This window comes from Salinicola acroporae (assembly GCF_003206615.1).
Classification (GTDB): Bacteria; Pseudomonadota; Gammaproteobacteria; order Pseudomonadales; family Halomonadaceae; genus Salinicola; species Salinicola acroporae.
In genome coordinates this window covers 457,553-514,049 of sequence record NZ_PZJW01000002.1, presented here as the reverse complement: position 1 = coordinate 514,049, position 56,497 = coordinate 457,553, and the positions used below count along the sequence as shown (strand labels likewise).

The following is a 56,497-nucleotide window of genomic DNA, read 5'->3' as shown; positions in this document are numbered from 1 at the left end:
TCACCCGTTCGCGCGCGATCAGGAAGGATCGGGTGCGCAGCGACTCGCCGAGCTGTCGGCGGACGCCGCCGCCGCCGGCCGGCCCGTTGAGGTAGAGCGTCTCGAGCTCCTGCAGCGCCAGCTCGACGGCCTCGCGATCGCGATCGACGAGGCCCAGGCGCAGGCGGACGTCCTCGACGGCGGGAGCATCCTGCAGACGATCCGCCAACCATTCCCCGCTGCCATCGTTGAACAGGCTGGCGACGCCGATCAGATCGAAATGGGGCCGCAGCGCTGGCAACCGGTCATCCAGCCGCTGGCGCAGAATGTCCATGGCCAGCCGGGCCCGCTCCACCGCGCCGGGGCCGGCGTAGGAGATTCCCGCCTCGCCGAACCACAGCCCGCGCAGCCCCAGGTTGCCCTTCAGCGTCGCCGGGGCCGGGTGGCCCTGGATGCCGTGTATGGCGACACGATCCGGGCCCACCGTTTCCAGGCTCGCCCGGGAGACATCGAGGGTGACGTCCGGGGTCAGGTAGGCCGCAGGGTCGTGGACCTCGTAGAGCAGTTGCTCCTTGACCGTCTGCTCGGTGACGCAGCCGCCGCTGCCCGGGGTCTTGGTGAGGACCAGGCTGGCGTCGCTGCCGACTTCGGCGATCGGGCAGCCGAGGTGGGCAGGGTCGGGAATCGCCTTGCGTCCCGCATCCGCGAAATAGCCACCGGTGACCTGGGTGCCGCACTCCAGCAGATGACCGGCGGCCGTGGCCACCGCCAGGTGCTGCCAGTCGTCGGCCTCCCAGCCGTGGGCGTGGCGCAAGGCACCGACCACCATCGAAGGGTCCGCCAGCCGCCCGCCGATGACGATGTCCGCCCCTCCGAGAAGCGCCTCCGTGACCGCCTCCGCACCGATGTACACGTTGCAGGAGACGATCTCCTCGCGTGGACAGTCGGCGGGAAGCCAATCGGCCGTGTCGTCGAGCGCATCGCCCAGGTCATCGCCCAGCACGCAGGCGATGCGGGCCTCGAGCCCCTGTGATTCGAGTTCTCGTCGCAGCCGACGCGCCGCCGCCACCGGGTTGGCGGCGCCGCCGTTGGTAATGATCGGGATGCCGTGAGTCAGACAGGGCCGGAGGATCGGCGCGAGAAACGCGAACAGGTGCGTGGCGTAGCCAAGATCGGGGTCTTCCAGCCGCCGCAACTGGGCTTCGGCCAGGGTACGTTCGGCCAGCAGTTCGAAGAACAGATAGCGCGGGCCGTCGCGCTCGGCGAGTGCCGCCACCAGCGCGATCGCCGCGTCGGGTCGATCACCGGCAAAGCCGGCACCGCAGCCGATATGCGCTATGCGTCGAGAGGAAGGGTGCATGAGGGGTCCGTGGCATCGAATATCGAAAAACAATGGCGTAGCGCGACAGGATCAGGCAAAGCCATATATCTTATGAATTGATAGAAAATTTCGATCCGGGGGCGAAATGTTTCATCAGCGGCAACTGCAGGCATTCGTGCGAACCGCCGAGTTGGCCAGCTTCACGCGGGCCGCGAAGGACATTCACCTGTCGCAGCCTGCGTTGAGCTATCTGATACGAAAGTTGGAAGGAGAACTGGGCATCGCGCTGTTCGCGCGCAATACCCGTACCGTGGTCCTGACGGAGGGTGGGGCGCTGTTTCTGGGCCACGCCCGGCGTATCCTCGCCGACATGTCGCTGGCGCTGGACGATACCCGCAACGTGCGCGAACTCGAGCGGGGGAAGGTCACGGTGGCCGGGCTGCCTTCGGTGGCCTCATCGTTGCTGCCACGGGCCATCGCCGCCTTTCGCAAGCGTCATCCCAAGGTGACCGTGGTCCTGCGCGACGGCCTGGCCGACCAGGTCCACCATTGGGTGCGCAGGGGCGAGGTCGACATGGGGCTGGGGTCGCCTCTGCAGCGGGACCGGGAACTCGATTTCCAGCCGCTGTTCCACGACGATCTGCTGCTGATCACGCCACCACGGGTGGTGAGGCGCAGTGAATCGCCCTGGTACGGGCTCGACCAGGTGCCGTACATCGCCATGACCCCGGGCTCGAGTGCCAGGCACTACGCGGATCTGGCGATGGAACACGCCGGCAGGCAGGTCGCGCCCAGCTGGGAGGTGAGCTTCATGAGCTCGGCGATCGCCATGGTGAGAGCGAAGCTCGGCTACGCGCTGCTACCGGCCTCCAGCGTCGACGTCTTCAATCTCGACGCTATCACCCGGTTGCCCGTCAACATGCAGGAGCCACGGGAAATCGGCATTCTCCGGCGCAAGCCGCTGCACGCCTCGCCGGCGCTGGACGCCTTCCTTCGGCAGTTGCGCAAGCAGATCCCGCCCACCGATAACTTCCCCTTCGATGAGGAGGGGAGTACCGCCGGTCAGGGAAACATGGCGTAAAGGGCTGCACGGGCAAATCACGTCGGTGTGCGATGCCGGAGCGCCGGTCTGATCAAGATGCTCATTTACACCCCGTGAACTGGCGCGCCAGCCCGGTCCGTTTTCGCCGATTTTTGCCTTGTCTTGCCTTCGCTCGTCAACTTTTCAGACAGCACCTAGGCTTGGCCCCCGAACGAGTAGCGTCGCTCCAGCCGCTCGAACAGCAGGTCGGTGACGATCGCCAGCAGCCCGACCAGCAGCGCGCCCTGGATCACGTAGGCGAGGTTGTTGCCGACCAGGCCGGCGATCAGCGGCGTGCCCAGGCTCTTGGCGCCGACGGTGGAGCCGATGGTGGCGGTGCCGATGTTGATGATCACCGAGACGCGAATGCCGGCGATGATCACCCGCATCGCCAGCGGCAGTTCGACGCGGCGCAGAATCTGCCAACGGCTCATGCCGTTGCCGCGGGCGGCCTCCAGCGTGGTCTGCGGTACCGTGCCAAGACCGGCGATGGTGTTCTGGATCACCGGCAGCAGGCCGTAGAGGGAGAGGGCGATGATGGTCGGGGCGAAGCCGAAACCGGCCAGCGGGACGGCGATGGCGAGCACCGCGGCAGGCGGGAAGGTCTGGCCGATGGCGGCCAATGACGACACCATCGGTTCGAACTCGCGTCCGACCGGGCGAGTGACGAACAGGCCGGCCGCGATGCCGATCGTCACCGAGATCAGCGACGACACCAGCACCAACCCGATATGCGCCAGCATCAGGTTGAGGAAGCTGTCGCGGGCATAGAGCGGGTTGCCGAGATCGGGAAACAGCGCCCGAAACAGCGGCTCGAGCTGGGCCATTCCCAGCGTCAGTGCGATCAACAGCGCGATCAGCAAAAACAGTACGCCGTTGCCGGCGGAAGCCGCCCGCCACTGTCGCGCGCTTCGAGCGACGCCGCTCATGAGGCCGGCCCACCGGCGTGCAGCCCGCCGTCTGACTCGATTCCCATGATGCCCTGCATGCCCACCTCGCCGATCAGCTTGCCGGTTTCATCGACGACCGGCAGCACCATCACGCGATACCAGACCATTCGCGAGAGCGCTTCCTTCATGCTCATCTCCGGCGTGGCGATCCATTCCGACCTGACGTCGGTGTGCTGATGCTGGTCGTCCAGCCGGGCGCCCTCGAGGACGATCGGCCGGCCGGCTTCGTCGAGTCGCCAGCAGTGATCGAGGCCGGGGAGCGTGGCGTGATGGGTCAGGCTCGGAGGCCGCTGGTACTGATGGACCCAGCGTCGCGAGAGCAGCTTGAGCCCCAGGTCGGCCTGGCCGAAGAACTCGCGAACGAAGTCGTCCGCGGGTTTCACCATCATCTCGATGGGGCGGTCGTACTGGACCAGCCTGCCGTTGTTGAGCAGCGCGATCCGGGTCGCCAGCTGCAGCGCCTCGTCCATGTCATGGGTGACGAAGACGATGGTCTTGCCGGTCTGGCCATGAACCCGACGCATCTCCGCCTGGAGCGCCTCGCGGGTGATCGGGTCGACCGCACCGAACGGCTCGTCCATCAGCAGCACTTCCGGATCGGCGGCGAGCGCGCGAGCCACGCCGACGCGCTGCGCCTGGCCGCCGGAGAGCTGGTGCGGGTACTTGTCGCGAAACTCGGCAGGGTCGAGGTGGAACATCGCCATCAGTTCGTCGACCCGGTCGTCGATACGGGACTTCGACCATTTCAACAGCTGCGGCACGGTGGCGATATTCCGGGCCACGCTCCAGTGCGGGAACAGCCCGGTCGACTGGATGGCGTAGCCGATCCGTCGCCTGAGCTGCTCGGCCGGTAGCTCGGTTACGTCGTCGCCGTTGAGAATGATCCGGCCACTGCTCAGCGGCACCAGCCGGTTGATCATCTTCAGGGTGGTCGACTTGCCACAGCCGGAAGGGCCGATCAGCACGCCGAACTCACCGGTCTCCAGCGTCATCGAGACGTCCTCGACGACGTTCTTGCCCGCGTAGGTCTTGGTCAGCCCTTGCAATTCAATCATGGGTCTTTCCTGATCGGTGCCTGAAACGGCGTCAGCGAGTACCGGAAGGGCGGCTCAGGCTGACCAGAATCTGCAGCGCAAAGTCGGCGATGACCGCCAGCACGATGGTCGGGATGGCGCCCAGCAGCACCAGGTCGATGGCGTACTGGCCCAGCCCCTGGAAGATGAAGGCGCCGAAGCCGCCGGCGCCGATCAGGGCGGCGACCACCACCAGCCCGATCGCCTGGACGGTGACGATGCGCAGCCCCGACAGGATCACCGGTAGCGCCAGCGGGATCTCCACCCGCCACAAAATCTGGCGCGTCGTCATGCCCATACCGCGGGCCGCCTCCAGGGCGCCGGTCGAGACACCGGCGAGGCCGGCGTAGGTGTTGCGCACGATCGGCAGCAGCGAATAGAGCACCAGGGCGATGATCGCCGGCGCCACGCCGATACCGCTGACCCCTAGCTCGCCCAGCCACGGCACCGCCCGGCCGAGCGCCGAGAGCGGCGCGATCAGCAGTCCGAACACCGCGATCGACGGCAGCGTCTGGAATACGTTGAGCACACTGAACAGGCCGTTGCGCAGGCGGGCCCGACGATTGGCCAGCAGGCCCAGCGGCAGACCGACCAGCAGGGCGGGCAGCAGCGCACCGCCGACCAGCAGCAAGTGTCGCACCAACTGGTCGATGAAGTTGTCCCGCTGGTTGGCGAATTCGCGCATGATCGACACCGGCGAGAGCAGCTCGCCGGAGAAGCAGACGCCGATCACCGCCAGCGCCGCGACGCCGTAGAGGGCGCGTCCCGCCGGGCCGAGACGCAGCCGTTGCAGGGCATCGATGGCGATCAGCGCGCTGACGAACAGCAGAATCCAGAAGGTTGCGCCCTGCGATACGCGAGCGGCTGGCGAGGCGTTGGCCAGGGCGCCATGGGCGTAGGCCCCGAGTGCCTGAAAATCGAGCGCCAGCAGCGGTAGCGTGGCGCCCAGCGACAGCCACAGTGCGAGGCGTCGGGGCAGCGGCCCGGCCAGCGCCGCGATCAGCAGCAGGAGTCCGATCAGTGCGAAGGTCGCGAGTTGCCAGCCGGCCAGCGCCTGCCACAGCATGACCGGTTGCCCCGACACCAGCCGATTGGGCGACAGGCTGGCAAACGGCAGCAGCACGGCGCTGGCGACGGCCGCGATCAGCAGCGTCGCCAACACCCGGTTGCCGAACCATCGGCGTCGTTCGGGAAGCGCCACGATCGAACTCAGTCCAGCAGGCCTTGCTCGGTCAGGTAGTCATGGGCGACCTGATCGGCCGGCAGTCCGTCGACCTGGATCTTGCCGTTCAGTGTCTGCAGCGTCTCACGGTCGAGGGATTCGAATACCGGCTTCAGCAGTTCCGCGATCTGGGGATAGGTGTCGAGCACCGACTGACGCACCACCGGGGCCGGCTCGTAGACCATCTGCACGCCCTTGGGATCGTCCATCACCTTGAGCCCGGCGGCGGCGATGGCGCCGTCGGTGCCGTAGACCATGGCCGCGTTGGTGCCGCTGGTGCCTTCGGCAGCGGCACGGATGGTGGCGGCGGTGTTGCCGCCCGAGAGCACCAGCAGCTGGTCTTCGTCGAGCGTGAAGTCATAGGCCCGCTGGAAGCTGGGCAGCGCCGCATCGCTCTCGACGAATTCGGCCGAGGCGGCCAGCTTGATCTCGCCACCGTCACTGACCCACTGACCGAAATCGGCCATGGTGGAGAGGTCTTTGTCATTGGCCACGTCCTGGCGTACGGCGATGGCCCAGGTGTTGTTGGCCGGCGCCGGCGTCAGCCATGCCAGTTGATGCGCTTCGCTGTCGGCAGCCTTGATCTTGTCGTAGCCCGCCTGTTCGTCCTTCCAGGCCGGATCGTCGGTCGTGTCGGTGAAGAACGCGCCGTTGCCGGTATATTCGGGGTAGAGATCGATATCGCCCGCCACCAGTGCCTGGCGCACGATGTTGGTGGGGCCGAGCTGCAGCCGGCTATCGACCGGCAGATCGGCGTTTTCCAGTACGTCGACGATCATGTTGCCGAGCAGGGAGCCCTCGGTGTCGATCTTGGAGGCGACGCGAATCGGTTGCTGGTCGTCCTGCGCCAAGGCTTGACCCACGCCGAAGCTGGCGGTGATCGCCACGGCGGCGACGGAGGTGAGGAGGCGAACGGAGAGCGACGGGCGCATGGCGGCGTTCCTTTGCGATCGATGAGCTTGAAGACTCGGTTGTTTTGGGGCGTCCGTCCGGGACGGCTCTGCGTGGCTGACCGCAACAAGGGTCGGCCAATGAGAGTTTGAGTCTAGCGGCACTGCGCCGGGTCGACCAGCCGATGCCGAGCTCGACGCGACCTGCTAGGCTTGGCGAATCCGACATGGCGCCCGGTTCGGTGCGCCTCAATCAACGAGAGCGGTTTCTCCAGCAAGGAGCAAGGCATGAAAATTTCCGGTGCGGCGCTGATCGTGAGTGGCTTTCTATTGGCGGGCTGCAGCACGGCACCCAAGCCCGACGATGCGCCTCGACCCCCCGACGTGAAGCCGGTCCCCGAGGATGCCTGCGGTGCTCAGACGGTGGGTAGCCTGGTCGGGGAAACCCTCACCGATGCGCTGCAGGCAGAGATCGCGGATCGGTCACGGGCCGCCGAGATTCGGGTCATCGAGCCCGGCAAGAGCTACACCATGGACTATCGTGCGGAGCGGCTCGATATCAAGGTCGACGATCAGCGCATGATCACGGATATCTCCTGCGGTTGATCGCGGGAACAGCGAACTTCGAGGGCCGAACCATTCGGCCCTTTTCTTTCACGCAGCGGGCCCGACCGAGGAGGTTGCCATGCTACGTACCGAGATCATCACCGAGGGGACGCTGACCTGTTTTTCTCCCGGCCTGCAATACGAGGACGGCTCTCCGGTCAACGTCGAGGTGTCGGCGGTGGTCTTCGACGGCCGTCGTCTGCTGCTGGCCAGCGACAAGCCGATTCCCGGAGAGGGACGCTCGGCCGTCTTCGCCTTCGATCTGGTGGAGGGATTGCCGGATCCCGAGAGTCATCGATTCCTGACCGCCGATGCCATCCGGCGCGCGGTCAAGTACGAGGACTTCGCCTTGACCGTCGATGGGCGCTACATTCTGGCGACCACCGGGTTCGACCGCATCGACGACGAGAGTCACGATCTCAACGTCTACAATCACCTGCTGATCTGGCCGGTGGGCGAGCCGGAGCGGGTGCAGGTCGTGGATCCCGATCCCCGCGACGGTGTCGAGGGTTCGCTGGAGCTGCGTCGCAAGCTCGACGATGCCATCGGCCTGCCTTACTACAAGATCGAGGGCCTGGCGGCAGTTCCGGCATCGCCTGATCTGGGCGAACCCTGCGATGGATTGTTGCTGTTCGGCGTCCGAGAGCAGGGGCGCGCCCACGACGACTTCGATTACGTGGCTCGCGTGGTGGGCGTTCACTATCGGATGACGGCCGCTGGCAATCTGGAGTTCGTCGACGAGCTCCGCGAGCGCTATCGCTTCGACCCCTCGGAGTACGCGGGCGTCCGGCACATCTGCGGTCTATCGAGCCTCGAATACGATCCCTTCAACGATCGCCTCTATCTGATGGCCAGTTTCGAGGTGGAGGACGAGCATGGCGAGCAGATCGGCGGCTACCTGTGGTCGATGGCACTGGCCGATCTGAGTCGCGGGACCCCACCCGCGATCGTGGAGAACCTCCACGGGGAGGTGCTGGAGTTCGAGCACAAGGCGGAGGGGTTGGCGGTGCTCGACGCCGAGCGGCTGTTCGTGGCCTACGACAATGATCGTGACATGTCACTGGGCCGAATCGACCCGCGGGATGAACGGGAGGCGTGCGAGGCACCCTACACGCTGTTGCGAATCCTGGCATGATCGCGGCAGCGCTGGCGATCCCGTGCGCGCCGTGGCGCGTCGCCGGAAGCCGAGACAGGAAAACGAGACCATGTTGAAGGACTCCCCGCGCGCCTACGGCCGAGTGACGCGAATCCTGCACTGGCTGGTCGCGGTGCTGATCGTCACGCAATTGAGCAGCGTGTTCGTCAACGCCGTCTGGAAGGATAACGCCTTCAGCCAGGCGATCTTCCCGTGGCACACCACCATCGGGGTGAGCGTGCTGATCCTGATGGCGGTTCGTACCTCGTGGGCCTTTTCCCAGCACCGGCATCGCCCGCGCCACGAAGGCCGGTTGCAGCGCCTGGCCATCGTCGGCCACATGACGATGTATGCGTTGCTGATACTGATGCCGCTGTCGGGGGCCTTGATGACCTGGGGCATGGGCTACGGCGTCCATGTATTCGGCAAGGCCTGGTTCGCCGGCGCCGACGTTCCCTGGGCCGCCAGCTTCGGTGGCCTGCACGGCACCTTCGCTTGGCTGCTGACGCTCATGATCGTCGGTCACGTCTGCATGGCGATGTACCACCACTTCCGGCTTCGGGATGGCACGTTGCGCCGAATGCTGGGACCGGCGCCCGACTGACTCGCCGGTTCAGACCCCGCTGGTCGGTCCGGCAGTGTCGTCGCGCCGGGTTTGCGGCTCGCTGAGCTCACTTTTCCAACGCTTGATGGCGACCTGCTCCTTGAGCAGCTCCAGCATGTCGATCAGCACCTGCTGGGTCACCCGGTCGGTCTTGTCGTCGACCTGCAGCCAGGCATCGATACCGCTGCCGACCAGGTCGGTCATCAACGAGTGGAAATGCGGCGAACGCAGGCCATCGATGGCTTCGTGGACGACGCGACTGGCAATGTCGCTGAGGCTGCGTTCGATGCTCTCCGCCACGGCGTCGCCCATGGGCAGTCGCCGCAGCCGCCGCAGCTCCTCGTTCTCCTCCATCGTCCTGGCCACCAGCGCCGCGACGTAGCGGTGCACCTGCTGGTGATTCTCGGCGTAGCCCTTGCTGACGGTACGCTCCAGCCGGCTGGCGATCTCGTCGACGAGCGCCGCCTTGCGCGGCTGAATCACCTCGCTCGAGATGCGCTGGGTCAGGTGTTCGCTGTTGCGTATCTCCTTCTGCAGGTCGCCGAGCAGGTTGATGGCGACGCGATCGGAGATCTCTTCCATCAGCACACCGTAATAGGTGCGATAGAAGCGGTAGAGGCGCCAGCGCGTCACGTCGACAAGGCCCAGGCGCTGCAGCCGGATCAGCAGCGAGACGACTCGTAGCACGCGCAGCAGGCGGAATCCGGCCAGGGGGATGCAGCCGAGCACGTCGTACCAGTGCACGAACGGATAGAAGAACCAGCGGGCATAGCGGCGCTGGGCGATGGCGATGGCCCAGCCCAGCAGCACGTCGAGCAGGAAGATGGCGACGAAACAGAGGTCGATCTCGACGAAATTGGCTCTGATGTAGGTGTCGTAGGCGGTATGAAGGCCCGGCGCCACGGCGCCGAAAGCGCTGTTGAGCGGCGGGATCAGGAACAGGCTGTCGAACAGCAGCAGTGCCAGGTTGATCGCCACCAGCACGACGACGGCAAGATCCCAGATCATCAGCAGCCGCTCGCCGAGGGGACTGGACCGCCTGGCGGTGCGGGCTTGACGGAATTCGGTTTCAGGCATCGAACATCCTTGTTCGTCGGGCGTTCAGGCCGGCGACGATGTCGCGAGAGGGTGAAATGTCACTGTCCGGCCGGATAGGCCTTGAGATGTTCGGCCATGGCGTTGCGCTCTTCCTCGGCTTCCTGCTTGCGCAGCTTCTTGCGCAGCGCCGCCTTCTCGAAGCGTAGCTTCTGCAGTGGGGTCTTCAATTCCAGCGACGGTACCGGGACGGGATTGCCTTCATGGTCGACGGCGACCATGGTCAGGTAGCAGCTGTTGGTGTGGCGTATCACCCGTTCCTGGATCGATTCGGCCAGCACCTTGATGCCGACCTCCATCGACGAACGGCCGACGTGATTGATCATCGCCAGGAAGGTGACCAGTTCGCCGACGTGGATCGGCTGCTTGAACAGGACCTGATCGACGGAAAGGGTCACCACGTAGCTACCGGCATAGCGGCTGGCGCAGGCGTAGGCGACTTCGTCGAGCTTCTTGAGAATCGCCCCGCCATGCACCTTGCCACTGAAGTTGGCCATGTCGGGGGTCATGAGTACGGTCATCGACAGCTCATGCTGTCGGGGTAGATCATCGGGCGTCACGGTATCCTCGGGGTCGTCTGGTGCGTGTTTTTATGCGCCAGATGTACCACGTTTGGCCTGGACTGCCCATTGGTCGTCCTGCAGGTTCCCTCGCGCCGGCTCTCGGGCGCGAGGGCGGTTGGCTAGATCAGGGTCAGTCCCAGCCCGATCACCACCCCCGTGACCGCCAGCTGGATCAGGCAGAATCCCATGATGTCCTTGGCCTTGAGACCGGCGATGGCGAGCACCGGCAAGGCCCAGAACGGCTGCAGCAGATTGGTCCAGGCATCGCCCCAGGCCACGCCCATGGCGACGCGCGAGACATCGGCTCCCAGTGCTTCGGCCGCCGGCAGCATGACCGGAGCCTGAACTGCCCATTGGCCGCCGCCGGAGGGCACGAACAGATTGACGATGCCGGCGCTGACGAACGACCAGAACGGCAGCGTATCGGCGGTGGCGATGGCGACGAACATCTCCGAGAGCGATTGCGCCAGGCCGGACTGCATCATGATGCCCATGATGCCGGCATAGAACGGAAACTGGATCACGATCCCGGCGCCGCCCCTGATGGCCTCGTTGAGGCTGGCAAGCAGGCTGCGCGGCGTGCGATGGAACACGATGGCGAGCGACAGGAACAGGAAGTTGACGCTGTTGAGGTTGAGTCCGCCGCCGGCAAAGACGAAGTAGTGGACTAGGTAGAGCAGTCCGGGTACACCCACCAGCAGTGACAGCAGGGTACTGTTCTCCAGTCGTTCGGCGGGTCGCAGGGCCTGGCTGGCGTCCGGGGCTTCCGGTTCCGAGAGCTGGTCGCGGCTGACAAAGACACTCTCGTTCTCCGGTGGCAGCATCCAGCGATTGATCAACGGCATGATGACGAACAGCGCCACGACGATGGCCAGGTTGTAGCCGGCGAAGATTGTTTGCGACGTGGGAATGATGCCGATCTGGGCCTCGCTGAAGTGCCCCGGCGTGGCGATGGTCAGCGGAATCGAGCCGGCCAGGCCGCCGTGCCACACCACGAAACCGGAGTAGGCGCTGGCGATCAGCAGGCGGTAATCGACCCGTATCTGTCGCGCCAGCGCCTTGGCGAACAGCGCGCCGATGACCAGCCCGAAGCCCCAGTTGATCCAGCTCGCGGCGAGCGATACCAAGGTCACCAGAATGATCGCGCCGGCGGGCGTCCGGGCGGTGGCGGCGAGTCTGTCCAGCAGGCGCTTGATCGGCGGCGAGTTGGCCAGCATGAACCCGGTCACCAGCACCATCAGCATCTGCATCGAGAACGATAGCAGGCCCCAGAACCCGTCGCCCCAGTACTGCATGACCGCCAGTGGCGATTGTCGTTCGAGCAGCATCGCGGCCAGTGCGGCGACGATCGTCAGCAGCAGTACGAAGATGTAGGGGTCGGGCAGGTAGCGCTCGACCAGCTTGACCGCCGGGCGGGAGAGGCGCTGCAGCATGGGGGAGATCTCGTCGGTGAACGTTAGGGAGACACTGCATCACTGTTCGAGCAGGCGAAGCGGCTTCGTTGCGCGGTGCCGGTCCGAGCGGAATCGTCGCATATCAACCGTATGCCCCGGCTGACTCGAGACCTGCGGATTCTCGCCCCTTCGGTGCCGTCTTGAGGACGTTCTCTCCGCTTCGCTTCGAGTCTGCGCTCCGTGCGCCTTGCGACGACGTGTCGCCGACTTCATCCTGCTCGTCAATTCATGCAGCGTTGGCTTGGCGCGAGCCTAACGCATCCCCGCACTCTCCATTAGTCAACCTTGGTCTAGCGACTTGTTTCCGGGGAAGTTTCGCTGCCGGCGGTCGGCGACTAGCGCGTCCTTCGGTAGTACAGGTAGCAGAAGGCGAGAGAGGTCGAACGCACCAGGGTGAAAAACAAAAACGCGAACCACAGGCCGTGATTGCCGTAGTCCTGGGTCAGCCACCACACCGGCAGGTAGCAGGCGAGGGCCAGCCAGACGGTGTCGCGCATCGCACGGCTTTCAGTAGCGCCGATGAAGACGCCATCGAGCAGGTAGCTCCATACCGCCAGCGCCGGCATGGCGATCATCCAGGGCAGGTAGTCGGCAGCGGTGGTGCGGACTTCCGGCAGGTCGGTCAGCAGCGATATCAGCCCATTTCCTGCCACTGCAAACAGTAGCATCGAGCCGCCCGCCACCAGCAGCGACAGTTTGCCGGCGGCACCGACGGCGGCGCCGAAGTCGCTCCAGTCGCGCCGTCCCACCGAGCGCCCGGTCAGCGCTTCGGCGGCGTTGGCGAAGCCGTCCAGGGCGAACGAGACAAGCATGATGAACTGCAGCAGCACGGCATTGGCAGCGAGGACGGTGTCGCCGAAATTGGCCCCCTGGGCAGTGAAGAACGCCTGGGCGAACAGCAGCCCCAGCGTCCGCACGAACAGGTGCTGGTTGACGCGAATCAGCGCCGAGTAGTGGCCCCATACCCACAGCGCCTGGCGCGACAGCGACCCGCCCAGCTGCCGACAGTGGACGGCGACTCGCCACAGGCCGAAGGCCAGCGCGCTGTAGTCGGCGATCAGCGAGGCCCAGGCCACGCCGTCGCTGGCCAGGCCGAAGCCGACCACGAACAGCAGGTCGAGCACGATGTTGACGCCATTGGTGAGCAGCAGGATCGCCAGCGTGATACGCGTCTTCTGCTGGCCGATGAACCAGCCCAGGATGGCGTAATTGGCCAGCACCACCGGGGCCGAGAAGATCCGGATATGCGCGTAGTCGGCGGCGAGCCGCATCGCCGCCTCGCTGCCGTCGAGCAGCCACAGGCCGAAATCGATCAACGGGTGCGACAGCAGGATCAGCGCCAACCCGATCGTGGCGGCCATGACCAGCGACTGCGCCAGCAGCAGGCGCACGTCGCTGTCGTTCTCGCGACCCACCGCCTGGGAGGTCAGGCCGGTGGTGCCCATTCGCAGAAAACCGAATCCCCAGTAGAGGAAGCTGAACAGCGTGGCGCCGAGCGTTACCGCCGCCAGATAGCGCGAGTCGGGGAGATGGCCGACGACGGCCGTGTCCACCAGACCCAGCAGCGGGACGGTGATGTTGGAGAGGATGATCGGCCACGCCAGCTTCCAGATATGGCGGGTCGTATATTGAGAGGCCAAGTCGTGCTTCCTGCGGTTCGTCGAAATCCAGCCAGCGGCGTCCGCCAGCATACTCGCAACTCGGTCCCGTGCGGGTCGCGAGTTGCGCTGTCGGCGAAATTTTCTAGGCTTAGCTCGATGTCACGCGAATGCCATCGTCGTCTGACCGGCCGATCCCGGAGACCGCATTCGCTATCGCCAACGGCTGAACAAAAGCCGAGAGCCAAGGGAACCTGACCATGTCGCCAAGCCGCGAGCAGCCGGCCTTGCCCGGTCGTCGTGCACTCACGTGCGCCTTTCTGATGGGGGGAATGTTCTCCTCCCAGGCCCACGCCATCACTGCTGTCACCGATATCGATTATCTCGGTGCCGGCATCGCCACACCGAGCGCCCCGCATTCGCTCTACGAGAGTGACGATGGACGTCTTCGCCTCAACGGTGGGCTGACCCTCTACGGTTTCGGCGCCGTGACCGATAACGTCAATTTCGGATCGGGGTCCAGTATCGATGGCGGCGCGCCCACCGGGACCAGCCCTGACTGGATGGAAGCCGCAGGCCAGCCGGCGCTGACGGCGGAGTGGGACATCCTCGGCGGCGGCACCTGGTTCACCGGTGTTCAGGGCAGCTACGCGCTGACTCGCGGCAGCGCCTACGGCGACGCGGCCGGCGCGACACCCGGACATCCCGAGCATGCGCGCCTTGATCGTGCCTATCTCGGATGGCGCAGCGGCGATCTGTGGGCCGATACGCTTGGCGAGGACGCGATCACGCTCTCGGCCGGACGCCAGAAATTCGAATTCGGCGACGGCTTTCTGGTCGGTGACGGCTTTACCGATACCGGCAAGTACGCGGGCTACTACATCGGCCCCAGCGAAGGCTTCAAGAACAGTGCCGTCGCCTCGATCGAGAGTCACGGCTGGCACGGCGACCTGTTCCACCTCGAGGCCGATCAGTACGTCAGCGGCGGCCCGGATAACGAAACCAGCACCAATGGCGCCAACGTCGACTACACCTGGGGTGATCGGGCCAAGGTGGGCGCGGCCTACCTGCGAGTCTACGACAGCGACATCGCCGGCCGCGACGGCATGGACGTCTACAACCTGCGAGCCAAGGGCAAGCCGTTCGCCGCCGTCCCCGATTTCTCGCTGGGGGGACAGATCGTCCGCGAGAAGAACAGCGATGAAGGCATCGACGACAACGGCTGGTACCTCCAGGCGACCTACGACTTCTCCGATGTGCCCTGGACGCCGCAGATCGCCTATCGTCACGCCGAATTCGGCGAGGACTACGACACGCTGTTCTACGACTTCGCCGGCGGCTGGGGCAACTGGTTCATGGGCGAGATCGTCGGCGAGTACATGCTGTTCAACGCCAATCTGGATGTCGACATGCTGCGCTTTTCGGTGGCGCCGCGGGGCGATCTGGAGATCGGGGCGATCGGCTACCGGTTCCGCTATCACGACACCGAAGCGGCGGGTGCGAGCCATAGCGACTTCGCCAGCGAATTCAATCTCTATGCCGACTGGTCGATCACCGAGCGTCTCTCGTTATCGGGTATCTACGCCATTGCTGACCCGCAGCAGGGGGCCGAGGAGCGCTTCGGTGGCAACGACGACACCGCTCAGCTGTTCGAGCTCTACGCGACCTACACGTTCTAGCCGTGCCATGAACGATAATGCGCCGGCGCCGCTTCGACCCGGAAATCGGAGCGGCACCGGCGTTTTCAGGGATTGCGCTGGTCCAGCGCGGCGACCAAGGTGGCCAGCTCGTGGCGATGGGTCAGGCGAACGAAGCGGATGTGCCGGTAGGCCGGGTCGATCATGGCGTCCAGGTAGCGTCTGCGGTTCTGGCGCCAGGTTCCCAGCGACCAGAGCAGGATCGAACGGCGGCTGAGGAACGTCTGGCGAAAGCTTTCCCGGTTACCGGTACCGGGCCAGAGTTCCTCGCGGGTGACGATGCGTTCGATGGCGCGGCGCACGGATTGGCCCAGCACTCGCCAGAAGCCCAGGTCGAGCCAGATGACGATATCCGCTTCGGGCCACTTGATATGACGCGTGCGATCGAAGTTGCCGTCGATGACCCAGCCGTCCGGTGATGCTGCCATGGCCCGGCGGAGACGCGCGAAGAACTCGTCGTCGGGCGTGCCTTGCCAGTCGGCTTGCCAGTAAAGCTGGTCGAGCTGGATATGCGGAACGTCCAGCACGCTGGCGAGTTTTCTCGCCAGCGTGCTCTTGCCGCTTCCACTGGTACCGACGACATTGATCTTCATGGTGGGCGTTTCGCGGGTAACGAGCGCGACCCGGATGTGCGGTGGGCTCATACACAGGTCACGGGAGTGGGGCGAGCGGGCTCAGGCTGCGGTGATGATCCGGTACTTTTCCATCAGTTGTTCCTTGCTCTCCTCGCGCTCGGGGTCGAGCGGAATACAGTCCACCGGACACACCTGCTGGCACTGGGGCTCGTCGAAGTGGCCGACGCACTCGGTGCAGCGGGCCGGGTCGATCACGTAGATCTCCTCCCCAGGCGAGATCGCGTCGTTGGGGCATTCCGGCTCGCAGACATCGCAGTTGATGCATTCATCGGTGATCATCAGTGCCATGTAACCGTCCTCGCGGCGCTCACGCGCCGTCTGCCGCGAACCGCCGGCGGAGTGCATCGACAACGCACGGCGATACGTGTTGGGAAACGTCCCCGCCGAGGCGCGCGATCTCGCGCACGAGGGTCGAGGAGATATACGAATTTTCGATCTCGGGGGTCAGAAACAGCGTCTCGACATCCGGTGCCTGGGCGCGGTTCATGTTGGCCAGCTGCATTTCGTACTCGAAGTCCGACACCGCCCTGAGCCCGCGCAGGATGATTCTTGCACGCTGCTGCACCAGCAGTTCGGTGAGCAGGCCGTCGAAGCCGACCACCTCGACATTGGGCCAGTCGGCGACCACCTCGCGAGCCAGTGCCTCGCGCACCTCGAGCGACAGCATCGGCTGTTTGCGCGGGCTCTCGGCGACGGCGATCACGACCTTGTCGAAGATCCTCGCGGCGCGATGGATCAGATCCCGATGACCGTTGGTGATCGGGTCGAAGGTGCCGGGATAGACGACGATATTCTGCATTCGCGAGACTCCGCGCTGACCGAGAGCATGGCGGACGGCCGACTCCGCGGCCGAAGTCGGTTTCCTGTCCGGATGTCGTTGACGGTCCGAACTCAATCCAGTGTACCGAAAGGATTGTCGACCTTCAGCGATACGGGGTTGGCATAGCCGGGTATCCGGATCGCATCGCGACCGACCTCCAGTTCCGGCCCCTCCAGCACGCCCTCGCCGAAGCGGTAGATGACCTCGAACCGTCCCGCGTCGGCGTCGGCTTCGTACTGCGCGGTGGCGGCGAGGGTGCGCTCGCGTCGATGCCGCCAGTCGTCGAGTGCGCGCTGGCCGTGACGCTGGGCCAGCAGGCGTTCGGTCACCTGTGGCGACAGCAGCAGACCGGTGGCGTTGTTGCCGCCGAACCCCTTGGCGTTGATGAAGCTGCAGTCGGGCTCGAGACCGAGCGGTTGCTGGAAAAATCGCAGCCGCTCGGCATGGACATCGTCGGCGACGGCATCGAGGGTCGGAATGCCCGGCACCCAGCCGTGGGTGAACGTGCCCAGGGCGCTGGCGATCTGGTCGCCGGCGGCGCTGCCCTGGGAGTGGCCGATGAACGCCTTGATTGCGGCGACCGGCCAGTTCTCGATGTCGTTGGCCCGGGCCACCTGGTCGAAGATATGCGACTCGGTGGTGCGGTTCTTCGGCGTGCTGGTGCCATGGGCGTGAAGATAGCTTCGGTGTCGCACGCTCTGTTCACCCAGGATCGAGGTGGCCAGGGCCACCGACTTGCCCAGCGTGAGATAGTTGCCGATACCGGGGGCGGAGATCGAACGCTTCCAGCCGTCGGCGTTGACGTTCACTTCGGGCACGGCGGCCAGAATCTGGGCGCCGGTCTCCAGCACCAGCGAGTCGTCCATCAGCAGCACGAACTGTGCAGCCTCGGCGATGGTGAAGCCGCAGTTGCGGGCGAACGGACGGCAGGCGCGCTGGTAATCCTCGTCAGTCAGCAGCTCCAGTGCGTCCAGCGCCATCAGGCTCTGGTCGTCGGCGAGCGCGCTCATGGCGCGAAAGCCTTCGATGATCTCCGGCGTTACCGGCGCATCGCTGGTGCCGACCATGACGATGCGGCGACGGCCCTGGCGGATATCGTCGATGCCGAGTCGCAGGTTGTAGAGGAAGGTGGCGCAGGCGCCCTGGATCGCGCCGGTGGCACCCACGCTGCCAAGCACGTAGGCATTGAGGAAGTCCGCCGGCATTTGGCCATAGCCCAGCGGCATCTGCTTGGAGGTGGTTCGCTGGCCGGTAACGAAGCTCTTCAGCATGCCGCCCCAGCCGGCGTCGTCGAGCTGGCCGATGGAGTTGCCGGCGTAGACGGCAATGGCATCCGGATCCACCCGGTCGCGTAGCGATTCCCAGTCGAGCCCGCTCTGGCCGAGACAGTCGCTGACGCCGAAGATCGCCATCGACAGGCCACGCGGGTGGTGAACGCTGCGGTAGAAGGTCTCCGGCGAGAAACCCGTCGGCAGGCAGCCGGCAGCTCGCACCAGCGCCTGCCGCCTTTCGGGCAGCAGGGCGTTCAGCGTACCGGCGGGCACGCTGACCTCGACGGTCTGCCTGTCGAGCTCTCGGATCTCCCAGCCGTCGGGCAGTGGGTGCGGCAACTGGCGCCGCGACGTAGTGAAGCTCACGGGCTGCGAGAACGTCAGCCGCATCTCGCGGTTGCCGGGGATACCGGCCTCCCGGAAGGCGTCGTCCTCGATGCGCCGGATCAGCGTCTGCTTGAGAATCTGCTCGCGGTAGCGGTCGACGACCGCTGCTTCGCCGAGCGTCTCGCCGTTGGTACTCTGCCATTGGCCCTCGCCGCAAGGGGTGACCAATTGCATCAGGGTCGCCAGGGCAACGAGCGTACGGGTCTGCTCGGCGGCTGGCAGAACGTCGAGAATCGTGCGGCGGTAGGCTTGGTGCCCGGAGGTTCTACCCGCGGCGTTGATGCCGCCCATACCGACGATTACCGGTAAATGTGACAAGCCACGTCCCTCGTGAACATTGGGGCAATCGGTAACCATGACATGGGGATGGATCGACTGCGATGAAAGGATATTCCCGCCGGGACTCAGCTTTCGGCCCGAACCGGTGGAGAAAAGCCCCCGAGCGAACAGGGAAAACAGTGATCGCACATGCCATCGAAGGCCGTATTGCCAGGATTGGCTGAATGTGGGCAGGGATGATACACCTGCGCGCGCGCGCCGTCATGCCACGCCAGGTAAGCTATCGTGCGTTCCGGATGCCAAGGTCGGGCGGCCGGCTGCTAGAATACCCGGCCTGTCGCAGCTTTATCATCGGTGTTCTCATGCAAGCCTCATCGCGCGCCATCGTCTCAAGTCAGCAGGGGCCGCACCAGGATTTGATGCGCCGCGTCCAGCGCGCGCGCGATAGCGAGTGGCAACGCCCACCCGCCGAGCATACGCGACTGGCCTTCGCGGAAGCGGCTCGGTGGCTGGAGGCCCAGTGCCGGCCACTGATCCTCGATGCCGGCTGTGGCGTGGGGCTCTCCACGCGCCGGCTCGCCGAACGTCACCCCGATCACGCCGTGATCGGGGTGGATCGCAGCGAGCTGCGGCTGTCACGAGATCACGGTCCCTTGCCGGACAACGCGCGACTGGTGCGTGCCGATCTGGTCGATTTCTGGCGCCTGGCGCGCGCCGCCGGGTGGCGGCCGGCGCGACACTACCTGCTGTATCCGAATCCCTATCCCAAGAGCACGCAACTCAAGAAGCGCTGGCACGGCCATCCGGTCTTTCCCTCGTTGCTCGCGCTCGGCGGAGTGCTGGAACTGCGCTCCAACTGGGCCATCTATGTCGAGGAGTTCGCCTTCGGCGTCGAGGTGCTGCTCGGGATCGAGGGCGAGATCGCGTCCTTCACTCCCGGCGTCACCTTCATGACGCCATTCGAGCGAAAATATGGCGAGAGCGGCCAGACGCTATGGCGTTATCGCGTCGATCTCGCTCCCTCGCTACCGAACGGGGAGCCCGCCCGATGAGCTATCTGCTCCTCGCCCTGGCGATCGTCGCCGAAGTCGTGGCGACCAGTTCGCTGAAAGCCTCGGCCGGTTTCACACGCTGGCTGCCCAGTCTCGTGGTGGTCGTGGGCTACGGCTTCTCGTTCTATGCGCTGTCGCTGGTGCTGAAGTCGCTGCCCGTGGGCATCACCTACGCGATCTGGGCCGGCCTCGGTATCGTGCTGGTGACGCTGATCGGTATCGTGTTCTACGGCGAGAAACCGGATCTGCCCGCCTACCTGGGCATGGGGCTGATCATTGCCGGCGTCGCCGTCATCCAGGTTTTTTCGAGGCTGTCGTCGCATTGACGTGCGATAGCGCCGCCTCTCTTTCAGCACTTTCGTCTTTTGGTACTTTGACATGACGCCAGGCATCGCCTCCGGGGGGCGTTAATTGGTACGCTCTGGACCAGATTGGCCCTCATTTTTCTTTGAAGCGAGCATCCATTATGCGGCGGTGGCTAGGTCGGAGTTCTCTGTTTCTCGGTGCGTTGTCACTATCGGTGGTCTCTGTCGTCGTCCAGGCGGCCGGGTTCGATCATGTTGCCCGGCTCGCCGACAAAGGGTTCGTGATCAGCGCCCAGGCGCGGCTATTGGATAGCGGGGAGGTGCTGGGCGCCCTCAATCCCTCGCAACCGCTGTCGCCGGCATCCGTCACCAAGCTCTACACCGCCGCCGCCACCCTGGATCGCTGGGGGCCGCAGCACCGGTTCACCACGCGCTTCGTCTCCACCGGCACGCTCGATGGCAACGGCGTGCTGCACGGCGACCTGGTACTCGAGGGTGGCGGTGACCCGGCGCTGACATCGGAAGAGCTGTGGCGGCTGATCCAGAAGCTGCGAGAGCTCGGGGTTTCCAGCGTCGACGGGCAACTGGTGATCAGCCAGTGGCGATTTGGCCCGGTGACCTGCGAGACCAGCGATCGCTGCAAGACACAGACGGAGGGCACCAACGCCTACGCGTCGCTGCTCTCTTCCGCGGCGGTCAACTACGGCAGCTGGTGCGCCACGGTGATGCCGGGGGTGGTCGGCCAGCCGGCACGGATCACCAGTTGCGATACGGTAGCGCCGACCCTGCGAATCGAGAACGACGTGACCACGGTCGCCGCGAGCGGCTCCGCCGACCTCTACGCCAAGCGGGTGACCGACAGCCAGGGGGACACGCTCAAGATCAGCGGCCGGATTCCTGCCGGGACCTATCCCCGTCCCATCTACAAGGCGAGCTCGGATCCGGCGGACCAGACCGGGCAGACGCTGCTGTCGCTGCTGCGCCAGGCGGGCGTGCCTGTCAGCGGCGGCTACGCCGTCAGTCGGCAGGCTCCGCCGTCGGTCGCCAAGGACTTGGCCGCCGTCGAAGGCAAGCCGTTGCAGGAACTGCTGCTGCGCACGCTCAACTACTCGAACAATTTCATGGCCGACACCCTGGCGCTGGATCTGACCTCCGGCACCCAGCAGAATCTGCCGGACGCCGGGCGGGAGCTCGAGCGTTTCGCCACCAGCCTGCCGGGACACGGTGCGGCGATACTGCGCAGCGGTAGCGGGCTGACGCCGGAAAACCGGGTGTCGGCGCAGAGCGTCAACGCACTGCTGAACGCGATGTACGGCAATGCCTCGCTGTTTCCCACGTTCGTGGCCGGCATGCAGGTACCCGCCAACGGGCCGATGCATTTCATCCGTCGTGGCAGCCAGACCTTCCAGGACCACGTGATGCTCAAGACGGGCACGCTCAACGAGCCGGTGACGGTACGCGCGGTGGCGGGCTATTTCCGCACCGACAGCGGCCGTTGGGGCAGCTTCGCCGTGCTGGTCAACGGTACCGCGTCGACGCCGTATCTCTCCTGGCGCGAGACGCTGCCGATGGTTGCCGACGACCTGACCGCGATGATCGAGCGCCACTAGGACGTGTTCACACGCGACGTCGTGAGCCGGGTGAATCGTTTGGACAGGCCCTGGCGTTTTCGCCGAGGGGGCGGTCCGGATTGCCTCCGGGGTCGCCCGCGCGCAAAATCGCCCCGTTTGCTTCACGCTTCCCACATGAGGACGTTCACGTGCTGTCACGCCTTTCCCTATTCGTCGCCGCCATCGTCGTGAGCGTTGCCGGTTGTGCTTCGAACCCAGGTGACGAGGGTGCCGCAACCGGCACCAACACCCCGGCGGCCAGCGAAGCCCTGGTCGGTACCTACTGGAAACTGATGACACTCGACGGTGAACCGGTACCCGTGGCGGACAACCAGCGCGAAGCGCACCTGGTGCTCGATGCGCAGGGACGCGTTGCCGGCTCGACGGGGTGCAACCGGCTGATGGGGGGGTACCGGATGGAAGGGGATACGCTGACCTTCTCGCAGTTGGCCTCGACCCGAATGGCGTGCCCCGGTGAGATGGCGACCCTCGAGCAGGGGTGGCTGGCGACGCTTTCCGAGACGGCGCACTACTCGATTTCCGGGCAGTCGCTCGTGCTGAAGGACGCGGCTGACAGAACGCTGGCCAGGCTCAAGGCCAATGCGCTGTATTGAGCGATACGCAAGCTCCCCGATTCGACCGTGAGAACCGTACCTTGACCCTGATCGACTGCGAGTTCGACCTGCACGGCGATGCCGTGCTGACGATCTTCAATGACGCCATCCTCAATACCACTGCGCTCTACGAGTATCGGCCACGGACGAGGGCTGTCGTCGAGCAATGGTTCCAGACCAAGCGCGAAGGCGACTTCCCGATCCTCGGCATGCTCGACGGCGATAGCGGTCGGCTGATGGGTTTCGCCAGCTATGGCCCGTTTCGGCCCCATGCCGCGTATCGCTACAGCGTCGAGCACTCGGTCTACGTGGATGGCGACTTCCGCCAGCGGGGCGTCGCCAGGCACCTGATGACGGCGCTGATCGCGCGCGCCGAGGCTCAGCAGTACCACACCCTGATCGGCGGCATCGATGCCGCTAACGCTCCCAGCATCGTGCTGCACGAACGGCTGGGCTTCGAACACGCCGGCACTGTCCGCCAGGCCGCCTTCAAGTTCGGGCGCTGGCTCGATCTGGCCTTCTACCAGCGGATCCTGGCGACGCCGGAGCGCCCTCGCGCGGAGTGATCAGGGGGCATCGTCGGGCTTGTCCGACTGGCCGGTGCTGCCGCTGTCGGCATTGCCGTTGATGGCCTCCGTCGGGGTGCTCGGCAGCGCATCGGAACCCATCGCCAGCTTGTCGGCGTCGGCGATGTAGACCTCCTGGCTGCTGCGCAGGAACAGGCAGAGTTCCTGGCCGGCCTGACCGTTCATGTGGTCCTGCGGGTAGTGGCCCTGGATCAACAGGGCCGTCATGCCGGCCTCGTCGTCGAACAATACCGGCTCTCCAGCCGGCGCGGCATCAGGAAACTGGCTGGCTTGCTGGCACTGTTCGATGACCGCCCGGTCGTGCTCCTCCCAGGCGGCATCGCTGGAGGCGCGGGCGGGGCCGGCCATGGCGAGCAGCGCCGTGGCGAGGCAGGTTGGGGCGATGTAGGGCGTGAAACGGCGCATGAGCGAACGGTCCTTGTTGCCGAGGAAAGGGGCGGTGCCGGTGGCGTGTCGTCGGCTACCAGTTGGATGAGCGCGTCGCGCCCGTCGAACTGGCTCATTCTCCACGGCGTCAGCGGCCGTGGATCTTTCACGGGCACTGTTGGCCCGCCACTGGAGTATAGACCTCGTATGGCACTATCCGTTGGATTGCTGTTTCTGGCCGTGGTGTTCTCGACCTCGGTGTTGTCCGGCGTCTTCGGCATGGCTGGCGGGTTGATTCTGCTTGGCTTCCTGCTCGCCTGGTTGCCGGCGGCGACGGCGATCGCCGTTCACGGCGTGATCCAGCTCACCGCCAACGCGTCGCGCGCCTGGCTGTCGCGTCGCTTCATCGACTGGCGCATTGTCGCCATGATCGCCTGCGGCGTATTGATCGCGGCCGCGTTACTGGCCCTGGTGCGCTACTCCCCCAGCGAGACGGTGGTGCTGATCGTGCTCGGGCTGATGCCGGTGATGGTATGGATACCCAAGCGTTGGTTCCATTTCGATGTCTCGCGGCCGGGGCATGCCGTCCTGTGCGGACTCGTCTCCGGGGGATTGACCATTGCCGTTGGCGTATCCGGCCCGACCATCGACCTCGGCTTCATCCGTACCCATCTCGATCGGCGCACCGTGGTGGCGACCAAGGCCACCATCCAGGTCATCGCGCACAGCCTCAAGATCCTCTTCTACTGGCAGGCGGCCCTGGCGATGGATAGCGGCGAGTGGGGCTGGGTGGCGTTGGCGATTCCTTTCGCTTTCGCGGGCACGCGCACCGGCAATCTGGTGCTCTCCCGGCTGACGGATGCCGGCTTTCGCTACTGGACGCGCTGGATTGTCACCGTGGTGGGGGCCTATTACCTGATCCGGGGACTGATGGGGTTGTGGGCGTGATCGCGCCCATCGGCGGGGCTGCCGGCAAGACGTCTACTCCTGGGACGGGCTGACGCCGAAATAGCGCTTGTACTCGCGACTGAACTGCGAGGTGCTGCGATAGCCCACATCGCCGGCAGCCCTGGCCACGTTGACCCGCTGCTGGCCCAGCAGGACCCGCGCCCGAAGTAGTCGCAGGCGCTTGAGATACTGCACCGGCGACAACTGTGTCACGCGCTTGAAGTGGTGATGGAAGTGCGAGGCGCTCATGTTGGCGCGCTCGGCGAGCGCTTCCACGGTCAGCGGCAGCGCGAAATGGCGATGAAGGTAGTTCAGCGACTCGGCGATGCGCGCGTAGTGTCCCTGCTGCTGGACCAGCTCCCGCAAAGACTGGCCTTGCGGGCCGTTGAGCGCCGCGAACAGCACCTCCCGCACCCGGCCCGCGCCTAGCGCCCGGCTGGTGCTCTCGTCCCCCAGGCAGTCGGCCAGCCGTTGTACCGCTTCCGCCATGGTGGCATCGAGGGTGACCGCTGCCATGGGCTCGGGGGAGCGACGATTGCCATCGGTCGGCGCCGGCAGGTGGTGAACCAGTTCGCTCAACGTCAACGGGTCCACGTCGATGGACAGGCCCAGCAGCGGCGCGCCGGGGCGGGCGAGCGTCTCGCATTCGAAGGGTAGCGGCATCGCCTGCACCAGATAGTTGCCGGGACCGTAATGAATGACTCGGTCCTCCAGATAGCCGATCTTGTCACCCTGCGCGATGATGAAGAGCCCCGGTTCGTAGATCAGCGGCGTGCGTGGACAGCTGCATTCCGAGGCGATCAACTTCACTCCGTCGATGGTGGTGGTGGAGAAGCCGTCGGCCCTGGCCAGCGGTGCCAGCGTCCGGGCCAGATGGGAAGCCCAGTCGGGGGCCGGCCGGGTCGGTTCAATGCCGCCCCGCGATGGCTGATCGCTGGGTGCCACCTGGAATACGTGCTCGAGCATGATGTCTCCCGAAAGTGAGGCGATACGGAGGATCAGCGTATTGTGCATGAAAATAGCGTTATAAGATAACAAAATACGTCATTTCAAGAGAATAGGGCGGATGTTCGACAGGATTCGGCATGGCGGCCGTCAAGCGCATCGACCACACTGATCGCGTTTCCGCGCCCCGTTTCACGGCGCGTCATTTGTCTCCTTAACCAAGGATTACCGCTATGACTCAGGCTACCGCCACGCCCGCCAAAGGTTACGCTGCGCATTCCGCCACGACGCCGTTGGCGCCTTGGGACTTCGAGCGCCGTGCGCCGCGCCCGGATGATGTCTCGATCGAAATCCTCTACTGCGGCGTCTGCCACAGCGATCTTCACTTTGCTCGCGACGATTGGGGCATGGCCTCCTATCCGGTCGTGCCGGGGCACGAGATCGTCGGCCGCGTCACGGCCGTGGGCGACGACGTCAGCCAGTACCAGGTCGGCGACCTGGTCGGCGTCGGCTGCATGGTGGACTCCTGCCGCCAGTGCCAGGCCTGTAACGAAGGCCTCGAGAACTACTGCGCCGAAGGTTTCGTGATGACCTACGGCAGTCCCGACAAACATGACGGCACCCTGACCCAGGGCGGCTACTCCGACAAGGTCGTGGTCAGCGAACGTTTCGTCGTGCGCATGCCCGATGGCATCGACCTCAAGTCTGCCGCGCCGATCCTGTGCGCCGGTATCACCACCTATTCACCGCTGAAACACTACGGCGTCAAGCCGGGTGACAAGGTCGGCATCATCGGCATGGGCGGTCTCGGCCATATGGGGGTCAAGCTCGCCAAGGCGCTGGGTGCCGAGGTCACGCTGTTCACGCGGTCCGAGTCCAAGAAGGCCGAGGCCAGAAAGCAGGGCGCCGATCACGTCGTGATCTCCACCAACGACGACGAGATGGCAGCGATCACCGAGACCTTCGACTTCATGCTCGACACGGTGCCGGTGCAGCATGATATCAACCCTTATCTCAATGCCCTGAAGCCGGATGGCACGCACATCCTCGTCGGCCTGCTCGAGCCGCTCGATCCGGCGGTATCCGGCGCCAACCTGGTCTTCCGTCGTCGGGTGCTGGCAGGTTCGCTGATCGGTGGCATGCCGGAAACCCAGGAAGTGCTCGATTTCTGTGCCGACAACGGGATTACCTGCGACGTCGAGATGATCAACATCGATCAGATCAACGAGGCCTGGGAGCGCATGCAGAAGGGCGACGTGAAGTATCGTTTCGTGATCGACATGGCATCGATCAAGGAGAGCTAAGAGCCAAGAGCTTCGAGCCTCGAACGCCAGCGACGATGTCACTGGCGTTTTTCGTTCCACGGCCACGCTGTTTTTCGCGGCTCGCGGCTCGCGGCTCGCGGCTCGCGGCTCAGGGCTCAGGGCTGAACCCTCACCAGCCCCTCCTGCGCCGTCGAGGCCACCAGGCGGCCTTCGCGGTCGTAGAAACTGCCACGAGCGAAACCGCGTGCGCCGCCCGCCCAAGGGCTTTCCATCACGTACAGCAACCACTCGTCGATTCTGGGGTCCTCGTGGATCCACAGGGCGTGATCCAGGCTGGCGATGCGCAGGCGCGGATCGCCGAACTCCACGTCGTGGGCCAGCAGCGAGGTCAACAGCAGGTTGAAGTCCGAGCTGTAGGAGAGCAGGTAGCGGTGCAGTGCCGGGTCGTCCGGCATCGGGCCGCCGGCCATGCGGAACCAGATCATCCGGGAGGGCGGACAGTCATGGCGCTCTTCCACGGTGATGAATTCGACGGGGTGTCCGCGAAAGCGCTGGTGGACCGCCTTGCCTTCCGCCAGCAACGCCTCCGGCGTGGGCACCTCGGGTGCCTTGGGTTGGTGGCTCAGGCCGTGTTCACGGCCCTGGAAGGAGGCGCTGCAGAAGAATATCGGTTTGCCTTTCTGAATTGCGGTGACGCGCCGCGTCGTGAAGCTGCCGCCATCGCGAACGCGGTCGACGGAGTAGATCACCGGGAGTTGGGCGTCTCCGGGGCGGAGGAAGTAGCCATGCAGCGAGTGCAGATAGCGATCCTCGGGCACCGTGCGAGTCGCGGCGGCGGCGGATTGGCCCAGAGCCTGCCCGCCGAAGAGTTGCGGCAGCCCCAGGTCCTGGCTCTGGCCACGGAACAGGTTCTCCTCCAGCGCTTCCAGGCCAAGAAGCTGGATAAGGTCGTTCAGCGCTTGTGTCATTCGGGTATCCTTGATGGCGCGTCGGTGATGGCTGGTCACGAGTATATCCTGCTCGATGGTGACTCGCCGCGACGCGGCGCGGCAATACGGGACGATCATGATACGCAACGACGAATTCTACATGCACCGGGCGCTGGAGCAGGCCCGGCTGGCGCTGGAGGCGGGCGAGGTGCCGGTTGGCGCCGTGGTCGTCGATGGCCGGGGCGAGCCGATCGGTGTCGGCTACAACTGCCCCGTCGGTGGCCAGGATCCGACCGCCCATGCCGAGGTGCAGGCGCTGAGAAGCGCGGCGCGGGCGCTGGGCAATTATCGGCTGGATGACTGTACGCTGTTCGTTACGTTAGAGCCCTGCCTCATGTGCACGGGGGCGATCATCCATGCCCGTATTCGGCGGGTCGTCTACGCGACTGCGGAGCCCAAGGGCGGTATGGTCGAATCCCGCGCCAATCTCTTCGCGCAGCCCTGGTTCAATCACCGCGTCGAGGTCGAGGGTGGCGTGCTGGCCGCGCCGGCCAAGCGCTTGCTTCAGCAATTCTTCCGGGAACGTCGTCGGGCTGACTCGGAGCCGTGAACCGAATCAACTGGCGTCGGTGAGGACCACGCGATTGCGTCCGCCCTGTTTGGCCCGATAGAGCGAATCGTCGGCGGCCTGGAAGAGTCGATCGCGACGGATCGGAGGCTCGTCGGTGATACTGACGCCGATGCTGAGCGTCACCGGCACGTTGCCTGGCAGGAACAGGCCACTTTCGGCCACCGCCCGGCGCAGCGCCTCGGCAATCTCTCCGGCGGTCTGGCGATCGCAGTTCGGTAGGCAGGCCACGAACTCCTCTCCGCCATAACGGGCGAACAGCCCGCCTGCCCGCTCGACCGGTAGCCGGCAGCGCTGGGCGATCGTCTTGAGATAGCGGTCGCCCTCCAGGTGGCCGAAGTGGTCGTTGACGCTTTTGAAGTGATCCAGATCGCAGATCAGCAGTGCCAGCGGTAGTGGGTCCCGATGATCGTCCATCCATCGCAGCAGTTCGCGACGATTGGGCAACTGGGTCAACTCGTCGTGGCGGGCGATCCACTCGATCTCCTGCTGAAGTCGCTCGCGCTCCTTCATCTCCTCGCGCAGAGAGACATTGGCCCGGTTCGCCAGGCGATGCTGGTGGGCCAGTCTCCGGTAGATATAAAGCACCATGTGCAGCAGGTAGGCCAGCAGGATGCCGAAGGCGAGAGTGATTTCCGGCAGCCGACTCCGTTGTACCTGTAACCAGTGCAGAGATGGCGCCACTCTCAGGGTCAGCAGGTCGGCGCCCAGGGTGACCGGCTGTTGATACTGCCAGTCCGCGAGATTGCCCAGCGGGCCGTAGTGAAAGTAGAGCTGGCGATCGCCACTGAGCGTCACCGCGCGGTCTTGGTTGGACGTCTGCGCCAGTAGCGAATTGAGCAGCTTGTCGACGCTCACTACCATCCCCACGGCACCGCGCAGGGTTCCATCGACGACATCGCGTACCGGGAGATAGCTGATCACGCCACGTCCGCCCTGAATGAAATCGACGATCCCCGTCTGCCCCTCGATGCCGTAGACCAGGGGATGGTCCAGCGCCGCCCGGTCCTGTGAGTCCGCCAGGTAGAGGTTGGTGCCGAGCACTTTCTGATTGCCTCTTAGCGGGTAGACGCGGATGACGGTGCCCTCGAGGTCGATGAAGGCGATGTTGCGGAAATAGCCGAAGTCGTCGTGGTATAGCTTGGCCTGTTGCTCCCATTCGGAGCGGGACGGAATATAGCCCAGCATGTTCCAGAAACTGGTGAAGCGTCGCATCGCCTTGAAATGGGAGGCCGTTTCCGAAGCCATCCTGGTGGCGATGTCGTTGCCCTCGCCAGCGGCAAGGTCATACAGGCGCAGGTTGTCGGTCTGGCGTTGCTCCTGCCAACTGATCATGGCCAGCAGCGCGATCAGTCCGCCGACTGCCAAGGGTGGCAGGATCCGCCGCCAGTAGCGATGGAGCGTGGGAAGAAGCGCAAGGCACTGGGCGGACCAGAACAGCCATAACGCCGCCAGGATCGCGAGGGGCACTGCCGTCGTGCTGGAGGCGTATTCCGGCGGTGGAGCCAACGAGCGGTAGCTGAGCCAGACGCCGCCCATGGCGACCAGCAGCAGTAGAATCGGTGAGCCCAGGCCCAGGCGCGACAGCAACAGCACGTTGAGAGTCAGGCCGAACATCATGCAGAGCGAGAGAACCGGAGGCCGGCTGCGGAAGAGCTCCCAGTTGCCCGGCAGATGATCGAGCCAGCGTTGCCAGATATCGGCGCTGAGCCAGGTCTCTGCCACCAGATAACTGGCGAGGATGGTCAGGGTGAGGAGTCCAGTAGGAATCAGCAGCCAGCGACTGGCCCGGATCCATTGGTGCAATGCGAAGATCTGGCCTAGCCAGAGTGCGCCCAGCAGTGGTATCAGCAGCCAGCGTTGATCCGGTCCGTCGGCGGGCCAGAAGGCAATTAACGCGACCGGAAAAGCCAGGTACAGCGACAGACGAGACACCACCATGGGCATAGGCGTTATGGTTCTCCACGGCGCGGTCGCCGATTACAGCAGCGGGGCGACGATTTCGAAGGGCGTGGTGCTCTCATCGTCCAGCGCGCGCTCGCCCAGCTGGTTGAACTGTTGCTGGCTGCGATTGACGTACTTCAGTATCTCGTAATAACGGCGGATGTTACGAACGTAGATTACCGGTTCGCCGCCACGAGCGTAACCATGGCGCACCCGGGAGTACCACTCGCGCTCCTGCAGCAACGGCAGCGCTTCACGGACGTCGGCCCAGCGCTTGGGATCCCCGCCGCGCATGCGGGCGATCTCCTGGGCGTCGAACAGATGTCCCAGGCCGACATTGTAGGCAGCGAGTGCCAGCCAGGTTCGATCGGGTTCAGGTATGTCATCGGCCAGGCGCTGTTTGACTTGAAGCAGGTATCTGGCGCCACCGTCGATACTCTGGCGCGGGTCGAGACGGTTGTCGATGCCGACCTCTTCGGCGGTGGGGTGCGTCAGCATCATCAGCCCGCGAACGCCGGTCGGCGATTCGGCATCGGCCTCCCAGTGCGACTCCTGGAAACCGAGCGCGGCCAGCAGATGCCAGTCGAAGCCGGTCTCCCGGGCGGCCTCCTTGAAGTAAGGTACAAAGCGCGGCAGCCGCGTCCCGACATGGTGAATGAACAGTCGAGCGCCAACGTATTCGAGATAATCGTCGTGGCCGAAATAGCGTCCCACGAGTCCATCGAGCTCACCGTTGCGACGCTGGTCTTCCAGGAAATCGTTGGCGGCGTTGAGCAGATCGATCGGCTGGTTCGTCGAGAAGGCCCAGGCCAGACTCACGGGTTTGCCTAGTGGGAAACCGCGCTCGACATTGGGAAAGAACAACCGGTTGAGCCTGAATTGCTGGGTGTAGACCACGGCGGCATCGAGATCGTCACGTTCGACCATCTCCATCAGATCGGCGATGGTCAGGCCTTCGGCCTCCTTCCAGCCCAGCCCCGGCAGATTCCGCTGCTGCGTGCGCAGCGCCGCGGCATTGCCGGAATCGGCAATGACGCCGATCCGCAACCCCGGAAGATCGTTCAGCGTGCGTACCGGCGGCAACCCCCGGCGATAGACCACCAGCGGCTGCAGCGTCAGGATCGGCTGGCTGTAGCGGATGCCTTCCCGGTCCAGGTCGAGTGCCAGGGCTGCGGCCCCCACGTCCGCATCGCCATGTCTCACCTTGCCGATGACGCCTCCGATACTGGCTTCGGTGTCGACCGACAGGCTGACCCCCAGCGACGCCGAGAAACGGCGCATCAGCTCGTACTCGAAGCCGGTCGGGCCATGGCCCCCGGAATAGAAGGTGATCGGCCCGCCGCGTGTCGCCACCTGCAGGAAACCGCGCTTCTGGATCGGCTCGAGTCCGTCGCTGAAACGCGGTATCCATTGAGCTGGGCAGAGGACGATCGTCAGCGCCAACAGCAGTACCAGTGCGCGCCGCAGACGTGTCAGGAGCTTGGCCATGCAGTCGGGTCGGTGAGAGCGTGACGGCACACCATAGCCGGCCGCCGTCCCGCTGTCATCTATTGGCTAACACGCTAAACGTCCCGCGAGGCGGGGGCGCGGCTTTGGTGGAAGGGACGGCCTGACGCTCTGCAGGAGCATCGGCCGGCGCCGGTTGCGTTGCCTTAGCGAGCGTCGTCGCTTTCCAGTATCATGTCGCCCTGATCCCGGCATTGCTGCCCGTCTCGCACGAGACAAATGCGATCCTCGACCGTCCTGGAGGCTTTCCACGCCATGCTCGAATTGCAAGGCGCCCCCGCGCTATCTGCATTCCGTCACGCCAAACTGCTCGCCGATCTTCGCGCCGCCGTTCCCGAAGTCGAGTCCCTCAAGGCGCACTACGTTCATTTCGTCGACCACCATGACGAGCTCGACGATGAAGCACATCGGGTACTGGAGCGGCTGCTGGACTATGGCCATGGTGCCGAACCCGGACGGGGCACACCGCCCGAGGGGCATCTGTTTCTGGTCGTGCCCCGTATCGGCACGATCTCGCCGTGGTCATCCAAGGCGACCGACATCGCCCACAATTGCGGGCTCGAGCAGGTGGCACGCATCGAGCGCGGCATCGCCTATCGACTGACGCTGAAAAGCGCGCCGACTGCCGACGCCTACGCCATCCTGGTCTCGCGTCTGCATGACCGCATGACGGAAACCGTGCTGTACGACGCCAGCGATGCCGCCAAGCTGTTCTCCCATCACCAGCCGGCACCGCTGGCGACCATCGACGTGATCGAGGGCGGACGCCCGGCGCTGGCGGATGCCAATAGCCAGCTCGGCCTGGCCCTGGCGGAAGACGAGATCGACTATCTGGTCGAGGCGTTCAAGGCGCTGGGTCGCAATCCGACGGACGTCGAGCTGATGATGTTCGCTCAGGCCAACTCCGAGCACTGCCGTCACAAGATCTTCAACGCCGACTGGGTGATCGACGGCGAGCCGCAGAGCCACTCGCTGTTCAAGATGATCAAGAACACCTTCGAGCAGTCCGGCGACAAGGTGCTCTCGGCCTACAGCGACAACGCCGCGATCATCGAAGGGTCGACGGCGGGCCGTTTCTTCCCCTCGCCTGACGACCAGGTCTACGGCGCGACCCGGGAACCGATCCACATCCTGATGAAGGTGGAGACCCACAACCACCCGACGGCCATCGCGCCGCATCCGGGGGCGGCCACCGGTGCCGGCGGCGAGATTCGCGACGAGGGCGCCACCGGGCGTGGCGGCAAGCCCAAGGCGGGGCTCACCGGCTTCACTGTCTCCAACCTGCGCATCCCCGAGTTCGTGCAGCCGTGGGAAGCGTTCGACTACGGCAAGCCCGAGCGGATTCAGTCGGCGCTCGACATCATGATCGAGGGCCCGATCGGCGGGGCGGCGTTCAACAATGAATTCGGCCGGCCCAATCTCAACGGTTTCTTCCGGACGTTCGAGCTCGATGCCGTCGGCGCCGATGGCATCGAGCGCCGGGGCTACCACAAGCCGGTGATGCTGGCCGGCGGCTACGGCAACGTGCGCGACGCTCACGTGCTCAAGGGCGAGATTCCCATCGGCGCCAAACTGATCGTGATGGGCGGCCCGGCGATGCTGATCGGCCTCGGCGGCGGCGCGGCGTCGTCGATGGCGTCGGGTGCCTCCAGCGAGGACCTCGACTTCGCCTCGGTGCAGCGCGACAACCCGGAGATGGAGCGACGCGCCCAGGAAGTGATCGATCGCTGCTGGGCGCTGGGCGACGACAACCCCATCGCCTTCATCCATGACGTGGGCGCGGGCGGGCTTTCCAACGCCCTGCCGGAGCTGGTCAAGGATGGCGGCCGCGGCGGCCTGTTCGATCTGCGCGCGGTGCCCAACGCCGAACCGGGCATGAGCCCGCTGGAAATCTGGTGCAACGAGGCCCAGGAGCGCTACGTGCTGGCGGTGACGCCGGCGCAGCTCGAGCGCTTCGATGCGTTGTGTGCCCGCGAACGCTGCCCCTACGCGGTGGTCGGCGAGGCGATCGAGTCTCACCACCTGGCGGTTCGCGACGGTCATTTCGAGGCCGATCCGGTCGATCTGCCGATGAGCGTACTGTTCGGCAAGCCGCCCAGGATGCAGCGCAGCTTCGAACGTCACACGCTCAACCTGCCCGGCCTCGGGCTCGACAATCTCGACCTGCGGGAAGCGCTGGATCGTGTGCTGCGCCTGCCGACCGTGGCCTCGAAGAGCTTTCTGATCACCATCGGCGACCGCTCGATTACCGGTCAGGTCGCCCGCGACCAGATGGTCGGCCCGTGGCAGGTGCCCGTCGCCGACTGCGCGGTCACCACCGCCAGCTTCGACACCCATGCCGGCGAAGCGATGGCGATGGGCGAGCGCCCGCCGGTGGCCTTGATCGACCCGGCGGCGAGCGCACGCCTGGCGGTGGCGGAGGCAATCACCAATCTCGCCGCCGCGCCGATCGAAAAGCTCTCCGACATCAAGCTCTCCGCCAACTGGATGAGCGCCGCCGATCACGTTGGCGAGAACCAGGCGCTCTATGATGCCGTGCATGCGGTGGGCATGGAGCTGTGCCCTCAGCTTGGCATCGCGGTGCCGGTGGGCAAGGACTCGATGTCGATGCGCACCGCCTGGCAGACGGAAGCGGGTGACGAGAAAAGCATTACCGCACCGTTGACGCTCAATATCACCGGCTTTGCCCCGGTCACCGACGCGCTGCGCACGCTGACCCCGCAACTGCGCCTCGACCAGGACGAGAGCGACCTGATCCTGATCGATCTCGGTCGCGGCCAGCATCGGCTCGGTGGCTCCGCCCTGGCGCAGGTCTACGGCCAGGTCGGCAACGTCTGCCCGGATCTGGACGAAGCCGAGGATCTGGTGGCGTTCTTCAGCGTCATTCAGGGGCTCAACGCCGACGGCAAGCTGCTCGCCTACCACGACCGTAGCGACGGCGGCCTGATCGTGACCCTGCTGGAGATGGCCTTCGCCGGCCGCGGCGGGCTCGAGATCAAGCTCGACTGGCTCACTGACGATGCCGTCGGCGCGGTGGATGCGCTGTTCGCCGAAGAACTCGGTGCGGTGATCCAGGTCAACCGCCAGGATACCGAATTCGTGCTGGCGCAGTTGGCCGCGGCCGGCCTCGAGACCTGTGGCGTCATTGCCCGACCGCGCTATGACGATCAGGTCCGGGTGACGCTGTTCGAGGAGCCGCTGCTGGAAACCACCCGGGCCATGACCCAGCGTGTCTGGTCGGAAACCAGTTATCGGATGCAGGCGCTTCGCGATAACCCGGAGTCCGCCAAGAGCGAATTCGACGGGCTGCTCAACCTGCGCGATCCGGGGCTGTCGGCCAATCCGACCTTCGATGTCGACGACGACATCACTGCGCCTTACCTCCAGACCGGCGCACGGCCACGCGTGGCGATCCTGCGCGAGCAGGGGGTCAACGGGCACGTGGAAATGGCGGCGGCGTTCGATCATGCCGGCTTCGAGGCGGTCGATGTGCACATGAGCGACATTCTCGCCGGGCGCATCACCCTCGACGACATGAAGGGCCTGGTCGGCTGTGGCGGCTTCTCCTACGGCGACGTGCTCGGTGCCGGCGGCGGCTGGGCCAAGTCGGCGCTCTACAATGCCGCCGCACGCGATCAGTTCGCGGCCTTCTTCGAACGTGAAGACACCTTCGGCCTCGGCGTCTGCAACGGCTGCCAGATGTTCTCGCAGTTGAAAGAGCTGATCCCCGGCGCCGAGCGCTGGCCGCGCTTCGTCCGCAACGGCTCGGAGCAGTTCGAGGCCCGCGTGTCGATGGTCCAGGTCGAGGACAGCCCGTCGATCCTGCTCGCCGGCATGGCCGGTTCGACCGTGCCGATCGCCGTCGCCCACGGCGAGGGCCAGGCGCTGTTCGAGGATAGCGGCCACCTGCGCAGTATGCAGACCAGCGGTCAGATTGCGATGCGCTATATCGACAACGAAGGCCAGGTGACGACGCGCTACCCGGCCAACCCCAACGGCTCGCCCGCCGGCATCACTGGTCTGACCACGCCGAATGGCCGCGTCACCATCATGATGCCGCACCCGGAGCGGGTCGCTCGCGCGGTGACCAACTCCTGGCGCCCGCCGGAGTGGAAGCAGGACGGCGCGTGGATGCGGATGTTCCGCAATGCGCGTGTCTGGGTCGGATGATGTAAGGGATTGACGCCAGCGTTGGCGTGATGACGAAAACCGGCTTGTCCTGGGTTTTATAACCTCGGGGCAGGTTGGTTTTATTATGGGTGGTTGGCTGGGCGGCTAGCTCTATCTTGACGACGATACGACTGACGACGCATCTACTGCCCTTGTGCGCGTCATTACGAGGGCCGGTAAGGTTTTTATATGAGGGCGTCACTTTTGCTGGGTACACCTGCCCGCACCTTCGAAAGCGTGCTGGCGGGTTCGCGGCTAGCCGGGTCTTTCGACATGGATGTCGAAAGAGGCGCGCCAGGACAGGATGTCCGTGCGCGCCGACCCGGAGCGCAGCCGGCGGACCGGCCAGGGTTTCGAGATTTCGGGTGCAATAAAGAGGGAGAGCGAAGAGAGGGCGAGCGTTAAGCCCTCTCTTCAGACCATGCGATAGGGCGATAAGGACGTAAACAGTCGTGTCCTTGCTGATCTCGTCGTGACCACCTACCTACCAGGTTATGAGTACAGCGACCAATAGCGCGCCCGTATCCGCTCGAGACAAAGCCGCAGCTCACCATCCAGCGCGCGATCTTCGGCCACCGGGGCGAAATCCTCACGCAGCGTCGCGACCATGGTATCCAGCGGCCCGGGCAGCGGGTCGCCGCGCAGGTGTACCCCCTGCAGCGCTGCCAGCAGTGTCGCGGCGGCGACCTGTTCGGTGAGTTCGAGCACGCGCAGGGCGTCGCGGGCGGCGATGGTGCCCATGCTGACCTTGTCCTGGTTGTGGCACTCGGTGGAACGCGAAAAGACGCTGGCCGGCAGGGTGCCCTTGAGTGCCTCGGCGGCCCAGGCGGAGGCGCCGATCTGCACCGCCTTGAAGCCGTGATTGATCATCGCCCGCACCGCCGGTGCGCCGGAGAGGTTGCTCGGCAGGCCGTGGTTGTAGCGGCTGTCGACCAGCAGTGCGAGCTGACGGTCGAGCAGGTCGGCGACGTTGGCGGTCAGCGTTTTGAGGCTGTCCATGGCGAAGGCGATATGGCCGCCATAGAAGTGGCCGCCATGCATGACGTCGCCGACGTCCGGGTCGATCAGCGGGTTGTCGTTGGCGCTGTTGAGTTCGATCTCGATGAAGCCGCGCAGCCAGCCGAGGCTATCGGCCAGCACTCCCAGCACGTGAGGCGCGCAGCGCAGCGAGTAGCGATCCTGCAGGCGTTGCTGCGGTGCGGCGGCCTCGCTCTCCAGATCCTCGCGCAGCCAGGCCGCGACCCGGCCCTGGCCGGGGTGGGGCTTGGCCGCGAACAGGCGCGCGCCGAAATGGTCCGGATTGCCGCGCAGCGCGACCACGTTGAGGGCAGTGATGCGGGTCGCGAGCTTCAGCAGGTATTCGGCACGAACGAAGGCCTGGCACGCCAGCGCGGTCATTACTGCGGTGCCGTTCATCAGCGCCAGCGCCTCCTTGGGGCGCAGGGTCAGCGGCTCCCAGCCCAGCTCGGCGTGGATATCGGCCGCCATCCGGACATCGCCGCGCCAGATCACCTCGCGCTCGCCACAGAGCATGGCGGCGACGTAGGAGAGCGGCGTGAGGTCACCGCTGGCCCCCACCGAGCCCTCCTCGGGGATTCTCGGCAGCAGATCTTCCTGTAGACAGGCGTGAAGGCGCTCGAGCAGCGCGAAGCGCACGCCGGAGACGCCCTGGCACAGCGACTGCAGGCGTGCCGCGAGCACCGCCCGTGCGGCTTCGGGGTCGAGGAAGCGGCCCAGCCCGCAGCCGTGAAAGGTGTAGAGCTGGCGCGGCAGCGCTTCGACCTGGTTCAGGGGAATCGCGGTGACGCAGGAATCACCGTAGCCGGTGGTGATGCCGTAGATCTGCCCCTCGCGGTCGAGCAGGCCGTCGACGACCGCCGCCCCCCGGTCGATTCGCGCGCGCCATTGCGGATCGGCATCGAGGCAAGATTTCACTCGACGCTTCGAGAGCGCGTCGATCGCGTCGATGGAGAGCGGCTCGAGGCCGAAGACGACAGGAGGGACAGGGAGTGACATGAAAGCGACATCCGTGATTCGAGGATCGCCGAGTTTAGCCCGACGATCAGGCCATGAACCAGCGGATGGCGTACGACAAAGGTCGAATGCAGTGGGCTGTCACCACAGGCTAGCGCGACCGCAGATCGGGCGGTGGCCCTCGCTATCAGCCTGGCCGGACCGCCGTGTAGAAGAACCGGACCGAGGGGGCGGCCGCGAGCAGCGGCGCGGAGCCTTCCTTGAACGGCTTGTAGTGCGGCATCTGGGTGTGATGCTCGAAGGCGGCGCGATCGCGGTAGACCTCGTGCAGCACGACGATGTCTTCGCTGCCTTCCGGGGTCAGCACGTCGAAGGCGAAACAGCCCTCCTCGTTGGCCAGCGACTCGCTGGCATCGTTGTGCGCCAGCGCCAGAAAGGCCGGTACCTGACCAGCCTTGACTTGGAACTCGGCGATGACCACGAAGTGAGTGGTGTCAGCCATGGGAACCTCCTTGTGGGAATGGATGCGTCGCCGGCAGTCTAGGCGCGTGACGGCAAGGGCGAAAGCTGCCGTTCCGGTCAGTGGACGCGCGGAGCCTCGCCCATGCCGAGACGCTCCTGGAATTCGGCCACCGCGCTCTTGAGGAGTTCCAGCAAGCCGGGGATCAGCGCAACGCCCTGGTCCGGCCCCTCGACGAACTGCTCGACACTGACGTGCACGGCTTCGTTGTGGACGACGAGTTTGGCGGCCTTCAGGGTATTCATCACCTCGTTGGCGGTTTCCAGTAACAGCGTCCGGGTGGTGGTCTCCGCGGCCTGCCACACGCCGGGCAGCATCAACTGGAAGAACGCCGGCTCGTCGGCGGCGACGACCAGCACGAACTCCAACTGGTCCTGGCGTATGCGTGCCGCGTGGGTGTCCATCGCCTCGATGTCGATCTCCATGGCACGCAACTGTTCGATGTAACGCGCGAGTGGCGCGTTGGATTCCTGCGAGGTATCGGTTTGCATGGGGCGCTCCGGGCAAAGTCGGTCTTGGGCGCGGTGGCGCCAATGCCATTCATTGTAAGGCAGGAAAGCGTGGAAGGCGGCCAGGTGATCCGAGTGCGATTCAGGCTGGCGTCCCGAGCGGGTTGATAATAGTCGCGCCGAGTCTCTCGAAAGGTTCGACTTTCTCATCGGTAGCATCGGTGATCAGCGTCCAGCGGGGCGGAAAGGCGGTCCAATGCTGCTGGCTCGCACGACCCAGTTTGGTGGCATCCGCCATGACGTAGACTTCGGCGGCGCGAGCAATCATGGCCTCTTTCAGCCACGCCTGCTCGGGACTGGCCTCGCATAGCCCGAGTTCGGTCACCCCGTCGGCGCTGAGAAAAAGCCGATCAACGGTCAGTCTTGCTAACGCGGCATGAGCCAGCGGCCCGTAGACGGTCATGCTCGAGGCGCGTAGGTCGCCGCCCAGCACGGTGGCGTGCCCCTCCGGCAGGTTCGTCAGCCACGTCAGTGCCGCCATGTTGTTGGTGACCACGTGAAGGCCGCGTCGCTCGTTGAGCCGCGCGGCCAGTGCGGCGGTCGTGGTGCCGCCGTCCAGCAGCACGGTGTCGTTGTCCTCGATGCAATCCAGCGCGCGGGCTGCCAGGCGAGCCTTGATGTCGCCTTGACGTGTGCGCCGCTGCTCCAGTGTCAGCTCAGGCTCGCGACGGCCAATGTGCGCTGCCGCACCACCATAGGTACGCACCAGCAATCCCTGGTCGGAGAGCGCGCCCAGATCGCGTCGCGCGGTCGCTTCGGAAATCTCGAAATGCTGGCAGAGGGCATCGATGCTGGTGATGCCGGAAAGGACGGCATCCAGCATGGCCTGGCGGCGTTTGGCGACTTTCATTGACGAATCTGCACCTGTGGTCGGTGGTTAGTATGGCAGACACAGACCTCGCCTGCAGTGCCAGCTCTTATTGATCGGATCAATCATTTTAATTAGACATTGGTCTACACCGTTTCTGAGCTGTTTTTTGAAAATGCTTTAAAAATAGGTATTTGAAAAACTTTTTTGTTCATTGATCCCGTGGTAGTCAAGAGTCGTATTGCTAAAAAGGATTGAATCAATCATTTTGGCGCCACAAAGTCTCTTTTTTGATCGATTTAGTCTCGCTCGGATGATACATCGCTGACGAGCGAAGCCCAAAGTACGAGAAGGAAGATCGACATGATATTACGCAAAGCCGATTGCTGGCTGGCGCTCCTAATGCTGGCTTTCTGTGCCTTTGTCACTTGGCGAACGTTGCTGATCCCATCTTCCGGGGCTGGTGGTCAGGCTGGGCCCGATTTCTTCCCCTGGTTGGCCATTATCGGTATCACAGCATTGTCGGTCGCACTTTTCATTCGTGGGCTGTGCTCGAAAGTCGATGATGTGTCTGCCGAGTCAACGGCTGGAGGCACTGCTGAATCGGGTGCCGGGCGTTACGCCACGGTGGCGCTGATCCTGTTCGTGGCGCTGATGGTGGGGTACGCAGCCGCTTTCGAACGGATCGGCTATCTCCTCAGTACCCTAGTGACTTTTGTCATCGGCATGTTGCTGCTTCGCGAGCGACGTGTCCTTCAGTTTCTGATCGTACCGGCGTTGATCGTGGCGGGTGTCTACTTCGGTTTCACCCACTTGCTCGACGTCTATCTGCCCTGAGCAAAGTATCCGGCGACAGCCGGTAGAGAACAGGCAATCAAAGGGAATCTCATGAAAAAGACACTCTCGACTCTGGTCGTCCTCAGCGCTGGCGCGATGCTGGCCACAACACCGGTCCAGGCGGACGACTATCCGGTGCGGCCCATCCAGGTCATCGTGCCCTACTCCGCCGGCGGCGGCACTGATCTCTCGGCGCGCATCATGGCCGATACCATGAAGAAATATCTCGACAAGTCCATGGTCGTGCGTAATCAGCCCGGCGGCGGTGGCTCGATCGGTACCAGTGCGGTCGCCCATGCACGTCCCGATGGATACACGGTAGGCATGGGGGCACAGGGGCCGCTGGCGATGCTGCCTCACTACGGGGGTGTCGACTACAGCCTCGACGACGTCGAATTTCTGGCGCTGATGGGACGTAACCTGATGGTCGTCGCCGGCTGTCAGGGAGCGCCTTTCGATGACGCCCAAGGTTTCGTCGATTACGCCGAGGAACATCCCGGCGAAGTACGAGTAGGCAACTCGGGGGCGGGTGGTGCCAATCACATCGCAATGGAGGGCTTCGCCGACGCTGCCGGCATCGAAGTCAACAGCATGCCGTTCGGGGGGGCGTCGGCAGCCGTCACCGCGTGCGTCGGGGGACATATCGATGCCGTTGTCGCGTCTCCGGCGGAAGTCCTCCCGCAGGCTCAGTCCGGAAGCATCCAGCCGCTGTTGGTCATGGAGGATGAGCGCATCGATGTGCTGCCGGACACCCCCGTACCCAAAGAACTAGGCATTGATTTTACGTGGTCTTCCTGGAAGGGCGTGATCGCTCCTAAAGGATTGCCCGATGACGTCAAGCAGACGCTGTCCGAGGCACTAGAGAAGACCTTCAACGATGAAGACTTCCGTTCTCGCATGAAGGAGCTGGGGGAATTCGTCGATTATCGCCCGGGGGATGCCTATCGCGAGCTGGCCGAGAAGGATTCGGCGACGGCGGAGAAGATCATTCGCCAGCTCGGCATGTATGGCGTCAACCAATAAACGGAACTCACTGACTTGCCCGCGCTTGCTGCGCGGGCAAGTCATATCCAGCGTTTCTTAGAGCGAGCAGGTCGCTATGGATATTTCGACTCACGTATTGGCAGTGTTCGACCTCCAGATTCTCTGGACCATCGCCCTGGGTACCCTGGGTGGCATGATTATCGGTGCGCTCCCGGGGCTGACGGCCACGATGGGCGTCGCTTTGCTGATTCCGCTGACCTTCGGCATGGCCCCCGTGATGGGGCTGAACATGCTCATCGGTATTTATATCGGTGGTATCTATGGCGGCTGCGTCTCGGCCATTCTGCTGCGTACCCCGGGGACGCCGTCCTCTGCCGCGACAGTTCTCGATGGTTATCCGCTGGCGCAGAAGGGCGAAGCAGGCAAAGCGTTGGGAATGGCCACCATCGCCTCTTTCGTCGGCGGGATCATCGCTGCCGTGGTCCTTGCGGCGCTGGCTCCACAACTTGCTTCGTTGGCGCTGAAATTCGGGCCGGCTGAGTATTTTGCGTTGGCTGTCTTCGGATTGACGATCATTGCCAGCCTCTCCGGCGACATTCTAAAGGGCGCGCTTGCCGGTCTCATGGGGGTGTTGATCGGCTGCGTTGGTGCGGATCCGATCAGTGGTATCTCACGCTACACCTTCGGTGTCACGGGCTTCGCGTCGGGTTTTTCCTTCACGCCGGCGCTGATAGGGCTTTTTGCGCTCTCCGAAGTGTTCGTGCAGATCGAGAAGATCCTCGGTGACCGCATCGAACGGATGAAAGTCTCGGGTATTTGGCCGAGCCGCGAAGAGCTGAAGACGACCGGGATGCCGATGCTGCGAGGATCGCTGATCGGCACTTTCATCGGCATCGTTCCCGGCACAGGATCGGGAACGGCCGCCTGGATCAGCTACAACGAAGCTCGGCGGACGTCGAAGACACCGGAGAAATTCGGCACCGGCCATCTGCCGGGAGTCGCGGCCACGGAGAGCGCCAATAATGCCGTATGTGCTGCTGCATTGATTCCGCTACTGGCGCTGGGGATTCCTGGAGATGTGGTCACGGCCGTGCTTATGGGCGGACTGATGATCCAGGGATTGGCACCAGGCCCGATGCTGTTCCAGCAACACCCGGACGTGGTCGTCGGCATATTCACCGGTGTTTTTGTGGCTACCGTATTCATGCTGATTTTCGGGCTGCTGGGGATTCGCTTCTTCACCCAGATTCTGCGCGTACCGCGGCGTCTGCTGACATTGGCGATCGTAGTGTTCTGCTTCGTCGGCTCGTGGGCGATCAATCTCAATGTGGTCGATCTCTACACCATGGTCGGATTTGGCGTGCTGGGGTTCTTCATGCACAAATACGGCTTTTCACAGGCTGCACTGTGTATCGCGCTGATCCTTGGGCCAATGGCGGAATCCAATCTGCGTCTTGGGCTGATGAGTGCTCGCGACGACCTCGGGGTTTTCCTGTCTGGGCCGCTGACGCTGTTCTTCCTGGGGTTGGCTGCGCTGTCCCTGCTGTTGCCGGCGCTGCGAAGCTGGCGTCAGAAGCGTCAGGCGATGGCGGTTTGATAGCAAAATCGGCGGAGGAGATGACATGAAGCCAAGCTACGCGAAACTCGTGGAGGGCGTGGCGCTGCCTCCGATGGCGCTGGTCCGTCAGCACTTCGATACCGAGGATGCGGGTGACCCGGTGTCTGCCGTGGAAGCCGCGATGGCACAGGCCGCCGTGGTTGGCGACACGATTCGACCGGGGATGTCCGTGGCTCTGACGGTGGGCAGTCGCGGGCTGGCCAGTCTCCCGGAACTCGTCAAGGCTATCGTCGACGAGCTGCTCGCCCGCGGTGCCAAGCCGTTCATCGTCCCTTCCATGGGAAGTCACGGCGGCGCCACCGCGGAAGGGCAGGTCAGCGTGCTGGCGCACCTTGGTGTGACCGAGGAGAGCGCTGGCTGCACGATTCGCTCGAGCATGGAAACGGTCGAGATCGGCCGGCTCGACAATGGCATGTCGGTGCAGATCGATAAGCTTGCTTTCGAAGCCGACGGCATCGTGCTGTTCAATCGCATCAAACCCCACAGTGCCTTCCGTTCCGACAACGAGAGCGGGTTGGTCAAGATGCTTTCCATCGGGCTGGGCAAGCAGTCGGGGGCAGACAACTGCCACGCCTGGGGTTTCCATTACGTCGGGCGTTTCATCGTCGAAATGGCGCGCATGAAACTCGAAAAATGTCGTGTCCTGTTCGGGATCGGCACGATCGAGAATGCCTACGACCGACTTGCCCGGGTCGTTGTTCTGCCACGCCAGACGCTGATCGAGGACGAGCGAGTCTATCTTGGCGAAGCGATGCGCAACATGCCGAGGCTACCGCTCGGGCCTCCGGAGGCGCCGCTTGCCTCCGGTCCGCTGGACGTACTGATCGTCGATCATGTCGGCAAGGAGTTTTCGGGCAGCGGCATGGACCCCAATATCACCGGCCGGCCATCTTCCACGGCGATCAGCGGCGGCCCCGATGTGTCGCGCATTGCGGTATTGGATGTCACCGACAAGAGCGAAGGTAACGCCAACGGCGTCGCTCGGGCCGATGTCATTACCGAACGGCTGTTTCAGCGCTTCGACCGCGAAAAGGTTTATACCAATTCGCTCACCTCCGGCGTGCTGATCGCCGCCTCCATTCCCTTGGCGATGCCTGACGATCGCAGTGCCATTCAAGCCGCGGTAAAGACCTGCGGCTCGCATACGCCGGAGGCGATTGGCGTCATGCGCATCCCCAATACGCTTCATCTCGAATATCTCTACGCGTCCGAGGCGCTACTACCGGCGCTTCGAGATAGGGCCGGAATCGAGATCCTGCAGGAACCACGGCCGATGCGTTTCGGCGATGACGGTCGGTTGCTCGACGAGTGGCCTCACTGAAGCCTCGTTCCAAAGGTCTGGATCGAGATGTTGATCTCGAAGATATCGACATCGGTCATGTTGGGTAACGCGCCATCCCTCACGGGTGGCACGAATTCTTTCGGTAGCGGAGTTAGCCCATCAGCGTGTTAGTGCAACCGGGTGGTGGGGATCCTCGCCGCGCAGGACGGCGATGACGTCCTCGACACAGCTGAGGCTCAAGGTCGTCAGGGCATTCTCTGTGTAGCCTGCGATGTGTGAACTGACGATGACGTTGTCGAGGGCAAATAGAGGGCTGCTCTCCAGCGGTTCCTGCTCGAACGCATCCAGCGCGGCCCCGGCCAGGCGCTTGGCCTCTAGCGCATCGAACAAGGCTTGTTCGTCGACGATGCCGCCACGAGCGGCATTGATCAGCATGGCTGTTGGCTTCATCAGCGCCAGGCGCTTGGCATCGATCAGATGGCGCGTCTGCTCGGACAGGCCCACATGCAGCGTCAGGAAGTCCGCTTCGCGACATAAGGTGTCCAGATCGACCAGTTCCACGCCAAGCGTGACGGCTGTGGCGGGATCGGCGAAAGGGTCGTGAGCGATGACGCACATTTCGAAGCCGGCAGCGCGTTTGGCTACCGCCTGGCCAATACTGCCGATGCCCACGATACCCAGCGTCATGCCATGGACATCGCGACCGAAACAACGGGGCCAGTCGCCTGAACGGGTGCCGGCGTCCACTCTCGGTATGTCGCGTGCCAGTGAAAGCAGCAGGGCAAAGGTGAAGTCGGCGACGGCGTGGCGGTTGGCAGCGGGCACGTTGGTGATACGGACATCGTGACGCGCGGCGGCGGCGAGATCGATGTTGTCCACGCCGACGCCGTGCTTGGCGACCACTTTCAGATTCGGCAGCGCGGCAAAAACAGTCTCGGTCATCGGATTGAAAGCGACGATGGCGGCGTCGGCATCGGCGGCGTGCTCGATGAAGCTGGCCTCATCGATATCTGCTGGCAAGCTTTCGAACGTCATACCAGCAGCATCGATGACTTGGTAAGGCCGCTCCGAGTACTTGGCGAACGAAGGGGAAGTACAGACGATTTTCATGAGAGTTCCTCTGAACGGCGAATTAGAACAGCGACAGCTGATGCCGGGCGGCGACGATATCGGACAGTTCCGGGACGAATTTCTCACCCTCGCCTTGATCCAGGGCGCTGGTATAAAGATCGCTCACGGCGTGAGCGACGCCCGCCTTGACGTTCAGCGCATCGGCCAGTGCAGCCACGTAGCGGATATCCTTGCCCGCGTTGGCAAGGGTAAAACGATGGGCGTTGCGGTCACGTTCCAGCACATATTGGAAGAACGTCTGATAGAACCCGCTGTCCATGCGTGAACCGCGAATGACGCTGTCGAAGGTCTGAGGCGAGATACCGGCCTTGGCGCCGATAGTGAGGGCTTCGGAAAACACGGCACCATAGCTCATGGCCAGGAACTGGTTGAGCAGTTTCATGGTATGTCCGGCGCCGACTGGGCCGCAGTGGAGAATCTTGCCGGCCCAGGTCTCGAGCACTGGGCGTAATCGCGCCAACGTCTCGTCGTCGCTGCCCACGATCGCCTGAAGTTGTCCTGATTCCGCCTGGGTCGGCGTGCCGCCAAGTGCTGCGTCGACCAGGGTGATGCCATCGGTCTCGAGTGATGCCGCCAGCCGCCGTGTCACCGTGGGCTCGGACGTCGAGCAGTCGACGATGATCAGCTTGTGGTCCGCCGCCTTGGCGCCGGCCCGCAGCCCCTTCTCGCCTTCGATGACCGACTCGACATGCTCGGAGGTTGGCACGCAGACGAACACGATGTCGCATTGGGCGGCGAGGGCGGCGGCATCATCTGCTTCACTGGCACCAAGGGCCGTCAATGTGTCGACGGTCCCGCGATTGCGGTGGGCAACAACGGTCAGCGGGTAGCCGGCCTCGAGAATGTTCTGCGCCATGTAGCCGCCCATCAGGCCAAGGCCGACAAAACCGATGCGTTCCATGGTGTTCTCCTTCTCTGTCGTTCGTGCCGCACGCTCGGTGCATTCATTCGAGCGGCGGCGCTTTCAGATGGTGAATGCGACGCCGGCGCTATGCCTGGGCTTTCACGGGACGGCTGGCGAGCTCTACCGCCTGGCGTAGGGCCTCGATCAGGCTGCGTTCGTCGGCGATACCCTTACCTGCGATGTCGAAGGCGGTGCCGTGATCGACCGAGGTACGCACCACCGGCAAACCGACGGTGACGTTGACGCCGGCTTCCAGGCCCATCACCTTGACCGGGCCATGACCTTGGTCGTGGTACATTGCCACCACGCAGTCAAAGTCCCCGCGGCCGGCACGGAAGAACAGCGTGTCGGCAGGCAGCGGGCCCTCGACGTTCCATCCGCGCTCTCGCAATGCCTTGATCGCGGGGACGATCTTTTCCTCTTCCTCGCCATAACCGAACAGACCGTTTTCTCCGGCGTGAGGGTTGATGCCGCAGACTGCAATGCGTGGGTCGTGCTGACCGGCACGCGCCAGGGTTTCGTGAGCGCGTTCGATCGTGCGAGTTACCAGGCTGGGTTCGATACGCGCGATGGCATCGATGATGCCGATATGGGTGGTGACGTGTATGACCTTCATCTTCGGCGTCACCAGCATCATCGAGACTTCTTCTGTACCGGTGAGATGAGCGAGTAGCTCTGTGTGGCCGGGGAAGATATGACCGCCGGCGTGTAGCGCTTCCTTGTTGAGCGGTGCGGTGCAGATCGCGTTCAGCTCGCCGGACTCGATCAGTTCGACGGTCTTGGCGATGTACTGATAGGCAGCATCACCGGCGATGCTGGAAACGGCACCCCAAGGTAGATCGTCGGGGATCAGTCCGAGATCGATACACTCGAGCGTACCGCGCTCGAAGTGCGCTTCACTGGGGGATTCGACGGTGTGTAGCTCTAGCTTCGAACCGACGATGGCCATTGCCTTGCGCAGGCGTCCGGCATCACCGATGACCAGCGGACAGCAGATATCGTGAACCGAGTCGTGGGCGAGCGCGCGGACGATGACTTCGGGACCGATGCCAGCGGCATCGCCCATGGTGATACCAATGACGGGACGTTCGCTCATGACAGTGTCCTTGGGTTGGGCAAATGTGTGGGCGAAGAAGCGGTAGCAATGGGCCTGTCGTTCCAGACCCGTTGAAAGGCGTGGGTGTCGCCGAAACCACCAGCCTTGGTCACGACCTCCAGTTGGCGCGGACCGGGTTGGCAGCGCAGCCGTGCCATACCGGTATCGGGAGCGTCCAGTAGCGAGAGTTCGGTGATCTCGGCCGCTATCAGCAGTGCTCGGGCGGTAGCGCCGCCCGTGGCGATCAGGCGATCGATGGCTTCGAAGTGTGGCGCCAGCAACGCTCCCAGCGCGAGACTGAGCCGTGCCCCTTCAGATGCGTTGCGATCCTGGCTCTGATGAAGGCGCACCATCACGTCTTTCCCCCCTGCTAAGGCCTGGGCAACGCGCAGATTCAACGCGTCGACGGCGCCTTGCGGGGCTGCCGGGCGCAGTGTGGCGGCTTCGATTTCGATCACCTCCAGCCCCTTGGCGTGATCGACAAGCGCGTCGGCCTGCGCATGAGAGGTAGCGCTCATGCTGCCGATGACGATCATTGTCGGGCGTGAGCGAGGGAGCGGCGCAGGATGGCCGGCCACGCTTCCGGCGAGCTTCAGCGCTTCGGGAAGCATGTCGCCAAGACCGGCGGAACCGACCCAGAAGACATTTTTCAACCCGGCACTGAGGGCCGCGAGGCGTCGCAAGTCGTCATCGGTCTCGGCATCGCAGACAACGGCCTGGACGCCCAGCCGCTGCTGCTCGCGTAGTGTGGCGAAGACATCCTCGTCGCGGCCGTTGAGCGCATCGAGATCGAGGTGGGCGGTGCTCAGCGCCGCACCCCGAAGCATCGCCACCAGGTCGGCCTGGCCGGTAATGCCTTCGTTGGTCCAGACCTCCGTCTCTTCTACCGGCTGGCCATGAAGCCACTGACGACCGCCGTGCGTGGTGCGGCCGGTGGCGGGGTAAGCCGGGGCGGTCCGCTGATCGGTCCTGCGTCAGCGTTCGACACGATCGTAGACCTTGATGGCTTGCTTGAGTTTATCCAACGCGTCCGGCTCCAGCGCCTGCACCGGAGAGCGAGCCGGGCCGGCCGGCATGCCGAGGAGCGCGGCAGCCGTCTTCAGTACGCTCGGCATGGTCCCCAGCGCAAAGGCGCTGCGCAGAGGGCGGAGCTTCTCCTGAGCTTCGCGAGCCGTTTCGAAATCGCCGGCCTGCCAGGCATTCCATATCGTCATCACGACATCGGGTACGGCATTGGTGGTTGCGGCAACGGCGCCATCACCGCCGGCCATCAACGTCCACAGGATCATCGAGTCGGTGCCGGTGAAGACGGCGAAGTCATCGCGGCGCAGGCGGATCAATTGCACCAGGCGGTCGAAGTCGCCCCCACTGTCCTTGATGGCACGGATATTGGGTATTTCAGAGAGTTTCGCCACGCTGGGTACGGTTAGTGTCACCCCCGCTTTGGCCGGAATGGTGTAGAGCAGGATCGGCAGGTCGGTGGCCTCCGCGATACGCTCGTAATGCGTGATCAGCTCGGCCTGGGTGGCGCCATTGAAGTAGGGGGTGATGATCGATAGGCCATCGATACCGACGTCTTCCATGCGGCGGTTCAGTTCGATCACGCCACGAGTGGTGTAGCCGCCGGTGCCGGCGAAGACCGGTACGCGTCCCGCGGCCTGGTCCTTGACGATCGAGGCAACGCGCACTTTTTCGTCATCGGTGAGCGAGAAGAACTCGCCGTTGGTGCCCAGCGCGAAGAGCCCGTGAACGCCCTTGTTGATCAGGGTTTCGGCCAGATCACGCAGACCTTGTTCGTCGATCTCCTCATGCTCGTCTAGCGGGGTGATCATGGCAGGCACGATGCCTCGAAATTGCGTGGTACTCATGAGGTGTCCTCGAGTGGGCAAGTTAACTGGCGACTCTCTGGATGGCGTCGACCAGGTTGGTGAGAATGGCGTAGAGCGACCACAGCCCGATGACGGAGATGATGCTCAGGATGAGCGTCTCCCACCATTTGTTGGCGTAGTCGTCGAGCATGAAGCGCTTGCTGGTCGTCAGTATCAGGATGCCGATCAGGATCGGCGGCAATACCGTGGCCGTGACCACGCTGGTGCCAAAGACGCTCAGATAAACGAGATTGGGTGCAAAAGGTAGGGTGATGAATAGTGGTGCGACGATGAATAGACCGATGAGCGTCGGCCGGTAGCGTGGATCTTGCTCGGGACGCATCTCACCGTCTTTCTTGCCGATGGCCAGGTGCAGCCCGTTGAACATGAGTTTGGCGAGCCCATGCGCCTGTGCCGGGAAGCTGGTGAAAGCCGCCATGAACAGGCTAATCCAGAGCAGCGTGGGCCCCCATTCACCCACTGCCATCTGCATCATCGTGGCGAGGTCAGATTCACTGGAGACGGTCACGCCCGTCCCACGAAGCGTTTCCGCCGCCACGATCCAGAACAGCGCGTTGATGATCAGCAGTGGCAGCATTCCGCCGATCAGATCGAGTCGCTGGATCTTGCGATGAGCGGGTCGGTTCCAGCCGCGATCATCCATGAAGTAGGGGTAGAGCAAATTGATCGCTGAGCCGCCGATGGTGCCGATCGTCGCCACGGCGATAAATAGTGCGTCGAACGGGCCGTTATCCTGCGGCACCGCAAACGTCAGCCCGCTGAGCAGAGCGGGGAAATCGATATGGCCGATCCGAAACAGGGCATAGACGAACGAGCCAATGATGACTACGGACGCAACTCGAGCCAGCCGTTCGAGCCAACGAAAGGCGTTGTGGCCTGACAGCATGACCAGTGAAAGCACCATGACGATGAGCCCCATCAGCGAAAGACCGATGTCGTCGGGCAGTGGTACGCCGGTGGACTCGACCAGATGAGCGAGGGCAACCGCGCAGGCGCGCATGAAACTCATCTGAATGATAAGGCCATAGATCAGCATCAGAATGGCGAAAAATGCTGGAAACCCCTTCCACAGGCGTTGATAGCCTGCCATCAGCGATGAGTCTTCGAATCGATTGGCCAGTTTGTATTTGGCGATGGCTGAAATCATGAAGTAGCGAGCGGTCAACGCGAGCACCAGTGTCCACATCAGCGCGTAGCCGTAATTGGCACCCGAAACGGTGGAGCTGACCAGATCGCCGGTGCCGAGAAACGCCATTGCCAGCACGAGCCCTGGGCCCACGCTACGCACGTAGTCGCCCACAGTCCGTGGGAGTTTGGGTGGGAGCGATCCTGAGGCGGCATCGATGTCTTTCGCGGACATGCTGCTGATCTCGATATGATGAATGTGATCAATAAAATGATCGAATCAATCATATTGAACAACATATACCATCGTCTAGCGATACGCCTTAGGTCGTAAACGTCTGGAGTTCTCTGTTTTTATAGAGCGCGCTGGGTGGGGAGTTATCTGGTGATCGTGAACTGACTGAAATGATCAGTTCACGATGCCGGAACGGGGGCGAGGGCTAGAGCTAGAGGAGGTCTCTAGATAGGCAAGATTCTGAGCGGAAGCTGTCAGTCGGCGGCGGTTTGCCGATGCCAGGCCTCAAGCACGAGTCGTTGGGCCTCATCCAACGTTTTGGCGCGTTCGCGAGCGAAACGCGCGATGTCTTCATACTCCGGAGCGACGCGGATCTCTTCGCCGTCCAGGCTGCCGATCTTGAAGCGCACGTTGATGCCATCGATTTCCACAGACTCTATCCGGCGCTCGAGGATGCGTCGCGTGGTGTGGTGACGGCGTACGCCGAACGTCGGCGAGTGGCGCAGCATGAGCGTCTCCAGGCGATCGGCTTCGTCGCAGGGCGCCAGCACCGTGACCAGCGTTCCCGGGCGCGACTTCTTCATCGTCACCGGGGTGTAGAACACGTCGAGGGCCCGGGCGTCCAGCAGGACGCCCATCAGATGACCCAGTTGCTCCCCGGTGGCATCGTCGAGCTGGCAGGCCAGCACGGCAATGGTCTCTCTGCCCTGATCGGGTGCCGCCGTTTCCAGCGAGATCACGCGCAGTACGTTGGGGTGGGGGAAGTCGCGATTGCCGGCACCGTAGCCGATCTCGACCGGTGTCCCCGCTGGCGCAGGGCGGAACGACTCGACCAGCGTGGCCAGGAACGCGGCACCGGTGGGGGTGGTCAGCTCGCCCGCGACATCGGGTTCGAAGGTGGACAGCGGTACGCCCTTGAGCAGTTCCAGCGTGGCCGGCGCGGGGATCGGGAAGCGGCCATGGGCCATGCTGACCACGCCGTACCCCACCGGCACCGGGGTCGCGGTGATCGTCTCGATATCGAGGGCCTCCAGCGCCAGACAGACGCCGAGGATGTCGATGATCGAGTCCATCGCGCCCACTTCGTGCAGATGAACCTCGGCCGGGTCGATGCCGTGGATTCGACCCTCGGCCTCGGCAATCGCAGTGAAGATCGCCGTCGCCCGGCGCCCCACGCGAGGGGGCAGATCGGCGTCGGCAACCATCGCCAGAATGTCACCGGCCCGGCGATGGCCAGGCGCATGCTCGTGGTCGTGGCCGTGGCCGTGGCCGTGGTCGTAGTCGTGGTCGTGGTCGTGGTCTTGGTGGTCATGGCCGTGGGAGTGATCGTGACCCTCGGGTTCGAGCGCGATCCTGAGCAACCGCGAGCGGATACCGCAACGATCCACCGACCGGGTTTCGAGTGCGAACGGATCGATCGGCAAGCGCCGCAACGCCACGGCGATCTGATCCAGATCGGCGCCGAGGTCCACCAGTGCCGCCAGCAGCATGTCGCCGGCGATACCGAAGGTGCAGTCGATGTGAAGCGTCTTCATGAGGTCCGAGGCTCGGTGGAGGCTGGCGGATGAGATGTCGGCGCGGCGGACGCGCTGCTCTCGAAGCTGGCGGGGCGCGGATCGGGGCCGCGTTCTAGCAGCGAAAGGATGCTGGCGGCCTGCCAGGCGGCGCCGAAGCCGTTGTCGATGTTGACCACGCTCATGCCGGTGGCGCATGCCGACAGCATGCCGAGCAGCGCGGTGACGCCTTGCAGGCTGGCGCCGTAGCCCACCGAGGTGGGTACCGCGATCACCGGGTTGCGAACCAGCCCGGTGACCACGCTGGGTAGCGCGCCCTCCATGCCGGCGATCACGATCAGCACGTCGGCCCGGGTCAGCGCCTCGCGGTGGGCCAGCAGTCGATCGATGCCGGCGACGCCGACATCATTGAGTCGGGCGACGTCGGCGCCCAGCCATTCGAGCGTGCCTGCGGCCTCTTCTGCCACCGGCAGGTCGGAGGTGCCGGCGCAAATCACCGCCACGGTCCCGGGAAGGCGTCTGGGGGGAGCGCCCCAGCAAAGCAGCCGGCTGATCGGATCGTAGTGGCCGTGGGGATGATCCCGCAATACTCGATCGGCGCGTTCGGCGTCGAGGCGCGTGACCAGCGCTCGCCGGTGCCGATCGATCAGGCGGCCGACGATGGCGCTGATCTGGTCGGCCTGCTTGCCCTCGCCGAAAACGACTTCGGGGACACCGTTGCGGGCTTCACGATCATGGTCGACGCGGGCGAATCCCAGGTCGGAGATGGAGCGTTCGGTCATGCCTTATCCTGTCGATCCGGAGTCAAGACAGCAGCCGATTCATGCTGCCGCTGCGATAGCCGGCCAGATCCAGCGTCACCCAGGCATAACCCAGTGCCGTGAGCTCCGCGACCAGCCGGTCGTGATGTTCGAGCACCGTCGCCATGTTCTGGGGTTCGACCTCGATCCGGGCCAGTTCGCCATGATGACGCACCCGGAGCTGGCCGATGTTCAGGGCTCTGACGCGACGCTCGGCCTCGGCGATCCGCTCCAGCTTCTCCAGCGTGATGCGCTCGCCGTAGGCAACCCGCGACGACAGGCAGGCCAGCGACGGTTTGTTCCAGGTCGGCAGGCCCATGGCCTGGGAGAGTTCGCGAATCTCGGCCTTGTAGAGCCCGACTTCGTGCAGCGGGCCGCGGACGCCATACTCGCGGGCGGCCTGGGTGCCGGGCCGGTGCTCGCCGTCATCGTCGGCGATCAGGCCGAACACGATATTGTGGAATCCGGCATCGACCATGATCGGCGCGAGATGGGTGAACAGGCCGGACTTGCAGTAGTAGCAGCGGTTGGCGTCGTTGTCGGCGTAACCGGGAATGGCGATCTCCGAGGTCTCGATGACTCGGTGCGGCGCCTCTAGGCGCCGAGCCAAGTCGCGGGCGGCATCGAGTTCCTCGAACGGATAGGATTCCGAATCGGCGGTCACCGCCAGGACGCGTTCGCGGCCCAGTGTCTCCAGCGCGATGGCCAGCAGGAAGGTGCTGTCGACGCCGCCGGAGAATGCCACCACCACGTCGCCCATCTCGCGCAGCACCTGGCGCAACCGTTCGAGCTTGGCATCGAGTTCGGCGCCCTGGGCCACATCGGCTGTCAGCGGCACGCCAGGCGAGTGCGACGGTGCCGCCTCCACGGTCACGGCATCGATCCGTTCGGCTCGGGCCATCGAGGTCATGGGTCCCCTCCCTTTAGATGGTGGTCGATGCTCAATCATCGACATAGGGCACGGTCAGCGGCCCCAGCGGCATCACGGCAATGGTCATTTCCTCGCCGTAACGCGCCTTCAACGTCTGCAGCGTCTCGGCGATATCGTGGACCGGTTCCATCAAGGCGGCGCGCGCCTGGGCATCGCTCAGCGTCGAGTAGAGCATGACGTCGGCCCAACTCTGGATGACCGCCTGCTTTTGAACCTGCCACTGATCGAGCATGGCGAACCCCGGCTCCTCGATCATCTCGAGCAGGGCCTGGGGCGAATCGGCCATGGCCAGGATCTCGGCGAACTTGCCGTGATCGGGAATGCCGTCCGAGCACTCGCAGGCCATCAGGATGGTGCCGCCGCGCTTGACGATCTTGTGCGCGGCGCTCATTCCCTTGACCGCCTGATAGAGGTTCTGGTCCAGCGGATAGCCGGAGTTGCCGGTGATCACGACGTCGAAGCGCCGATCGGCCTTCACCATCGCGTGTTCGAGTTCGTGCTCGCAGCCCTGACGGTGCGCCTCGGTCAGGTCGCCGGCGAACACCCGGGTGATCGCCTTGTCGCGGTTGAGCGTGACGTTGAGCATGAAATGCGGCGGGCACAGCGCGTTGATCTCGCGGGTCATCGCCTGCAGCGGGTTATCGTCCATGTTGCCCCAGGTCGACCGCGGGTCGCCGATCATGCGGGCATTATGGAAGGTCATGATCGTTTCGAGACCGGCGATGCCCGGCATCACGCCCTTGGGGCCGCCGGAGAAGCCGGCAAAGAAGTGCGGTTCGATGAAGCCGGTGACGATGCGAAAATCGGCCTCGACCCAGCGCCGGTTGAGCCACGACGGGCAGCCGAAACTGTTGTCGCCGACGTTGACCAGTTCGTCGTAGTTGTCGCAGTGGTTATTGATGATCTCGATGTGGTCCACCACCCAGTCGCCCAGCATGCCGCGGAGCTCCTCGACCGTCTGGTCGCGGTGGGTCCCGGTGCCGTTGATGATGACGAAATTCTCGTGCGGCACGTGATCGAGCGCTTCGATCAGCAGCGGCACCAGCAGGTGGTTGGGCGTGGGCCGGGTGATATCGCTGATCACGATGGCGACCGTATCGCTGGCCTTGACCATCTCCTTTAGCGGGGGCGTGCCGATCGGCGAGTCCAGCGCTTCGCGTACCCCGGCCTCGGGATCCGTCATGGCGTGTTGTGTCGGCGGTTCGACGACGAAAGCGTCGTCCGGCAAGTCGAGTGCCAGCTCACCCTTGCCGTAGAGCAGAGAGGTTTTCATGAGGGCTCCAGGTTGACGGCGCTGGCGCGCCGCCGGGGAATCGCGTGGTTTTCAGCATGCCACGATATCGACGTGACGTCGCTCAACCGTCGCGCGCCGTGCTCAGCTCGTCGCCGGCACGAAGGTGGGGCTCGTCCTCGAGGGTGCCATCGATACCGCGTCTCTTCTGCCAGCGGTCGACCAGCATCACGGCGATCGGCCCGAGGATGGCGGTCGTCAGCGTGGCGATCGAGATTTGCGACGTGGCGATGTTGACCAGGTCATGATAGCTCTGCGCCTCGGCCGCGCTCATCATGCCCGAGTTGGCGGCCACCGCTGCCGCGGCGGCGATGGCGGCCGGCGTTCCGGCAGCGTTGCCGGCCGTGGTCGCTTCCGACACCGGGGCGATGACACTGGGCTCGCGGAACAGCCGGAAGACCAGGATACCGGCGCCACCAGTCAGTATCGTCGTCATGACGCCCAGCAGCAGGCCGGCCCCCACGACCTCGGGATTGAAGAAGGCCGCCAGGTTCATGTTGGCGCCCAGGGCAAAGGCAAAGAACGGCACCGGCAGGATCTCGCCGGGCTTGAGAAAAGTGCGAATGTCGCGATCGAGATTGCCCAGCAGCATCCCCAGCGCGATCGGCAGCAGTACGGCGATGAAGGCGATCACCGGGAACTGGGAGCCCAGCAGGCCCAGCGACATCAGCGTGAAGAACGGGCCATCGTTGAGTGACAGGATCGCCACCGCGCCGGTGTCGGAGCGGTTGCCGTACTGGCTGGTGAGTGCCGCGTACATGCCGCCGTTGCCGTTGGTCATGGCGGCAATGATCGCCACCGTCGAAAGACCCAGCAGGCCATCGATCGGATCGAACATCAGGCCCAGACCCACACCTACCGCCAGGCCGGTCAGATATTTGGCGGTGACCAGCAGAGCGCCTTTCTTGAGCGCCTTGCCGCCCACGCGCAGGTTCATCTGGCTACCGGAGCAGAACAGGAACAGCGCAATCAGCACTAGCGCCCCATCCTTGAACAGCTCCTGGGAAAAACCGCCGATGCGCAGGAATTCGTACTGGCCGCTGTCGGTCTGCCCCGCACCCAGCCACTGCAGGATCGCGGTGATCCAGGGCAGGTGGAGCTGATCGATGGTATTGAGCGCGGCGCCAAAGATGAGGGGGACCACCATCAGGCCTCCGGGGACCTTCTGGATCGTGGCGAGCAGTTTCATGGGGTTGACTCCCGTGCGCCATGCGTGGCGAGTGGTTCGCTGGGGAAGCGCTGCATAAATGCCTGGGCGGGAAGGTCGCTTCGTTGTGCGGTGCTGGCACGCCAGCCCGGACGGAATTCTCGCCTGTACCGCTCAGGCTCCGGTTTCTGAGCCTCTGGCGCGTCGTGCTTCACGCCGCGCGTCGACTCATGCAGGGCATATGATGATTGGAACGGTAGTTAATTTGATCGAACCAATCATTATTGGCAATTCAACTAAAGATGTAGTGGTCGCGGGGGATGTCGTTGAGCGCTGCGCTCAAAGAGGGGTGGTCACGCCTTGGCCGGACCGT

50 protein-coding genes and 2 pseudogenes (1 of these 52 only partly in view) are annotated in these 56,497 nt (G+C 64.3%); 18 read left to right on the top strand and 34 right to left on the bottom strand.

Features of this window, described 5'->3' with window-relative positions:
* Positions 1-1,339, bottom strand: the 5' portion of a protein-coding gene (locus DOM54_RS03560; protein ID WP_110714993.1) for an acyclic terpene utilization AtuA family protein. The gene continues 23 nt to the left of window position 1, outside the view; only the first 1,339 of its 1,362 coding nucleotides appear in the window; it begins with the start codon at positions 1,337-1,339; its stop codon lies off the left edge, out of view.
* Between the two features lie 106 nt (positions 1,340-1,445).
* On the opposite strand from DOM54_RS03560, the gene DOM54_RS03555 reads away from it, so the two are divergent.
* A complete protein-coding gene (locus tag DOM54_RS03555; RefSeq protein ID WP_110714992.1) occupies positions 1,446-2,381 on the top strand; it encodes a LysR family transcriptional regulator in 936 nt (311 codons plus the stop codon).
* Positions 2,382-2,536: 155 nt separating this feature from the next.
* Here the strand turns inward: DOM54_RS03555 and DOM54_RS03550 are convergent, their stop codons facing one another.
* The 4 genes from DOM54_RS03550 to osmF are packed head-to-tail and all read right to left on the bottom strand — an operon-like array spanning position 2,537 to position 6,558.
* Positions 2,537-3,310, bottom strand: a complete 774-nt coding sequence (locus DOM54_RS03550) for an ABC transporter permease (protein ID WP_110714991.1) — start codon at positions 3,308-3,310, stop codon at positions 2,537-2,539.
* Positions 3,307-4,386, bottom strand: a complete 1,080-nt coding sequence (locus tag DOM54_RS03545) for an ABC transporter ATP-binding protein (RefSeq protein ID WP_110714990.1) — start codon at positions 4,384-4,386, stop codon at positions 3,307-3,309. Before DOM54_RS03545 ends, DOM54_RS03550 begins: the two co-directional genes overlap by 4 nt.
* Before the next feature lie 31 nt (positions 4,387-4,417).
* A complete protein-coding gene (locus DOM54_RS03540) occupies positions 4,418-5,605 on the bottom strand; it encodes an ABC transporter permease (RefSeq protein ID WP_240613749.1) in 1,188 nt (395 codons plus the stop codon).
* Positions 5,606-5,613: 8 nt separating this feature from the next.
* Complete coding sequence (osmF, locus tag DOM54_RS03535) at positions 5,614-6,558, bottom strand: glycine betaine ABC transporter substrate-binding protein OsmF (protein ID WP_110714988.1); 945 nt, start codon at positions 6,556-6,558, stop codon at positions 5,614-5,616.
* A gap of 246 nt (positions 6,559-6,804) precedes the next feature.
* Here osmF and DOM54_RS03530 point away from each other — a divergent pair, with 246 nt between their 5' ends.
* The 3 genes from DOM54_RS03530 (at position 6,805) to DOM54_RS03520 (ending at position 8,861) form a co-directional block, all read left to right on the top strand.
* Positions 6,805-7,122 (top strand): I78 family peptidase inhibitor, encoded by a 318-nt coding sequence (locus tag DOM54_RS03530; RefSeq protein WP_110714987.1) that lies wholly within the window; start codon positions 6,805-6,807, stop codon positions 7,120-7,122.
* A 79-nt stretch (positions 7,123-7,201) separates the two neighbouring features.
* Positions 7,202-8,257: a hypothetical protein gene (locus tag DOM54_RS03525; RefSeq protein WP_110714986.1), complete on the top strand. Its 1,056-nt coding sequence runs from the start codon at positions 7,202-7,204 to the stop codon at positions 8,255-8,257.
* Positions 8,258-8,327: 70 nt separating this feature from the next.
* Entirely contained in the window at positions 8,328-8,861 is a 534-nt protein-coding gene (locus DOM54_RS03520) for a cytochrome b (RefSeq protein ID WP_162619750.1), read from the top strand.
* A 9-nt stretch (positions 8,862-8,870) separates the two neighbouring features.
* On the opposite strand, the gene DOM54_RS03515 is transcribed toward DOM54_RS03520, so the two are convergent.
* From DOM54_RS03515 to DOM54_RS03500, 4 genes are all read right to left on the bottom strand, one after another.
* Positions 8,871-9,938, bottom strand: a complete 1,068-nt coding sequence (locus DOM54_RS03515; RefSeq protein ID WP_240613748.1) for an ion transporter — start codon at positions 9,936-9,938, stop codon at positions 8,871-8,873.
* A gap of 59 nt (positions 9,939-9,997) precedes the next feature.
* The gene (locus DOM54_RS03510; protein ID WP_110714984.1) at positions 9,998-10,477 is read right to left on the bottom strand and encodes an acyl-CoA thioesterase; all 480 of its coding nucleotides are present in this window, start codon (positions 10,475-10,477) and stop codon (positions 9,998-10,000) included.
* A 161-nt stretch (positions 10,478-10,638) separates the two neighbouring features.
* Complete coding sequence (locus tag DOM54_RS03505; RefSeq protein ID WP_110714983.1) at positions 10,639-11,952, bottom strand: short-chain fatty acid transporter; 1,314 nt, start codon at positions 11,950-11,952, stop codon at positions 10,639-10,641.
* 356 nt (positions 11,953-12,308) lie between these two features.
* Entirely contained in the window at positions 12,309-13,613 is a 1,305-nt protein-coding gene (locus DOM54_RS03500) for an MATE family efflux transporter (protein WP_240613747.1), read from the bottom strand.
* A 218-nt stretch (positions 13,614-13,831) separates the two neighbouring features.
* Between DOM54_RS03500 and DOM54_RS03495 the strand changes: the two genes are divergently transcribed.
* A complete protein-coding gene (locus DOM54_RS03495; RefSeq protein ID WP_110714981.1) occupies positions 13,832-15,250 on the top strand; it encodes an alginate export family protein in 1,419 nt (472 codons plus the stop codon).
* A 65-nt stretch (positions 15,251-15,315) separates the two neighbouring features.
* Here DOM54_RS03495 and DOM54_RS03490 read toward each other — a convergent pair whose 3' ends face one another.
* The 4 genes from DOM54_RS03490 to DOM54_RS03475 form a co-directional block, all read right to left on the bottom strand.
* Complete coding sequence (locus DOM54_RS03490) at positions 15,316-15,912, bottom strand: P-loop NTPase family protein (protein WP_240613746.1); 597 nt, start codon at positions 15,910-15,912, stop codon at positions 15,316-15,318.
* 30 nt (positions 15,913-15,942) lie between these two features.
* A complete protein-coding gene (locus DOM54_RS03485; RefSeq protein WP_240613745.1) occupies positions 15,943-16,254 on the bottom strand; it encodes a YfhL family 4Fe-4S dicluster ferredoxin in 312 nt (103 codons plus the stop codon).
* Positions 16,211-16,702: a pantetheine-phosphate adenylyltransferase gene (coaD, locus tag DOM54_RS03480; RefSeq protein WP_110714979.1), complete on the bottom strand. Its 492-nt coding sequence runs from the start codon at positions 16,700-16,702 to the stop codon at positions 16,211-16,213. Before coaD ends, DOM54_RS03485 begins: the two co-directional genes overlap by 44 nt.
* Before the next feature lie 92 nt (positions 16,703-16,794).
* On the bottom strand, positions 16,795-18,672 hold the full coding sequence (locus tag DOM54_RS03475) for a beta-ketoacyl synthase (RefSeq protein WP_110714978.1): 1,878 nt from the start codon (positions 18,670-18,672) through the stop codon (positions 16,795-16,797).
* A 350-nt stretch (positions 18,673-19,022) separates the two neighbouring features.
* Here DOM54_RS03475 and trmB point away from each other — a divergent pair, with 350 nt between their 5' ends.
* The 5 genes from trmB to DOM54_RS03450 all read left to right on the top strand — a co-directional run bounded on the left by trmB (position 19,023) and on the right by DOM54_RS03450 (position 22,807).
* Positions 19,023-19,712: a tRNA (guanine(46)-N(7))-methyltransferase TrmB gene (trmB, locus tag DOM54_RS03470; RefSeq protein ID WP_110715122.1), complete on the top strand. Its 690-nt coding sequence runs from the start codon at positions 19,023-19,025 to the stop codon at positions 19,710-19,712.
* Positions 19,709-20,038 (top strand): DMT family transporter, encoded by a 330-nt coding sequence (locus DOM54_RS03465; protein WP_110714977.1) that lies wholly within the window; start codon positions 19,709-19,711, stop codon positions 20,036-20,038. Before trmB ends, DOM54_RS03465 begins: the two co-directional genes overlap by 4 nt.
* Before the next feature lie 140 nt (positions 20,039-20,178).
* The gene (dacB, locus tag DOM54_RS03460; protein WP_110714976.1) at positions 20,179-21,627 is read left to right on the top strand and encodes a D-alanyl-D-alanine carboxypeptidase/D-alanyl-D-alanine endopeptidase; all 1,449 of its coding nucleotides are present in this window, start codon (positions 20,179-20,181) and stop codon (positions 21,625-21,627) included.
* A 149-nt stretch (positions 21,628-21,776) separates the two neighbouring features.
* On the top strand, positions 21,777-22,241 hold the full coding sequence (locus tag DOM54_RS03455) for an META domain-containing protein (RefSeq protein ID WP_240613744.1): 465 nt from the start codon (positions 21,777-21,779) through the stop codon (positions 22,239-22,241).
* On the top strand, positions 22,238-22,807 hold the full coding sequence (locus DOM54_RS03450) for a GNAT family N-acetyltransferase (protein ID WP_206018995.1): 570 nt from the start codon (positions 22,238-22,240) through the stop codon (positions 22,805-22,807). The genes DOM54_RS03455 and DOM54_RS03450 overlap by 4 nt, the downstream gene beginning before the upstream one ends.
* Here DOM54_RS03450 and DOM54_RS20215 read toward each other — a convergent pair whose 3' ends face one another.
* Positions 22,808-23,233 (bottom strand): hypothetical protein, encoded by a 426-nt coding sequence (locus DOM54_RS20215; protein WP_206018994.1) that lies wholly within the window; start codon positions 23,231-23,233, stop codon positions 22,808-22,810.
* A gap of 168 nt (positions 23,234-23,401) precedes the next feature.
* Between DOM54_RS20215 and DOM54_RS03440 the strand changes: the two genes are divergently transcribed.
* On the top strand, positions 23,402-24,142 hold the full coding sequence (locus tag DOM54_RS03440) for a TSUP family transporter (RefSeq protein ID WP_110714974.1): 741 nt from the start codon (positions 23,402-23,404) through the stop codon (positions 24,140-24,142).
* 33 nt (positions 24,143-24,175) lie between these two features.
* Here the strand turns inward: DOM54_RS03440 and DOM54_RS03435 are convergent, their stop codons facing one another.
* Positions 24,176-25,108 (bottom strand): AraC family transcriptional regulator, encoded by a 933-nt coding sequence (locus DOM54_RS03435; protein WP_110715121.1) that lies wholly within the window; start codon positions 25,106-25,108, stop codon positions 24,176-24,178.
* A gap of 212 nt (positions 25,109-25,320) precedes the next feature.
* Between DOM54_RS03435 and DOM54_RS03430 the strand changes: the two genes are divergently transcribed.
* Entirely contained in the window at positions 25,321-26,391 is a 1,071-nt protein-coding gene (locus DOM54_RS03430) for an NAD(P)-dependent alcohol dehydrogenase (protein ID WP_110714973.1), read from the top strand.
* Between the two features lie 116 nt (positions 26,392-26,507).
* On the opposite strand, the gene DOM54_RS03425 is transcribed toward DOM54_RS03430, so the two are convergent.
* Positions 26,508-27,320: an acyl-CoA thioesterase domain-containing protein gene (locus DOM54_RS03425; RefSeq protein WP_110714972.1), complete on the bottom strand. Its 813-nt coding sequence runs from the start codon at positions 27,318-27,320 to the stop codon at positions 26,508-26,510.
* A 100-nt stretch (positions 27,321-27,420) separates the two neighbouring features.
* On the opposite strand from DOM54_RS03425, the gene tadA reads away from it, so the two are divergent.
* Positions 27,421-27,891: a tRNA adenosine(34) deaminase TadA gene (gene tadA / locus DOM54_RS03420; protein ID WP_110715120.1), complete on the top strand. Its 471-nt coding sequence runs from the start codon at positions 27,421-27,423 to the stop codon at positions 27,889-27,891.
* A gap of 6 nt (positions 27,892-27,897) precedes the next feature.
* Here the strand turns inward: tadA and DOM54_RS03415 are convergent, their stop codons facing one another.
* Positions 27,898-29,850 (bottom strand): sensor domain-containing diguanylate cyclase, encoded by a 1,953-nt coding sequence (locus tag DOM54_RS03415; RefSeq protein WP_206018993.1) that lies wholly within the window; start codon positions 29,848-29,850, stop codon positions 27,898-27,900.
* Positions 29,851-29,889: 39 nt separating this feature from the next.
* On the bottom strand, positions 29,890-31,341 hold the full coding sequence (gene mltF / locus DOM54_RS03410; RefSeq protein WP_110714970.1) for a membrane-bound lytic murein transglycosylase MltF: 1,452 nt from the start codon (positions 31,339-31,341) through the stop codon (positions 29,890-29,892).
* 273 nt (positions 31,342-31,614) lie between these two features.
* Here mltF and purL point away from each other — a divergent pair, with 273 nt between their 5' ends.
* Entirely contained in the window at positions 31,615-35,529 is a 3,915-nt protein-coding gene (purL, locus tag DOM54_RS03405) for a phosphoribosylformylglycinamidine synthase (protein ID WP_110715119.1), read from the top strand.
* A 492-nt stretch (positions 35,530-36,021) separates the two neighbouring features.
* On the opposite strand, the gene DOM54_RS03400 is transcribed toward purL, so the two are convergent.
* The 4 genes from DOM54_RS03400 to DOM54_RS03385 form a co-directional block, all read right to left on the bottom strand.
* Complete coding sequence (locus tag DOM54_RS03400) at positions 36,022-37,545, bottom strand: HAL/PAL/TAL family ammonia-lyase (protein WP_110714969.1); 1,524 nt, start codon at positions 37,543-37,545, stop codon at positions 36,022-36,024.
* A 145-nt stretch (positions 37,546-37,690) separates the two neighbouring features.
* A complete protein-coding gene (locus DOM54_RS03395) occupies positions 37,691-38,005 on the bottom strand; it encodes a putative quinol monooxygenase (protein WP_110714968.1) in 315 nt (104 codons plus the stop codon).
* Between the two features lie 77 nt (positions 38,006-38,082).
* The gene (locus tag DOM54_RS03390; protein WP_110707939.1) at positions 38,083-38,514 is read right to left on the bottom strand and encodes a hypothetical protein; all 432 of its coding nucleotides are present in this window, start codon (positions 38,512-38,514) and stop codon (positions 38,083-38,085) included.
* 100 nt (positions 38,515-38,614) lie between these two features.
* Positions 38,615-39,382 carry a DeoR/GlpR family DNA-binding transcription regulator gene (locus DOM54_RS03385; protein ID WP_110714967.1) on the bottom strand — a complete coding sequence of 256 codons (768 nt, stop codon included), beginning with the start codon at positions 39,380-39,382 and terminating at the stop codon, positions 38,615-38,617.
* Positions 39,383-39,703: 321 nt separating this feature from the next.
* Here DOM54_RS03385 and DOM54_RS03380 point away from each other — a divergent pair, with 321 nt between their 5' ends.
* From DOM54_RS03380 to DOM54_RS03365, 4 genes are all read left to right on the top strand, one after another.
* Positions 39,704-40,177 carry a tripartite tricarboxylate transporter TctB family protein gene (locus DOM54_RS03380; protein WP_206018992.1) on the top strand — a complete coding sequence of 158 codons (474 nt, stop codon included), beginning with the start codon at positions 39,704-39,706 and terminating at the stop codon, positions 40,175-40,177.
* A 51-nt stretch (positions 40,178-40,228) separates the two neighbouring features.
* Positions 40,229-41,200 carry a Bug family tripartite tricarboxylate transporter substrate binding protein gene (locus DOM54_RS03375; RefSeq protein ID WP_110714966.1) on the top strand — a complete coding sequence of 324 codons (972 nt, stop codon included), beginning with the start codon at positions 40,229-40,231 and terminating at the stop codon, positions 41,198-41,200.
* 76 nt (positions 41,201-41,276) lie between these two features.
* Positions 41,277-42,758: a tripartite tricarboxylate transporter permease gene (locus DOM54_RS03370; RefSeq protein WP_110714965.1), complete on the top strand. Its 1,482-nt coding sequence runs from the start codon at positions 41,277-41,279 to the stop codon at positions 42,756-42,758.
* A 25-nt stretch (positions 42,759-42,783) separates the two neighbouring features.
* Positions 42,784-44,100 (top strand): nickel pincer cofactor-dependent isomerase, group 22, encoded by a 1,317-nt coding sequence (locus DOM54_RS03365; protein ID WP_110714964.1) that lies wholly within the window; start codon positions 42,784-42,786, stop codon positions 44,098-44,100.
* 120 nt (positions 44,101-44,220) lie between these two features.
* Here DOM54_RS03365 and DOM54_RS03360 read toward each other — a convergent pair whose 3' ends face one another.
* From DOM54_RS03360 to DOM54_RS03310, 12 genes and pseudogenes are all read right to left on the bottom strand, one after another.
* On the bottom strand, positions 44,221-45,096 hold the full coding sequence (locus tag DOM54_RS03360) for a phosphoglycerate dehydrogenase (protein WP_206018991.1): 876 nt from the start codon (positions 45,094-45,096) through the stop codon (positions 44,221-44,223).
* Between the two features lie 97 nt (positions 45,097-45,193).
* Positions 45,194-45,634, bottom strand: coding sequence for an NAD-binding protein (locus DOM54_RS20500; protein WP_276309662.1), 441 nt, complete (start codon positions 45,632-45,634; stop codon positions 45,194-45,196).
* A pseudogene (locus DOM54_RS20495) lies at positions 45,608-46,117 on the bottom strand (NAD(P)-dependent oxidoreductase); the annotation flags it as partial. The gene DOM54_RS20500 and the pseudogene DOM54_RS20495, both read right to left, overlap by 27 nt.
* 64 nt (positions 46,118-46,181) lie before the next feature.
* On the bottom strand, positions 46,182-47,192 hold the full coding sequence (pdxA, locus tag DOM54_RS03350) for a 4-hydroxythreonine-4-phosphate dehydrogenase PdxA (RefSeq protein WP_110714961.1): 1,011 nt from the start codon (positions 47,190-47,192) through the stop codon (positions 46,182-46,184).
* Positions 47,189-48,133 (bottom strand): annotated as a pseudogene (locus tag DOM54_RS20545) (nucleotide-binding domain containing protein); the annotation flags it as partial. The pseudogene DOM54_RS20545 and the gene pdxA, both read right to left, overlap by 4 nt.
* Before the next feature lie 33 nt (positions 48,134-48,166).
* Positions 48,167-49,060: a 4-hydroxy-tetrahydrodipicolinate synthase gene (dapA, locus tag DOM54_RS03340; protein WP_110714959.1), complete on the bottom strand. Its 894-nt coding sequence runs from the start codon at positions 49,058-49,060 to the stop codon at positions 48,167-48,169.
* Between the two features lie 22 nt (positions 49,061-49,082).
* The gene (locus tag DOM54_RS03335; RefSeq protein WP_206018990.1) at positions 49,083-50,360 is read right to left on the bottom strand and encodes an Nramp family divalent metal transporter; all 1,278 of its coding nucleotides are present in this window, start codon (positions 50,358-50,360) and stop codon (positions 49,083-49,085) included.
* A gap of 335 nt (positions 50,361-50,695) precedes the next feature.
* Positions 50,696-51,976, bottom strand: a complete 1,281-nt coding sequence (gene larC / locus DOM54_RS03330; RefSeq protein WP_110714957.1) for a nickel pincer cofactor biosynthesis protein LarC — start codon at positions 51,974-51,976, stop codon at positions 50,696-50,698.
* The gene (larB, locus tag DOM54_RS03325) at positions 51,973-52,737 is read right to left on the bottom strand and encodes a nickel pincer cofactor biosynthesis protein LarB (protein ID WP_110714956.1); all 765 of its coding nucleotides are present in this window, start codon (positions 52,735-52,737) and stop codon (positions 51,973-51,975) included. Before larB ends, larC begins: the two co-directional genes overlap by 4 nt.
* Positions 52,738-52,759: 22 nt before the next feature.
* Positions 52,760-53,665 (bottom strand): ATP-dependent sacrificial sulfur transferase LarE, encoded by a 906-nt coding sequence (larE, locus tag DOM54_RS03320; protein ID WP_206018989.1) that lies wholly within the window; start codon positions 53,663-53,665, stop codon positions 52,760-52,762.
* 31 nt (positions 53,666-53,696) lie between these two features.
* Positions 53,697-54,959: a nickel-dependent lactate racemase gene (gene larA, locus DOM54_RS03315; protein ID WP_110714955.1), complete on the bottom strand. Its 1,263-nt coding sequence runs from the start codon at positions 54,957-54,959 to the stop codon at positions 53,697-53,699.
* Positions 54,960-55,041: 82 nt separating this feature from the next.
* Positions 55,042-56,166 carry a 2-keto-3-deoxygluconate permease gene (locus tag DOM54_RS03310; RefSeq protein WP_110714954.1) on the bottom strand — a complete coding sequence of 375 codons (1,125 nt, stop codon included), beginning with the start codon at positions 56,164-56,166 and terminating at the stop codon, positions 55,042-55,044.
* Positions 56,167-56,497: the final 331 nt, after the last annotated feature.

Excerpts from the sequence above, each read along its gene's own strand:
- pdxA (WP_110714961.1), bottom strand. The coding sequence starts at position 47,192 with ATGAGCGAACGTCCCGTCATTGGTATCACCATGGGCGATGCCGCTGGC.
- larA (WP_110714955.1), bottom strand. The coding sequence starts at position 54,959 with ATGAAAACCTCTCTGCTCTACGGCAAGGGTGAGCTGGCACTCGACTTG.
- DOM54_RS03400 (WP_110714969.1), bottom strand. The coding sequence starts at position 37,545 with ATGTCACTCCCTGTCCCTCCTGTCGTCTTCGGCCTCGAGCCGCTCTCC.
- DOM54_RS03465 (WP_110714977.1), top strand. The coding sequence starts at position 19,709 with ATGAGCTATCTGCTCCTCGCCCTGGCGATCGTCGCCGAAGTCGTGGCG.
- DOM54_RS03440 (WP_110714974.1), top strand. The coding sequence starts at position 23,402 with ATGGCACTATCCGTTGGATTGCTGTTTCTGGCCGTGGTGTTCTCGACC.
- DOM54_RS03510 (WP_110714984.1), bottom strand. The coding sequence starts at position 10,477 with ATGACCGTACTCATGACCCCCGACATGGCCAACTTCAGTGGCAAGGTG.
- coaD (WP_110714979.1), bottom strand. The coding sequence starts at position 16,702 with ATGCAGAATATCGTCGTCTATCCCGGCACCTTCGACCCGATCACCAAC.
- mltF (WP_110714970.1), bottom strand. The coding sequence starts at position 31,341 with ATGGCCAAGCTCCTGACACGTCTGCGGCGCGCACTGGTACTGCTGTTG.
- DOM54_RS03520 (WP_162619750.1), top strand. The coding sequence starts at position 8,328 with ATGTTGAAGGACTCCCCGCGCGCCTACGGCCGAGTGACGCGAATCCTG.
- DOM54_RS03515 (WP_240613748.1), bottom strand. The coding sequence starts at position 9,938 with ATGCCTGAAACCGAATTCCGTCAAGCCCGCACCGCCAGGCGGTCCAGT.
- DOM54_RS03395 (WP_110714968.1), bottom strand. The coding sequence starts at position 38,005 with ATGGCTGACACCACTCACTTCGTGGTCATCGCCGAGTTCCAAGTCAAG.
- dapA (WP_110714959.1), bottom strand. The coding sequence starts at position 49,060 with ATGAGTACCACGCAATTTCGAGGCATCGTGCCTGCCATGATCACCCCG.
- DOM54_RS03425 (WP_110714972.1), bottom strand. The coding sequence starts at position 27,320 with ATGACACAAGCGCTGAACGACCTTATCCAGCTTCTTGGCCTGGAAGCG.
- osmF (WP_110714988.1), bottom strand. The coding sequence starts at position 6,558 with ATGCGCCCGTCGCTCTCCGTTCGCCTCCTCACCTCCGTCGCCGCCGTG.
- DOM54_RS03415 (WP_206018993.1), bottom strand. The coding sequence starts at position 29,850 with ATGGTGGTGTCTCGTCTGTCGCTGTACCTGGCTTTTCCGGTCGCGTTA.
- DOM54_RS03385 (WP_110714967.1), bottom strand. The coding sequence starts at position 39,382 with ATGAAAGTCGCCAAACGCCGCCAGGCCATGCTGGATGCCGTCCTTTCC.
- purL (WP_110715119.1), top strand. The coding sequence starts at position 31,615 with ATGCTCGAATTGCAAGGCGCCCCCGCGCTATCTGCATTCCGTCACGCC.
- DOM54_RS03550 (WP_110714991.1), bottom strand. The coding sequence starts at position 3,310 with ATGAGCGGCGTCGCTCGAAGCGCGCGACAGTGGCGGGCGGCTTCCGCC.
- larB (WP_110714956.1), bottom strand. The coding sequence starts at position 52,737 with ATGACCGAACGCTCCATCTCCGACCTGGGATTCGCCCGCGTCGACCAT.
- DOM54_RS03475 (WP_110714978.1), bottom strand. The coding sequence starts at position 18,672 with ATGGGCGGCATCAACGCCGCGGGTAGAACCTCCGGGCACCAAGCCTAC.
- DOM54_RS03490 (WP_240613746.1), bottom strand. The coding sequence starts at position 15,912 with ATGAGCCCACCGCACATCCGGGTCGCGCTCGTTACCCGCGAAACGCCC.
- DOM54_RS20215 (WP_206018994.1), bottom strand. The coding sequence starts at position 23,233 with ATGCGCCGTTTCACGCCCTACATCGCCCCAACCTGCCTCGCCACGGCG.
- DOM54_RS03370 (WP_110714965.1), top strand. The coding sequence starts at position 41,277 with ATGGATATTTCGACTCACGTATTGGCAGTGTTCGACCTCCAGATTCTC.
- DOM54_RS03505 (WP_110714983.1), bottom strand. The coding sequence starts at position 11,952 with ATGCTGCAGCGCCTCTCCCGCCCGGCGGTCAAGCTGGTCGAGCGCTAC.
- trmB (WP_110715122.1), top strand. The coding sequence starts at position 19,023 with ATGCAAGCCTCATCGCGCGCCATCGTCTCAAGTCAGCAGGGGCCGCAC.
- DOM54_RS03365 (WP_110714964.1), top strand. The coding sequence starts at position 42,784 with ATGAAGCCAAGCTACGCGAAACTCGTGGAGGGCGTGGCGCTGCCTCCG.
- DOM54_RS03435 (WP_110715121.1), bottom strand. The coding sequence starts at position 25,108 with ATGCTCGAGCACGTATTCCAGGTGGCACCCAGCGATCAGCCATCGCGG.
- DOM54_RS03530 (WP_110714987.1), top strand. The coding sequence starts at position 6,805 with ATGAAAATTTCCGGTGCGGCGCTGATCGTGAGTGGCTTTCTATTGGCG.
- DOM54_RS03525 (WP_110714986.1), top strand. The coding sequence starts at position 7,202 with ATGCTACGTACCGAGATCATCACCGAGGGGACGCTGACCTGTTTTTCT.
- DOM54_RS03545 (WP_110714990.1), bottom strand. The coding sequence starts at position 4,386 with ATGATTGAATTGCAAGGGCTGACCAAGACCTACGCGGGCAAGAACGTC.
- DOM54_RS03310 (WP_110714954.1), bottom strand. The coding sequence starts at position 56,166 with ATGAAACTGCTCGCCACGATCCAGAAGGTCCCCGGAGGCCTGATGGTG.
- DOM54_RS03375 (WP_110714966.1), top strand. The coding sequence starts at position 40,229 with ATGAAAAAGACACTCTCGACTCTGGTCGTCCTCAGCGCTGGCGCGATG.
- larE (WP_206018989.1), bottom strand. The coding sequence starts at position 53,665 with ATGACCTCGATGGCCCGAGCCGAACGGATCGATGCCGTGACCGTGGAG.
- larC (WP_110714957.1), bottom strand. The coding sequence starts at position 51,976 with ATGAAGACGCTTCACATCGACTGCACCTTCGGTATCGCCGGCGACATG.
- DOM54_RS03360 (WP_206018991.1), bottom strand. The coding sequence starts at position 45,096 with ATGACGTTCGAAAGCTTGCCAGCAGATATCGATGAGGCCAGCTTCATC.
- dacB (WP_110714976.1), top strand. The coding sequence starts at position 20,179 with ATGCGGCGGTGGCTAGGTCGGAGTTCTCTGTTTCTCGGTGCGTTGTCA.
- DOM54_RS03390 (WP_110707939.1), bottom strand. The coding sequence starts at position 38,514 with ATGCAAACCGATACCTCGCAGGAATCCAACGCGCCACTCGCGCGTTAC.
- DOM54_RS03380 (WP_206018992.1), top strand. The coding sequence starts at position 39,704 with ATGATATTACGCAAAGCCGATTGCTGGCTGGCGCTCCTAATGCTGGCT.
- DOM54_RS03555 (WP_110714992.1), top strand. The coding sequence starts at position 1,446 with ATGTTTCATCAGCGGCAACTGCAGGCATTCGTGCGAACCGCCGAGTTG.
- DOM54_RS03430 (WP_110714973.1), top strand. The coding sequence starts at position 25,321 with ATGACTCAGGCTACCGCCACGCCCGCCAAAGGTTACGCTGCGCATTCC.
- DOM54_RS03495 (WP_110714981.1), top strand. The coding sequence starts at position 13,832 with ATGTCGCCAAGCCGCGAGCAGCCGGCCTTGCCCGGTCGTCGTGCACTC.